Genomic DNA, 53,448 nt, shown 5'->3' on the forward strand with positions numbered 1-53,448 from the left:
GCGCGACCTGCGGCCGGGCCCGAACGGCGAACCGCCGGAAGTCTTCACGACCACGCCGATGGTCAAGAAGGCGCGCGAAGGCGTGATGGAGTTCCTGCTCATCAACCACCCGCTGGATTGCCCGATCTGCGACCAGGGCGGCGAATGCGACCTGCAGGACCAGGCGATGGCCTTCGGCATCGATTCGTCGCGCTACGCTGAGAACAAGCGCGCGGTCGAGGACAAGTATATCGGCCCGCTCGTCAAGACGATCATGAACCGCTGCATTCACTGCACGCGCTGCGTTCGTTTCACGACCGAGGTCGCCGGCATCACCGAGCTCGGCCTGATCGGCCGCGGTGAAGACGCCGAGATCACCACCTATCTCGAGCAGGCGATGACCTCGGAGCTCCAGGGCAACGTCGTCGACCTCTGCCCGGTCGGCGCGCTGACCTCCAAGCCCTTCGCCTTCACGGCCCGTCCGTGGGAGCTGAACAAGACCGAATCCATCGACGTCATGGACGCCGTCGGCTCGGCCATCCGCGTCGATACGCGCGGTCGCGAAGTCATGCGCATCCTGCCGCGCGTCAACGAAGAGATCAACGAAGAGTGGATCTCCGACAAGACCCGCTTCATCTGGGACGGCCTGAAGACCCAGCGTCTCGACCGTCCGTATGTCCGCAAGGACGGCCGCTTGCAGCCCGCCTCCTGGGCCGAGGCCTTCGGCGCCATCAAGGCAGCCGTTGCCGGCAAGCCGGGCGACCGCATCGGCGCCATCGCCGGCGATCTGGCCTCCGTCGAGGAAATCTACGCGCTGCGCGAGCTGATGACCTCGCTCGGTTCCGTGAACATCGATTGCCGCCAGGACGGTTCGGTGCTCGACCCGTCGCTCGGCCGTGCAAGCTATATCTTCAACCCGACCATCGAAGGCATCGAGCAGGCCGACGCGCTGCTCATCGTCGGCTCCAACCCGCGCCTCGAAGCCGCCGTGCTCAACGCCCGCATCCGCAAGCGCTGGCGCATGGACAACTTCCCGATCGGCGTGATCGGCGAGCAGGGCGAACTGCGCTACGGCTACGAATATCTCGGCGCCGGCACGGACACGCTGTCCGGCCTCCTCAACGGTTCGATCTCGTTTGCCGAAACGCTGAAGAAGGCCGAGCGTCCGATGATCATCGTCGGCCAGGGCGCGCTGTCGCGCGCCGATGGGCTGGCCGTTCTCTCGGCCGTCTCGGCGCTTGCGGAGACTGTCGGTGCGGTCACGGCCGGCTGGAACGGCCTTGCCGTGCTGCACACCGCCGCTGCCCGCGTCGGTGCGCTCGACCTCGGCTTCGTGCCGGGCGAGGGCGGCAAGGCGGCCGCCGAGATGCTTGACGGCACCGACGTGCTCTTCCTGCTCGGCGCCGACGAGATGGACTTCGCGAAGAAGTCCGCCTTCACCGTCTATATCGGCTCGCATGGCGACAACGCGGCGCATGTCGCCGATGTCATCCTGCCGGGCGCGACCTATACCGAGAAGTCGGGCACCTGGGTCAACACGGAAGGCCGCGTCCAGATGGGCAACCGCGCCGGCTTCGCACCGGGCGACGCCCGCGAGGACTGGGCGATCCTGCGTGCGCTTTCCGACGTTCTCGGCAAGAAGCTGCCGTTCGATTCGCTCGTCCAGCTGCGTGCAAAACTCTATGCCGCGCACCCGCATTTCGCCGCGATCGACGAGATCGCACCGGGCGAAATCGCCGATCTCTCGGCCCTTGCGAAAAAAGGCGGGACGATGGCGAATTCCGGGTTTGCGTCTCCGATCAAAGACTTCTATTTGACGAACCCGATAGCGCGCGCCTCCGCGGTCATGGCCGAATGCTCGGCGCTTGCCCGCAACAATTTCAAAGCCGCGGCGGAATGAGCGCGAAGGAATAAGACGTTATGGACGCTTTCATTTCGACCTATGTCTGGCCCGGCCTCATCATCGTGGCCCAGTCGCTTCTGCTGCTGGTGCTGCTTCTGGTGTCGATCGCCTTCATCCTTCTGGCAGACCGCAAGATCTGGGCGGCCGTTCAGCTGCGCCGCGGCCCGAACGTCGTCGGCCCCTTCGGCCTGCTGCAGTCCTTCGCCGACCTTCTGAAGTTCGTCTTCAAGGAGCCGGTCATCCCGGCAACGGCCAACAAGGTCATCTTCCTGCTGGCCCCGCTCGTTTCGGTGACGCTGGCGCTGGCGACCTGGGCGGTGATCCCGGTCAACGACGGCTGGATGATCGCCAACATCAATGTCGGCATCCTCTACATCTTCGCGATCTCGTCGCTCGAAGTGTACGGCATCATCATGGGCGGCTGGGCTTCGAACTCGAAGTACCCGTTCCTCGGCGCGCTGCGTTCGGCCGCACAGATGGTGTCCTATGAAGTGTCGATCGGCTTCGTCATCGTCACCGTGTTGCTCTGCGTCGGTTCGCTGAACCTGTCGGATATCGTCAACGCGCAGAGCGACGGTCTCGGCACGCGCCTCGGCCTGCCGCCGTCGTTCCTCGACTGGCACTGGCTGGCGCTGTTCCCGATGTTCGTGGTCTTCTTCATCTCGGCGCTGGCCGAGACGAACCGCCCGCCTTTCGACCTTCCGGAAGCGGAATCCGAACTCGTCGCCGGCTTCATGGTCGAGTACGGCTCCACCCCGTACATGATGTTCATGCTCGGCGAATATGCCGCCATCTGCCTGATGTGCGCGCTGACCACGATCCTCTTCCTCGGCGGCTGGCTGCCTCCGGTCGACGTCTGGTTCCTGAACTGGGTTCCCGGCATCGTATGGTTCGTCCTGAAGGCGCTTCTCGTCTTCTTCATGTTCGCGATGGTGAAGGCCTTCGTGCCGCGCTACCGCTACGACCAGCTCATGCGTCTCGGCTGGAAGATCTTCCTTCCGATCTCGCTTGCCATGGTCGTCATTACCGCATTCGTGCTGAAGCTCACGGGCTGGTCGCCATGATGACCGTCTCCCGCCTCAGCAGCATTGGAGCTTGAAATGGCTAGTCTTTCGCAAGCCGTAAATTCGCTGTTCCTCAAGGAATTCGTCGGCGCGTTCTTCCTGTCGATGCGCTACTTCTTCCGCCCGAAGGCAACGGTGAACTATCCCTTCGAAAAGGGCCCGGTCTCTCCGCGCTTCCGCGGCGAGCATGCGCTGCGCCGTTACCCGAACGGTGAAGAGCGCTGCATCGCCTGCAAGCTGTGCGAGGCGATCTGTCCTGCCCAGGCCATCACCATCGAGGCCGGTCCGCGCCGCAACGACGGCACCCGCCGCACGGTGCGCTACGACATCGACATGGTGAAGTGCATCTATTGCGGCTTCTGCCAGGAAGCCTGCCCGGTCGACGCCATCGTCGAAGGTCCGAACTTCGAGTTCTCGACCGAGACGCGCGAAGAGCTCTACTACGACAAGCAGAAGCTCCTCGAGAACGGCGATCGCTGGGAGCGGGAAATCGCCCGCAACATCGCGATGGACTCGCCTTACCGCTGATCGGCGGGGCGTATTGAATTTCAAGTGCCTGACGAGAGGGTCGTCAGGCTTCGACGGGGAGGGGGGACCTTCTCCGGGGAAGACGAAAAGGCACCAAAATGGGTCTGCAGGCTCTATTCTTCTATCTGTTCGCCTTCGTGGCGGTGGCGTCCGCCTTCATGGTGATCGCGTCGAGGAACCCGGTTTATTCCGTGCTGTTCCTGATCCTCACCTTCTTCAACGCGGCGGGCCTGTTCCTTTTGACGGGCGCCGAGTTCCTGGCGATGATCCTGCTGGTCGTCTATGTCGGCGCCGTCGCGGTTCTCTTCCTCTTCGTCGTCATGATGCTGGACATCGACTTCGCCGCCTTGCGTGCGGGCGTGCTTGAATATGCACCGGTCGGCGCGCTCATCGGCGTCATCCTGGCCATCGAGCTCATCGTCGTCATCGGCGGTTCGACGCTTTCGCCGGAAATCGCCTCGAACATCTCCATGCCGATCCCGCCGGTGGCGGAACGGACCAACACGGCAGCGCTCGGCGACGTGCTCTATACGCACTACGTCTATTTCTTCCAGATCGCCGGCCTCGTGCTGCTCGTCGCCATGATCGGCGCGATCGTGCTGACGCTGCGCCACAAGCCAAACATCAAGCGCCAGAACATCTCGCAGCAGGTTGCCCGTACGCCGGAAACCGCCGTCGAGGTGGTCAAGGTGAAGCCCGGGCAGGGCATCTGAGGCCGCGCGGACAAGGAAAAGCATCATGGAAATCGGTATTTCCCACTATCTCACGGTCAGCGCCATCCTCTTCACCCTCGGCGTCTTCGGCATCTTCCTCAACCGGAAGAACGTCATCGTCATCCTGATGTCGATCGAACTGATCCTGCTTGCGGTCAACATCAACATGATCGCGTTCTCGGCGTTCCTGAACGACATCGTCGGCCAGGTCTTCGCGCTGTTCATTCTGACCGTCGCGGCTGCGGAAGCGGCCATCGGTCTTGCAATTCTCGTCGTCTTCTATCGTAACCGCGGTTCGATCGCCGTCGAAGACGTCAACGTGATGAAGGGCTGATCGGGTCATGGATACCATCATCAAGGCAATCGTCTTTCTTCCGCTGATCGGCTTCCTGATCGCCGGCATCGGCGGCAACGCCATCGGCGCCAAGGCATCGGAATACGTCACGTCCGGGTTCATGATCATCGCCGCCGTGCTGTCGTGGATCGTCTTCTTCGACGTCGCCATGGGCGAGACGGAGATGATCAAGGTCAGCGTGCTGCGCTGGATCCAGTCCGGCAACCTCGATGTCGAATGGGCGTTCCGCGTCGATACGCTGACGGCCGTGATGTTCGTCGTGGTCAACACGGTCTCGACGCTCGTGCACATCTACTCGATCGGCTACATGCACCACGATCCGCATCGGCCGCGCTTCTTCGCCTATCTCTCGCTCTTCACCTTCGCCATGCTCATGCTGGTGACGGCCGACAACCTGCTGCAGATGTTCTTCGGCTGGGAAGGCGTGGGTCTGGCGTCCTATCTGCTGATCGGTTTCTGGTACAAGAAGCCCTCGGCCAGCGCGGCCGCCATGAAGGCGTTCATCGTCAACCGCGTCGGTGACTTCGGCTTCATTCTCGGCATTTCCTGCGTCTTCGTGCTGTTCGGCTCGATCAATTTCGAAACGATCTTCGCGACCGCCGCCACCTATCTGCCGGCCGAAGGCGCTGCGGATGCCGCTGAACCCGTCATCAACCTGTTCGGCATGTCGCTCGACAAGTCGCATGCGCTGACGGCCACCTGCCTGCTGCTCTTCATGGGCGCGATGGGCAAGTCGGCGCAGTTCCTGCTGCACACCTGGCTTCCGGACGCCATGGAAGGCCCGACCCCGGTTTCGGCCCTCATCCATGCCGCGACCATGGTCACCGCAGGCGTCTTCCTCGTCGCCCGCATGTCGCCGGTCTTCGAACTGTCGCATGATGCCCTGATGGTCGTCACGCTCGTCGGCGCGATCACGGCCTTCTTCGCCGCGACCGTCGGCCTCGTGCAGAACGACATCAAGCGCGTGATCGCCTACTCGACCTGCTCGCAGCTCGGCTACATGTTCGTGGCGCTCGGCATCGGCGCCTATGGCGCGGCCGTCTTCCACCTGTTCACGCACGCCTTCTTCAAGGCCCTGCTGTTCCTCGGCGCGGGTTCCGTCATCCACGCCGTCGATGGCGAGCAGGACATGCGCTACATGGGCGGCCTGCGCAAGCACATCCCAATCACCTTCTGGATGATGACGATCGGCACGCTCGCGCTGACCGGCGTCGGCATCCCGGGCACGGTCATCGGCTTCGCCGGCTTCTTCTCGAAGGATGCGATCATCGAATCGACCTTCGCGTCGCACAGCCCGATCGCCGGCTTCGCCTTCGTGCTCCTGGTCATCGCCGCGCTCTTCACGAGCTTCTATTCCTGGCGCCTGGCTTTCATGACCTTCTTCGGCAAGCCGCGCGCATCCGCAGACGTCATGCACCACGTGCACGAATCGCCGGCCGTGATGCTGATCCCGCTCTACATTCTGGGCGTGGGCGCGATCTTCGCCGGTGTGATCTTCGTCGAATATTTCTTCGGCCATCACTACGGCGAGTTCTGGCAGGGCGCTCTGTTCACGCTGCCGGGCAACGACCTCGTCAACGAGTACCACCACGTCCCGCTGTGGGTGAAGTGGAGCCCGTTCGCCGCCATGGCACTCGGCTTCGTCACCGCCTGGTACATGTACATCCGCTCGCCGGAGACCCCGAAATATCTGGCGGAACAGCACCGCGGCCTCTACCAGTTCCTGCTCAACAAGTGGTACTTCGACGAACTGTACGATTTCCTCTTCGTGCGTTCGGCAAAGGCTCTGGGCCGGTTCCTCTGGAAGAAGGGTGACGGCGCCGTCATCGACGGTCTCGGCCCGAACGGTGTCGCCGCCCGCGTCGTCGACGTCACCGACCGTGTCGTGCGTCTCCAGACCGGTTACCTCTATCACTACGCATTCGCGATGCTGCTGGGTATTGCAGCACTCGTCACCTGGATGATGCTCGGGAGTTCCCTCTGATGACCGATTGGCCCATTCTTTCAGCGGTCACCTTTCTCCCGCTCGTCGGCGTGGCGCTTCTGCTGCTGACGCGTGAAGACAGCCCGTACGGCCGCCGCAACATCCTGAATGTCGCGCTGCTAACGACGGTCTTCACCTTCGTGCTCTCGCTCTTCATCTGGATCGGCTTCGACTATTCGAACCCCGGTTTCCAGATGACCGAGAAGCATGAATGGCTCGGCACCGGCATCTCCTACCATCTGGGCGTCGACGGCATCTCCATGCTGTTCGTCATCCTCTCGACCTTCCTGATGCCGTTCTGCGTGCTGGCGAGCTGGAACACCATCGAGAAGCGCCTGAAGGCTTACATGATCGCCTTCCTGCTTCTGGAAGTGTTCATGGTCGGCGTCTTCGTCTCGCTCGACATCGTGCTGTTCTACGTGTTCTTCGAAGCGGGCCTCATTCCGATGTTCATCATCATCGGCGTGTGGGGCGGCAAGGATCGCGTCTACGCATCCTACAAGTTCTTCCTCTACACGCTGCTCGGCTCGGTGCTGATGCTGCTCGCCATCATGGCGATGTACTGGCAGGCCGGCACGACCGACATCACGGAACTGCTCGCCTACAACTTCCCGGCCCACATGCAGACCTGGCTGTGGCTCGCCTTCTTCGCGTCCTTCGCGGTGAAGATGCCGATGTGGCCGGTGCATACCTGGCTTCCCGACGCGCACGTTCAGGCGCCGACGGCGGGTTCGGTCATCCTGGCAGGTGTGCTCCTGAAGCTCGGCGGCTACGGTTTCATCCGTTTCTCGCTCGCGATGTTCCCGCTCGCCTCGGACTATTTCGCGCCCTTCGTCTTCACGCTGTCGGTCATCGCCATCATCTACACCTCGCTGGTGGCCATGATGCAGGACGACATCAAGAAGCTGATCGCCTATTCGTCGGTCGCCCATATGGGCTACGTCACCATGGGCATCTTCGCGGCGAATGCGCAGGGCCTGCAGGGCGCCATCTTCCAGATGCTGTCGCACGGCATCGTCTCGGGCGCGCTCTTCCTCTGCGTCGGCGTGGTCTATGATCGGCTGCACACCCGCGAGATCTCGGCCTATGGCGGTCTCGTCAACAACATGCCGAAATACGCCGTCGCCTTCATGCTGTTCACCATGGCGAATGTCGGCCTTCCCGGCACGTCCGGCTTCGTCGGCGAGTTCATGACGCTGCTCGGCGTCTTCCGCGCCAACACCTGGGTTGCGCTTTTTGCGACCACCGGCGTCATCCTCTCGGCCGCCTATGCGCTCTGGCTCTACCGGCGGGTGATCTTCGGTGCGCTCGAGAAGGAAAGCCTGAAGTCGCTGCTCGATCTCTCGGGCCGTGAAAAGCTCCTGCTTTATCCGCTGGGTATCCTGACCATCTTCTTCGGTGTCTATCCGTCACCGGTCTTCGATGTGACGGCGGCTTCGGTCGACGCCCTGCTCAACCAATATTCCGCGGCTCTGCAAGCGGCGCAGCACTCTGTTGCGCTTCTGGCGAACTGACGACGGGACCCTAGACATGACTGCTGATACAATCCTCGCCAGCCTGCAGCTCTCGATGCCGGAGATCATTCTGGCCGTTGGCGCCCTGGCCCTGCTGATGATCGGTGTCTTCTCGGGCGAACGCTCCGGGACGACGGTCACGGGGCTTGCCGTCGCGCTGCTCATCATCTCCGGCCTCTGGCTGGTGCTCGCCACGGGCGAGGGCCAGGCCTATGGCGGCGCATTCATCTCAGACCCGTTCGCACGGTTCATGAAGGTGCTGGCGCTGATCGGCTCGATCACGGCCATGGTCATGACGGTCGGTCACGCGCGTTCCGACCAGCTCGACCGCTTCGAGTTCCCGGTGCTGATCGTGCTGTCGACGCTCGGCATGCTGCTGATGATCTCTGCCAACAGCCTGTTGTCGCTGTATCTGGCGCTGGAACTCCAGTCGCTCGCGCTTTATGTCGTCGCCGCCATCAACCGCGAAAGCCTGCGCTCGACGGAAGCCGGCCTGAAGTACTTCGTGCTCGGCGCGCTGTCTTCGGGCATGCTGCTCTACGGCATGTCGCTGGTCTACGGCTTCACCGGCCAGATCGGCTTCCAGGAAATCGCCTCCGCGCTGACCGCCGAGGGCCGTTCGCTCGGTCTCGTCTTCGGCCTGGTCTTCATCCTTGCCGGCCTTGCCTTCAAGATCTCCGCCGTGCCGTTCCACATGTGGACGCCGGACGTCTATGAAGGCGCGCCGACCCCGGTCACGGCCTTCTTCGCGGCCGCGCCGAAGGTCGCCGCCATGGCCATGCTCGTGCGCATCGTCATCGATGCCTTCGAGCCCGTCGTCGCCGACTGGCAGCAGGTCATCGTCTTCATCTCGATCGCCTCGATGCTGCTCGGTTCGTTCGCCGCCATCGGCCAGAAGAACATCAAGCGCCTGATGGCCTATTCCTCCATCGGCCATATGGGCTATGCGCTGGTCGGCCTTGCCGCCGGCTCCATGGCCGGTGTGCGCGGCGTCGCGCTCTACATGCTCATCTACATGGTCATGACGCTCGGTACCTTCGCCTGCATCCTTGCCATGCGCCGCAAGGAAGGCGGCAATGTCGAGGATATCAACGACCTCGCGGGTCTGTCCTCGACCAATCCCTTCATGGCGACCGTCCTGACGGTCCTCATGTTCTCGCTTGCCGGCATTCCGCCCATGGCCGGCTTCTTCGCCAAGTACTTCGTGTTCATGGCGGCGATCGAGGCGCATCTCTATGCGCTCGCCATCATCGGCGTGCTGTCGTCGGTCGTCGGCGCCTACTATTACCTGCGGGTCATCAAGGTGATGTGGTTCGACGAGCCGACCGGCGAATTCGCCCGCACCTCTGGCGAGCTGAAGCTGGTCTTCGGTCTCTCCGGCCTCTTCGTTCTCGGCTATATCCTGATCGGCGGGCCGATCGGCAACGCAGCCGAAGCGGCGGCACGGACCTTCTTTTGAGCTGGTCCGGTCATCCTCGCCTGATGTCGCTTGACGACTTCCGGCACGAGGCGCTCACGGATGTGAGTTCGACCAACACGGAATGCCTGGAGCGCGCCCGAAAGGGCGCGCTTTCCGGTCTCTGGGTGACCGCCGTGCGCCAGACCGGCGGCCGCGGGCGGCGCGGCCGAGCATGGTTCTCCGAACCCGGCAATCTCTATGCCTCGCTGCTGCTGATCGATGCGGCGCCGATGGACCGTCTCGGCTCCCTGCCGCTCGCCGTCGCCGTTGCGGTGCAGGATGCGATCAGCCGCGTGGTGCCGCTCGATGCGCCCGATGTGCTGATCAAGTGGCCCAATGACATCCTCATCGAGCGCCGCAAGGTCTGCGGCATCCTCGTGGAAGGGGAAACGCTTGCCGACGGCCGGCATGCGCTGGTCATCGGCATCGGCATCAATGTGGCCGTCGCCCCGGAGGCGGGCCTCTATCCCGTGGCGACGCTGCGCGATTTCGGCGTATCCGCTTCCCCCGACGAGCTTTTCGCCCATCTCTTCCAGTCGATGGCGAAGACACTTTCCTTGTGGGACGGCGGGCAGGGCATCGCCGTGATCATGGAACGCTGGAAGCAGGTCGCCGGCGGCATCGGCGAAAACATAACGGTCAATCTCCCGGACCGTTCGATTTCCGGGCGCTTTGCGGGAATTGATGATACAGGTCTCCTCAAGCTGGAGACGGATGACGGCGGCACGCGCTTGATCGCGGCCGGCGACGTATTTTTTGGATAGGATGTTTTGAACACGATGGCACAAGAAGACGAACTGGTGTTCCTGCCGCTTGGCGGCGTCGGCGAAATCGGCATGAACCTGGCGCTCTACGGCTACGGCCCGAAGGCCAACCGCCAGTGGATCATGGTCGATTGCGGCGTCACCTTCCCGGGACCGGATTTGCCGGGCGTCGATCTCGTCCTGCCCGATATCCGCTTCCTGGCCAAGGAACGCGACCGGCTGAAGGGCATCATCATCACCCACGCGCACGAAGATCATTACGGCGCGCTGAACGACCTGTGGCCCGGCCTCAACGTGCCGGTCTATGCATCGCCTTTCACGGCCGGCATGCTGGAGGCCAAGCGCGACTACGAGCGCAGCCGCGTCGAAATTCCCGTCACGATCTTCAAGCAGGGCGACCGCATCCATGTCGGGCCCTTCGAAATCGAGGCGATCGGTGTCAACCACTCGATCCCCGAGCCCATGTCGCTGGCGATCAAGACGCCGCTCGGCACGGTCGTCCATACCGGCGACTGGAAGATCGACCTTGAGCCGTCGCTTGGTCCGCTGACGGACGAGACGCGCTTCCGCAAGCTCGGCGACGAGGGCGTTCTGGCGCTGATCTGCGACAGCACAAACGCCCTGCGCGACGGCGTTTCGCCGTCCGAGCGCGAGGTGTCGGAAAGCCTCACCAAGATCATCGAGGCATCCGAGGGCCGGGTCGGCATCACCACCTTCTCGTCGAATGTCGGGCGCATCCGCTCGATTGCGCGCGCCGCCGAGGCCGCCGGGCGCGAGGTGCTGCTGCTCGGCAGTTCCATGAAGCGCGTGACGGATGTGGCGCGCGACATCGGCCTGATGGAAGGCATCAAACCGTTCATTGCCGAGGACGAATTCGGCTACATTCCCCGCGACAAGGTCGTGGTGATCCTCACCGGCAGCCAGGGCGAGCCGCGTGCGGCGCTGGCCAAGATCGCCCGTGACGAGATGCGCAACGTCGCCTTCACCGCCGGCGATACGATCATCTTCTCCTCGCGCGCCATTCCCGGCAATGAGAAGGCGATCAACGATATCAAGAACGGCCTGATCGAGCAGGGCATCCATATCATCACCGATTCCGAGGCGCTGGTGCACGTGTCGGGCCACCCCCGTCGCCACGAGCTGCAGCAGATGTATGGCTGGGTGCGCCCGAAGATCGTCGTGCCCGTGCACGGCGAAGCCGCCCATCTGACGGCGCATGCTGAGCTTGCGGAACAGTCCGGCATCGGCAAGGTCCCGCGCGTGCGCAATGGCGACGTCCTGAAACTTGCCCCCGGCGAGCCCGAAGTCGTCGACCACGCTCCGTTCGGCCGCATCTTCAAGGATGGCAACCTGATCGGCGATTTCGAGGAGATGGGGATCGGCGAGCGGCGCAAGCTGGCCTTCGTCGGTCACGTCGCCGTCAGCGTCCTGCTCGACAGCCGTTACGATTTCATGGGCGATCCCGAGGTCGAGCCCTTCGGCCTGCCGCAGTTCGACGACGAGGGCGAGGATATGGGCGATACGCTCTACGATGCCATCCTCGGCGCCGTCGAAAGCATTCCGCGGGCCCGCCGCAAGGATCTCGAAATGGTGCGCGAAGCGGTGCGCCGCGCGGTGCGGTCCACCGCAAACGAGATCTGGGGCAAGAAGCCCGTCGTGACGGTGTTCCTGACCAAGGTCTGATTGCCGGGCTAGCTGTTCCGATGATGCCGGATGAGGGGGCAGGCCACGCAGGATGCTCTGAACGGAGGGGATAACATGCTCGGAAGGGTCAATCACATCGCCATCGCCGTGCCGGATCTCGCCGCGGCCACGGCGATCTATCGTGATACTTTGGGCGCGAAAGTATCGCAGGCGCAGGCACTGCCGGAGCATGGCGTGACGGTGGTGTTCGTCGAACTGCCGAACACCAAGGTCGAACTGCTGGAGCCGCTGGGCGAGGCATCGCCGATTGCGGCCTTCCTCGAAAAGGCGCCATCGGGCGGCATGCACCATATCTGCTACGAGGTGGACGATATTTTCGCCGCGCGTGACAGGCTGGTCGCCGGTGGCGCGCGCGTGCTGGGCGACGGAAACCCCAGGACCGGCGCCCACGGCAAGCCGGTGCTTTTCCTGCACCCCAAGGATTTCCTCGGCACTCTGGTCGAGCTCGAACAGGTGTGACAGCGCGCCGCCCGTCTTCCATTTGAACTTCGCGTTCGCCCGGCGTAAAAGGGCGCTGTCGCACGAGGGCCGCCCATGCAATTCGTTTCCTACTTTGCCGTTTATTTCATCGTCTGGTGGATGACGCTTTTCGCCGTCCTGCCGTTCGGACTGCGCACGCAGGCCGAGGCGAACGAGGTGGTGCCCGGCTCCGTGGAAAGCGCGCCGGCGCGCTTTCGCGGCGGTCGCGTGGTCCTGATGACCACCCTTGTCTCGGCGCTGATCTATGGCGGCTGGTATATCCTGTCCGTGCGCTTCGGCTACCGCATCGATTCCCTTCCGCAGCTCTATCCCGACTTCGAATAGCCCTGCCGCATATGTTAACGGCCCGACAAGGGCCGAAGCATTCCATTCCTGTTCGGCGGATATCCAGGAAATCCGTTCCTTTGGCACGTCGCGCGCTTTGGCGTTATACGCATCCTGTAAATGGCGCGGGCAGGCGGAATTTCGAGGATCTGGAAATGAAGGCGCGGAGATGCGCCGGTGAGGCCGAGTGTCGCAGCGTAAGAGGGTGCGCGCCTATGTCCCGTGGACATCGCCGAAAAATTCTGACGTAAAGGAAGGCGTCGGCATGAAGTCAAAAAAAAAACAAGGCTTAAAGCCTTGTTTTACAGGTATCGCGTGATCTCTATCCGTTGTGCGGTGGCAGCGTCTGCGCGCGCCAAAGATCTGATCCTCCCAAGACTTGACCGCGAATTTGGCTGGAATTTGCACTTCCTGCCTGTTTTGTGACCTGAAATTAGCCCAAAGCTTAGGCGTTGTCATCCGGTTTTTTTGCATTTTTGCTACAGTGGAATAAAATTTTTCCATTGACAAGCCGCGCGCAATTTCCGTTATTGATCGCCCCTTTTTTTGCCACATTCCTCCGAGCCGCCAAGAGCGGTGGACAGTGCTTCGCGCCGTCGCGCCCATGAGGCCTGCCGGGTTTCCTTCCTTTCGCGAAGCGTTTATGAACGCGTGAAAATCAACGTCATTTTGCCCGATTCCCCCCATAGGGCGGTTCGGTCAGTTCGGAACCCTTCCTTATGCGTCTTTCCCGCTTCTTCCTGCCCATCCTCAAGGAAAATCCCAAGGAGGCTGAAATCGTCTCCCACCGGCTCATGCTGCGTGCGGGTATGATCAAGCAGCAGTCCCAGGGCATCTACACCTGGCTGCCGCTCGGCAAGCGCGTGCTGGACAAGGTGAACGCGATCATCCGCGAGGAGCAGAACCGTGCCGGCGCCGTCGAGCTTCTGATGCCGACGCTGCAGTCTGCCGAGCTCTGGCAGGAAAGCGGCCGTTACGACGCCTATGGCAAGGAAATGCTGCGCATCAAGGACCGCCAGGAGCGCCCGATGCTCTACGGCCCGACCAACGAGGAGATGATCACGGACGTCTTCCGCTCGTTCGTGAAGTCCTACAAGGACCTGCCGCTCAATCTCTACCATATCCAGCTGAAGTTCCGCGACGAGATCCGCCCGCGTTTCGGCACCATGCGCTCGCGCGAATTCCTGATGAAGGACGCCTATTCCTTCGACCTGAACCGCGAAGGCGCGGTCCACGCCTATAACCGCATGTTCGCCGCCTATCTGCGCACCTTCACGCGCATGGGCCTGCGCGCCATTCCGATGCGTGCCGATACGGGCCCGATCGGCGGCGACCTCAGCCACGAATTCATCATCCTGGCCGATACGGGCGAGTCGGAAGTGTTCTGCCACAAGGACTTCCTGAACCTCGACATTCCCTCGGAAGACACCAACTTCGAGGATGCCGCGGAACTGAAGGCGATCTTCGACAAGTGGACGTCGCGTTATGCGGCCACGTCCGAAATGCATGACGCCGCGGCCTTCGATGCGATCCCGGAGGGCGAGCGCCTGTCCGCCCGCGGCATCGAGGTCGGCCACATCTTCTATTTCGGCACCAAGTATTCCGAAACGATGGGCGCCAAGGTCCAGGGCCCCGACGGCAAGGAACATGCCGTGCATATGGGTTCCTACGGCATCGGCCCGACGCGCCTTGTGCCGGCGATCATCGAAGCTTCGCATGACGAGAACGGCATCATCTGGCCCAAGGCCATCGCGCCCTTCGAGGCCATCGTCATCAACATGAAGTCGGGCGATGCCGCCTGCGACGCCGCCTGCGAGACGATCTACAACGCGCTCCTGAAGGCCGGCATCGACGTTCTCTACGACGACAAGGACGAGCGTGCGGGTGCGAAATTCGCGACCGCCGACCTGATCGGCGCACCGGTCCAGATCATTGCCGGTCCGCGTGGCATCGCCAATGGCGAGGTCGAGATCAAGGATCGCAAGACCGGCGAACGCGAGACGCTGACCATCGAGGCGGCGATCAACCGCCTGACTTCAGGGAATTGATACGGGCAGAGCAGGAACAGAGAATGCGGAAATCGCCCCCTCATCCGGCCCTTTGGGCCACCTTCTCCCCGGCGGGGAGAAGGAAAGAGGAGGTGGCGACATTGTCCTTCTCCCCCACGGGGAGAAGGTGCCGGCAGGCGGATGAGGGGGGCATGCGGCATGCTCCCGGTGTAACAGGGAGACAGCATGGCTGACGCAGCGAGCGGGGCGACAGAGGCCCAGGCCGTCAAGAAGAGCCGCCCGTTCTCCGCTTTCGAGCGGATGGTCGCCTGGCGCTACCTGCGCTCCCGGCGCAAGGAAGCCTTCATCTCGGTCATTGCCGGCTTTTCCTTTATCGGCATCATGCTGGGCGTGGCGACGCTCATCATCGTCATGGCGGTCATGAACGGTTTCCGTACGGAGCTGATCTCCCGCATCCTCGGCATCAACGGCCATATGATCGTTCAGCCCATCGATACGCCGCTGACCAACTACGGCCAGCTGGCCGAGCGGCTTTCGAAAGTGGCCGGCGTCACCATGGCGATCCCGCTCGTCGAGGGCCAGACGCTGGCCTCGGGCACGGCGGGGGCGGGCACCGGCGCGCTGGTGCGCGGCGTGCGTCCCGAAGATCTCGCCAAGATGAAGGCCGTCTCCGATCACATCAAGGAAGGCGATCTCGTCGGCTTCGCCACGGGCGGCGTGGCGATCGGCGCGCGCATGGCCGAGCAGCTCGGTCTCAGCGCGGGCGGGCAGATCACGCTCGTCGCGCCGGACGGCGACGTGACGCCGCTCGGCGTCAACCCACGCGTGAAGACCTATACGGTTTCGGCGATCTTCGAGATCGGCATGTCGGAATACGATGCGTCGATCATCTACATGCCACTCGAGGAAGCGCAGCTCTATTTCAATGCCGAAGGCATCGTGCAGTCGATCGAGTTGTTCGTGTCCAACCCGGATGCGGTCGATGAACTTCGCCAGCCGCTGGAGGCGGCAGCGGAGCGGCAGATCTTCATCACCGACTGGCGCCAGCGCAACAAGACGTTCTTCTCCGCACTCGAGGTCGAGCGCAACGTCATGTTCATGATCCTGACGCTGATCGTGCTGGTCGCGGCGCTCAACATCATTTCCGGCCTGATCATGCTGGTGAAGGACAAGGGCAGCGACATCGCGATCCTGCGCACCATGGGGGCGACGTCGGGCGCCATCATGCGCATCTTCTTCATGACGGGCGCGGCCATCGGTACGGTCGGCACGTTCGCCGGCGTGCTGCTCGGCGTCGTCGTCTGCCTCAACGTCGAATCCATCCGCCAGTTCTTCTCCTGGATATCGGGCACGACGCTGTTCAACCCGGAACTCTACTTCCTGAGCCAGCTGCCTGCCGACATGAATGCCGGCGAGACGGTATCGGTGGTCGTCATGGCGCTGGCGCTGTCGTTCCTCGCGACGATCTTCCCCGCCTGGCGCGCCTCCAAGCTCGATCCCGTCCAGGCCCTTCGGTACGAATAGGAACAGAACGCATGACTGCGCGCGTCGCTTTGGAACTGAAGGGCATCGAACGGCACTATGGCCAGGGCGAAACCACGCTGTCGATCCTGCGCGGCGCCGATTTCACGCTGCGGAGCGGCGAGACGGTCGCGCTCGTCGCCCCGTCCGGCACCGGAAAATCGACTCTGCTGCATATCGCGGGCCTGCTGGAAAAGCCCGATGCCGGCGAGGTCCTCGTCAACGGCCATTCCTGCGCGACCCTCGGTGATGACGAGCGCACGGCCATCCGTCGCGGCGAGATCGGCTTCGTCTACCAGTTCCACCACCTGCTGCCGGAATTTACGGCACTCGAAAACATCATGATGCCGCAGCTCATTTCCGGCCTCACCAAGGCGGAAGCGCGCGAGCGCGCAGCGCAGTTGCTCGATTACATGCGCATCGGCCACCGTGCCGACCATCGGCCCTCGGAGCTTTCCGGCGGCGAGCAGCAGCGCGTGGCGATTGCCCGCGCCGTGGCCAATGCGCCGCTTCTGCTTCTGGCCGACGAGCCCACCGGCAATCTCGACCCGGAAACCGCCGGCTACGTCTTCGAGGCGCTGGAGGCGCTTGCCCGCCAGTCCGGGCTTGCTGCGATGATCGCCACGCACAACCATGAGCTAGCGGGCCTGATGGACCGCCGCGTGACGATCGAAGACGGCCTCGTGCGCGAACTCGCCTGAGGCCGCACCCGGCGTGCGGTGACGCGCGTCAGGATCAGTTGTCGAGGCCGCAGATCGAGCGGCCGATATCGTCCTTCCAATCCTTCAGGAGAACGAACTGCGCCTGGCCGGCCACCGGCCGGCCGCTGCTCTTTCCCTTGCCGGTCAGGACGTTCAGGTCGCATTCCTGCCCGCCGTCGGGGTTCAGCGTGTCGTAGGACGTGAAGGTGTAGCCCGCCACGATGAAATCGAAGTTGCGATAGGCGATGGTGAGCGACTGGCGCCAACGGTCGCGGCCGACGGCTTCGTTCTTCGTCGACAGCGTGAAGGAGCCGTTGGCAAGTGCGGCAAGCTCGGGCTCCTGGCCGAACAGGGTGAGGCTGCCCCAGACGGCGTTGGGCAGCGACAGGGCGACTGTCAGCCGACTTTCGTTCGGTTTGGCCAGATAGACATAGAGCCCGTTGTCGTCGCCGTCGTTTTCCGGGGTCGCGATGACGGCGAGATCCGCGGTTCCGTCCTTGTTCCAGTCGCCACTCGCCATGGCGATGATGCGTTCTGCCGGAAAGTCGGCGGCGATCGCGCCGGCGGGCAGAACGGTCGTGGAAAACAGCAGGGCGGCGGCAAACGACTTCATCTCAATTCTCCGTTGATCGACCAGACCGTATTGCGCTTGGCGGCGGCGGTCCAGAGGGGCTGTGGAAAACTGTTGACATGAGAACAAGAGTGGAACAAAATAAAAACATAAAAGGAAAGGGAGACACCAATGACCGACTTTCTTCGCGATCTCGCAGCCTTCACCACCATGGCAATGTTCGTCGCCAGCTTCTCCGTCATTCTCTTCGGCATCTGACATTTTCGCCGCATCCGTCAACGGAATGCGCCTTGCCGCGTGGATATCGGGTGCAAGGGCAAGAACCGTCTGGACGAGGCGGGTGCGAATCCGCTTAAGCTTCCTGCCTGATTGAAAGGACGAAGCAGATGGCGGAAGCGGCACCGGGCTCAGACAGCGAGAAGATCGCGGAAACGCCGCAATTCGTGCATCTGCGCGTGCATTCGGCGTTCTCGCTGCTCGAGGGCGCCTTGCCGATCAAGAAGATCATCGGCAAGGCGGTGTCCGACCAGCAGCCGGCCATCGCCATCACCGACACGAACAATCTATTCGCCGCGCTCGAGTTTTCGCAGAAGGCGATCGGCGACGGGATCCAGCCGCTGATCGGCTGCCAGCTGTCGATCGACATGGAAGACGAAGGCGAGGGGGAGCGGCGCGGCTCGCAGGCGCAGCTCGTCAAGCTGCCGTCGATCGTGCTGTTGGCGGCAACCGATGCCGGTTATGTGCGCCTGGTGGAGCTTGTCAGCCGCGCCTATCTCGGCGGCGAGAGCGGTCAGTCGGTTCGCATCGCGAGAAGCTGGCTGGAGGAGGGCACGGAGGGGCTGATCGCGCTGACCGGTGCCCTCGGCGGCCCGGTCGACATGGCGTATCTCGCCGGCCAGCCGGCCGTCGCCAAGGCGCGGCTCAAGGCGCTGAAGGCGGCCTTCGGCGACCGCCTCTATATCGAGTTGCAGCGCCACGGCCGTTACGACCGCCAGCACGAGCGGCGCATGGTCGAACTCGCCTATGCCGAGGATTTGCCGTTGGTCGCGACCAACGAGCCCTTCTTCCCCGCGCCGGATGATTACGACGCGCATGACGCGCTGATGGCGGTCGCGCACAATGCGATGGTGTCGGATGACAACCGGTTCCGCCTGTCGCCCGATCACTACCTCAAGAGCCGCAAGGACATGGCGGCGCTGTTTGCCGATCTGCCGGAGGCCTTGGAGAACACGGTCGAGATCGCGCAGCGCTGTTCCTTCGTTCTGAAGACGCGCGGCCCGATCCTGCCGCGCTTCACCGGCGCCACGGATGATCCGGAAGAGGCCGAGCGGGCCGAATCGGCAGAGCTGCGCCGGCAATCGGTGGAAGGCCTTGAAAGCCGCATGGCCCTTCTGGGACTGTCGCCGGGTTACACCGAGCAGGATTACCGCGAGCGGCTGGATTTCGAACTCAGCGTCATCGAGCGCATGAAGTTCCCCGGCTACTTCCTCATCGTTGCCGACTTCATCAAATGGGCCAAGCAGCACAACATTCCCGTCGGGCCGGGCCGTGGTTCGGGCGCGGGCTCGCTGGTGGCCTATGCGCTCACCATCACCGACGTCGATCCGCTGCGTTTCTCGCTGCTCTTCGAGCGCTTCCTCAATCCGGAACGCGTCTCGATGCCCGACTTCGACATCGACTTCTGCCAGGACCGCCGCGAAGAGGTGATCCGCTACGTGCAGCAGAAATACGGCCGCGAGCAGGTGGCGCAGATCATCACCTTCGGTTCGCTGCAGGCCCGCGCCGCGCTGCGCGACGTCGGCCGCGTGCTGGAAATGCCCTATGGTCAGGTCGACAAGATCTGCAAGCTCGTGCCGAACAACCCGGCCAACCCGACGCCGCTCTACAAGGCGATCGAGGAGGAGCCCAAGCTGCAGGAGGAGGCGGAGAAGGAGCCGGTCGTCGCGCGCCTGCTCGACATCGCCCAGAAGATCGAGGGCCTCTACCGGCACGCCTCCACGCACGCCGCCGGCATCGTGATCGGCGATCGGCCGCTGTCGCAGCTCGTGCCGATGTACCGCGACCCGCGTTCCGACATGCCCGTCACCCAGTTCAACATGAAGTGGGTGGAGCAGGCGGGCCTCGTGAAGTTCGACTTCCTCGGCCTGAAGACGCTGACCGTCCTGAAAACCGCCGTCGACTTCATTCGCAAGCGCGGCATCGAGGTCAAGCTCGAAAGCCTGCCGCTCGACGACCAGCTGACCTACGAAATGCTCTCGCGCGGCGAAACGGTCGGCGTGTTCCAGGTGGAAAGTGCCGGCATGCGCAAGGCGCTGATCGGCATGCGGCCCGACTGCATCGAGGACATCATCGCGCTCGTCGCGCTCTATCGCCCGGGCCCGATGGAAAACATCCCGGTCTACAATGCGCGCAAGCACGGCGAAGAGGAGATCGAGTCGATCCATCCGATGATCGACCACCTGCTCAAGGAGACCCAGGGCGTCATCGTCTACCAGGAGCAGGTGATGCAGATCGCCCAGGTGCTCTCGGGCTATTCGCTCGGCGAGGCCGACCTGCTGCGCCGCGCCATGGGCAAGAAGATCAAGGAGGAGATGGACAAGCAGCGCGCCCGTTTCGTCGAGGGCGCGGTCAGGAACGGCGTGTCCAAGCCGCAGGCCGACCTGATCTTCGACCTGCTCGCCAAGTTCGCCAATTACGGTTTCAACAAGTCGCACGCCGCAGCCTACGCCATCGTCTCCTACCAGACGGCCTATCTGAAGGCGCATTACCCGGTCGAGTTCCTCGCCGCGTCGATGACCTACGATATGTCCAACACCGACAAGCTGAACGATTTCCGGCAGGATGCCGGGCGCCTCGGCATCGCGGTCATTCCGCCGTCGGTCCAGACGTCCTTTGCGCATTTCGAAACGGGTGAGAACCGCATCTATTATGCGCTCGCCGCCATCAAGGGTGTCGGCGAGGCCGCCGTGCAGCACATCGTCGAGGTGCGCGGCACGACGCCGTTCAAGAGCCTGGAGGATTTCTGCACCCGCATCGATCCGAAATTCGTCAACCGCCGCGTCTTCGAAAGCCTCATCATCGCCGGCGCCTTCGATTGCTTCGGCCATGACCGGGCGGCCATGATCGCCGGCCTGGACCGGCTGCTCGGCGCAGCCCAGCGCGCCCAGGAGAACAAGACGAGCGGGCAGGGCGATATTTTCGGCATGGGGGCCGCGACGGGACCCGAGGTCATCACGCTGCCGGCCTACACGCCATGGCTTGCCTCGGAAAAGCTGCACCGCGAGTTCCAGGTGCTCGGCTTCTATCTTTCGGCCCACCCGCTCGATACCTATGCACCCATCCTGTCGAAGATGCGCGTACAGACCTACGGCGACTTCTCCGTCGCGGTAAAGCGCGGCGCGACGGCCGGCCGCCTTGCCGGCACCGTCACATCCAAGCAGGAGCGCAAGACGCGCACCGGCAACAAGATGGGCATCGTCGCCTTCTCGGATTCCTCCGGCCAGTTCGAGGCCGTGCTGTTTTCCGAAATGCTGAACCAGTATCGCGATCTGCTGGAGCCCGGTAAATCGCTGGTCATGACGGTCCAGGCGGAGGAGCGGCCGGAAGGCATCGGCCTGCGCATCCAGACGCTGCGTTCGCTGGAGGAGGAAGCGTTGCAGACGCAGAAGGCGCTGCGCGTCTATGTGCGTGATTCCGGTCCGCTACGGTCCATCGCCGCCCATCTCAACACCAAGGGCGACGGCCTCGTGTCCTTCATCGTCATCAAGGACAACGGCCAGCGCGAAATCGAGGTCGAACTCAACGAGCGCTTCCGCATCTCCCCCGAAATCGCAGCCGCCCTGCGCTCGGCGCCGGGCGTGCTTGATGTGGAGTTGGTCTAGGCGGTCGCGTTGCGCTGCCGCCCGGGCCGTCCGAAAAGACGGTTTGCGATCTTGATCTTCAGGGCGTCGTTTGCCAATTCCTGACCTGTAACCATCAACAGGGAACCGGAGGAAACGGATGCGATTGCGCGCTGCCCTTGTGTATTGCCTCTTCGCCGTCCTCAGCCTTCCGTCTATTGCCATGGCAGAACGCGAGACGATCACCATCGAAAAGCAGGCCGCACCGGCCGACGATGAGCAGCTTCGCCAGCGGGTCGCGCTGATGCGCAGCCGCGTCGACGACGAGAACGTGCAGTTCAGCGGCACCGACGCGGTGGATGAGCTGAAGGTCTTGCGCAGCTATGTCGGCAAGCGGCAGGATTTGATCGACGAACGCCGCGACATCCTGTCGATGATCGGTCTCGTCACGAGCCGCTCTTCTGTCGTTCCGTTTGAAGACGGGATAGATGCCCTGGCGGAGCTCATGACACTGGCGGACAGCGACAGCCGCCCGCTCGGGCGCCAGCTTCAAGACCGCTATCTCTATGCCGAAATGCTCGGTGGTTACGCGAAGATCCCCGGCAACAGCGCCAGCCACGCGCTGTCCGCCGAGCAATATGGCAAGGCGGCACTGATCGCCGACCGTTACGACGGCTACAGCGACGACCAGCGTGCCGGTGTGCGCCAGAAGCAGGCCTATCAGCTGCACGAGGCGAAGCTCTACGAGCAGGCCTACACGCTAAATCTCGATGTGCTCGCCCGCGGCGAGAAGATATTTGGCAAAAGTCACCCCAACCTGACGACCGTGCTGACCAATCTGGCGCAGAACCTGCACGCGATGGGCCGAAAGCAGGAGGCCGAGCCGTATCTGGAACGTGTGCTGGCGATCGCCGAGGCGGATAACGACCTCGATACCGTGCAGGACCTGCTGTTCCAGCGCGGCGTGCTTGCCTACGAGCTGGGGCGGAAGGAGGACGCCAAGGCCTTCATGCTGACCCGGATCGAGCGTCTGCGCGCGGCCGGCGACGAAGGCCAGCTGGCGACGGCGCAGGAGGATTACGACGAGCTGCTGCGCCGCCTTGGCGAGTGAACACGCAAAGCAAAAGGCCATCCGCCGGATGCCGGGTGGCCTTAGTTGACATCGTCGCGGAGGGTCAGTTGATGACCGTCACCGACGACTTTTTCTTTTTCGATTTCCTGCTGCCCTGCGTGACGGACGCGTCGGCCTTCTGCACCTTGCGTGTGATGGTGATGAAGTCCGTCCCGTCGCCGGTTTCCGGGCCAAGCCCCGTGTCGGAAATGGACAGCGACGCGCCTTCGCCCATCAGGCCGGAAATACGGTTGCGCATGTCCTCGGGGATATCCAGCCGGTCCAGCGTGCGGGCGATCGCGTCCGGCGCGCTCGCGTCCGCCTCGGTGGTGATTCCGAGCCGCTTCAGGGCCGATTTCGGCAACTGGTTGTCCATGCTCACGCCGTACCATTCGGCTGTGCCCTTGTCGGCATCGACGGCGCGCGCGAGCAGGAAATGCGTGCCCAATGCGACGTCCGGCTGGCGGATGGTGATCGCCTCCTCGACGAGCGGCTTGAACTTCTGCCGCACGAGGATCTGGCCGTTCGGCGGTGCACCCTTGCCGGCCTTGGCATAGACGGCGGCAACGAGCTCAGGCGTCACCATGCCGTCCTCCTTCAATCCCTCCGCCAGCTGGAAGGCGCGGATCGCCGTGATCGTCTGCTTGCCGTGGCGGCCGTCCGGCGCGCCGGCGTCGTAACCCAGCGTGTTGAGCAGCGTTTGCAGGTCGAGCAGCGCTTCGCGCTCGCCGCGGCGGGTGATCAGGATACGGATCGGGTCCTGCTCGGTCCTGACGACGACGGGTTCGACCGCCGACGGCTTGGGCTCGGTCATCGCGACCTCGACACTCTTGTCGCCGGCCTCGATCAGCGCGGGCCGCAGGCCGGCATCGGAAAGCAGGGGCGTATCCGGCACGACAATCGAGGGCTTGAAGAGGGCGGCATGAACCACGCGTTGCGGCGCGACGTCCCGGTCGGAGATCAGGACATGCCCGCCGCGACGGGTGGCGGAAAACAGCGTCTTGGCGAAATCGTTGGGCAGGCGCACGCAGCCGTGCGAAGCCGGGTAGGAGGGCACGCTGTTGGAGGCGTGCAGCGCGATACCCGACCAGGTCAGCCGCTGCATGAAGGGCATCGGTGCGCTGTCATAGATATTGGAAAAGTGCGTGCGCTTCTTTTCGAGAATGGAGAAGATGCCCGTCGGCGTCGAGTGGCCGGCCTTGCCGGTGGAAACGCGCGAGGTCGCCACGACCACGCCGCCATCGTAGATCTTCAATTCCTGGAGATCCTTGGACACCACGATCTGGAGCGGCCCTTCGAGCGTGCCGCCAAGGGCGCTCGTGCAACTCAGCATCAGACCCAGAATGCTCATGCCAGCGGCAAGACGAAACTTCATGTAACCCACCCGTACGCAATACAAACCGGGGATAATCCTAGTGCATCCGGTTTAAGGAACACTTGATGCACCGTTCCGATGTCCCCTGCCGTGCCATCCCGATACATAGGAAAACGCCGGTTTGCCGGGATTTATTCGCTCGGGTCGTCGAATTTCCCCACGGCTTTCAGGCTCACTTTTCCGTGAGTTCGCTCGGGGCCGGAGCGGCCGAACGTGTAGCCGGTCTCCACGCTTGCCTTGCCGAACTTGTCGCGCAGCGTGTTCATCGCTGCTTCCGCCGCGGCGCGGCGGCTAGCGGCGGGATCGACCAGGTCGGGCGGGTCGGCGCGGCCGGAATCGGTGAGGTCGCTGACGCCGATGCCGATGAGCCGGTACTTCGTGCCGTCGGCTTCCTTGCGCAGGAGCTCCATGCCGGTGCGGAAGATCCGGTCGGCCAGCATGGTGGGGTCCTCGAGCTTGCGGTTGCGTGTCCGGCTCTTGAAATCGGCGCTCTTGAGCTTCAGCACCACCGTATGGCCGGCGATCTGCGACTTGCGCAGGCGGCTCGCGACCTTTTCGCTGAGCTGGCGCAGATGGGCGACAAGATCGTCATAGCGCCAGATATCGTCGAAGAAGGTGGTTTCCGCCGATACGCTCTTGGCCGCTTCATTGGCGTGGACCTCGCGGTCGTCCTGCCCGCGGGAGAGGTTGAAGAGGCGCTTGCCCATGATGCCGTAGCGCCGCATCAGGTCCGTCTCCTCCATGGTCTGGAGCTGGCCGACCGTGCGGATACCGTCGCTCTCCAGCGTCTGCGCGAAGGCCTTGCCGACACCCCAGATGATGCGAACCGGCTTGTCCTTGAGGAAGGCGAGCGCCTCCGCCTCGCCGATGACGGAGAAGCCGCGCGGCTTGTTGAGGTCGGAGGCGACCTTGGCGAGGAACTTGCAATAGGACAGGCCGATGGAGATGGTGATGCCCACCTCCTTCTCGACCCGCTGTGCGAAGCGGGCGAGCACACGGGCAGGCGTGTCGTGATGCAGCCGCTCGGTGCCTTTCAGCTCCAGGAAGGCCTCGTCGATCGACAGCGGCTGCACCAGCGGCGTCAGTTCCTGCATCATGGTGCGTATCTGCCGGCCGACGCGCGCATACTTCTCCATGTCGGGCCGGATCACCACCGCGTCCGGGCAGGCTTCCAGCGCCTTGAACATCGGCATGGCCGAGCGCACGCCGTGGATGCGCGCAACATAACAGGCGGTGGACACCACGCCGCGCTTGCCGCCCCCAATGATGACCGGTCTGTCGGCCAGGTCGGGATTGTCGCGCTTCTCGATCGCCGCATAGAAGGCATCGCAGTCGATATGGGCCAGCGTCAGGTCGTCGAGTTCGGGGTGGTAGACAAGGCGCGGGCTGCCGCAGGCACGACAGCGGCGCAGGTCCGCAGCCTGCCCGGAGAGGCAGTCGCGACAGAAACCCGGAAATCGCGTGGCAGCGGAGCGCATGTCAGGAACAAAAGTTGAACATCGCGACATTACCGCGTAAGTTCATGAGTCTCAAGACGGGCTGTCGCCTGACGTCGCGCAGTGCACAGGCACGGCGGGTGTCGTTGCCGGTTCAAAAATCGATGTCGCCGTGCGGCCCCGACAAGACCGCATGGGCCGCCACAACGGTTTCCGGCCGCGTGCCGGTTGCCGCGCAGAAGTCGAGAAGGGTGGGCTCATGCGCCATCAGGAAATCGACGAGGCCGGCGCGAAAGCCGGGATCGTCCATCGCATGGCGCACGTCCGATGGCAGGACGCCCGTCAGCGAAAGGAAACGCGAAAGCAGTTCCGGCTCGCCGGCGAGCCAGCCGAGGATGGCGATGGCGGTCGCTTCGGCGCTCTCTACCGCCGCTGTCTCTTTCTGGCTCTTCATCGTTTTTCCTTGGGAAATTTACCTTTTAATCAACCAAGTGCCGCTAAAGTGAATGCGGTCCGGCTGGCTGAATTCGGCTCCGCCGCAACTTATCTATCTACCGGAAGGTTGCAAGGCCGGTCAGAGGAACAGGGACGCACGATGCCCAAACAGGTCATGATTGTCGAGGACAACGAGCTGAATATGAAGCTCTTCCGGGACCTTATCGAGGCGTCCGGTTATACGACCATTCAGACGCGCAACGGCATGGAAGCCCTTGATCTGGCGCGCAAGCACCGCCCGGACCTGATCCTGATGGACATCCAGCTTCCGGAAGTTTCGGGGCTTGAGGTCACCAAATGGCTGAAAGAGGACGACGAGCTTCACGTCATTCCCGTCATCGCCGTTACCGCATTCGCGATGAAGGGGGACGAGGAGCGCATTCGCCAGGGCGGCTGCGAGGCCTATGTCTCCAAGCCCATTTCCGTGCCGAAGTTCATCGAAACCATCAAGACCTATCTCGGCGACGCCTGAGCGAGGGGCCGCAGAATGACCGCACGCATCCTCGTCGTCGACGACATCCCCGCAAACGTGAAGCTGCTCGAAGCGCGGCTTCTTGCTGAATATTTTGATGTCCTGACGGCCGAGAACGGTTACGACGCGCTGTCGATCTGCGAGCGCACCCAGGTCGATCTGATCCTGCTCGACATCATGATGCCGGGCATCGACGGTTTCGAGGTCTGCGAGCGGCTGAAGGCCAATCCGCGGACCGCGCATATTCCCGTCGTCATGGTCACGGCGCTCGACCAGCCGTCCGACCGCGTGCGCGGCCTGAAAGCCGGCGCAGACGATTTCCTGACCAAGCCGGTCAACGACCTGCAGCTCATGTCGCGCGTCAAGAGCCTCGTTCGCCTCAAGATGCTGACGGACGAACTGCGCCTGCGTGCGGCCACGGCCCGCGCCATCTCGCTGGAGGACGGGCTGGAAACCGGCCTGGGCGACGAGCCCGGCGACATCCTGCTCGTCGACGGACGCGGCAGTTCGCAGGACCGCATCGCACGCGCCTTGAAGCCGATCGCCGAGGTCACCTGCATGTCCGATCCGCAGGCGGCGGTCTTCCAGGCGGCGGAGAGCAATTTCGAACTCGTCATCGTCAACGCCAATTTCGAGGATTACGATCCACTGCGCCTCTGCTCGCAGCTGCGTTCGCTCGAGCGCACGCGCTTCCTGCCGATCCTGCTGATCGCCGAGCAGGGCGATGACGACCTGATCGTGCGCGCGCTCGATCTGGGCGTGACGGATTACATCATGCGGCCGATCGATCCCAACGAGCTGATCGCCCGCAGCCTCACGCAGATCCGCCGCAAGCGCTGCAACGACCGCCTGCGCGCCAGCGTGCGCCAGACGATCGAGCTTGCCGTCACGGACGGGCTGACCGGGCTGCACAACCGTCGTTATCTCGACAACCATCTCAAGCTTCTGATCGACCGTGCCGCCGCACGGGGCAGGGCGCTCGCCGTCTGCATTACCGACATCGATCGCTTCAAGCTCGTCAATGACACCTATGGCCATGACGCCGGCGATGTTGTGCTCAGGGAATTTGCAAGCCGCGTCCGTTCGGCCGTGCGCGGCGCCGATCTCGCCTGCCGCTATGGCGGCGAAGAATTCGTGCTCGTCATGCCCGACACGACACCGGACATGGCGGCCGGCGTTGCCGAACGGCTGCGCGCAATCGTCGAGTCCGAGCCGTTCCGCATCCCGGGCACGGATGTCGCTCTTTCGGTGACGGCATCTCTCGGCATCGCCGCCATGCTGCCCGGTGGTGACACCCCGGATGCGCTGCTGAAACGTGCCGACAACGCGCTCTATGAGGCCAAGCGTTCCGGCCGTAACCGGGTCGTCGCCGCGGCGGCCTGAACGCACCGCGACCTTTGTCCACAGCCATCTCGGCGCCGCCGGCCGGATGGACTTTTTATACCGGCTGCCAAAAATTAAGAAGCCGGCTCACGACCCGGGAACGAATTGCGGAAGCGTCTTCCGCTGTAGTGAAATCTGGCTATAGCGCCGTGGTTTCATTTTGCCGAAATTTATCAATATCTTGTCGATTGTGCAATCGGACCGTGCATGCGGCTTCTGATGCGTTCGGCTTTTGTCCTGTTCACCACTTGGTTGCAACGGCACCGCAAACTGTCTCGTTTTCGTGACAGAAAATCGGACGGCGATTAACTATGAGACAACGTACGGGTGGCGGAGCGTTAAGAATTCGTTGATTTTTTTTCGTTTCCGGGCGATGTTCAACTCATGGACGGGATGTGATCCCGTACAACCGGTTACCCCATGATGCTAGGTCCGCCGCATCTCCTGGGTCGTGGGGTCGGTCGGTCAGTTACGACAACTACGGAATCCTCGTGCCGTCGTCGTGCCTGGCCGACCCCCAATTCCGCGCCGCTCTCCGCAAGGAGGGCGGCGTTTTCGATTCGCGTTATGCAAGGAGTGCCGGAATCTCCGGCAAAGAAAAAGGCGCCGGGCGTTTCCGCCCCGCGCCTTTGCGAACCGCTCAGGTTCCCAAGATTACTTGATCTTGGTTTCCTTGAATTCGACGTGCTTCTTGGCGATCGGGTCGTACTTCGTCTTGGACATCTTGTCCGTCATCGTACGGCTGTTCTTCTTGGTTACGTAGAAGAAACCGGTGTCGGCCGTCGACAGCAGCTTGATCTTGATGGTGGTAGCCTTGGCCATGGTCGTCCTGCCTTTATGAAAAACGAAGCCGCGGACAGCCAGTCTGCTCCACGGCTTTAAATCTGCGCGGAAACTACAAATAGCGCCCGAAAAGTCAACCCTGTTTCGGCCGGAAAACCATCCGACCAAGAGAAAGTATGAGGTAAAAGCCGAAGAAGGCGACGATCGCCCAGGCAAAACCGTCATTGCCGGAGACGTCCATGGCCCCGCCGATGGCCTGCGGGCCCACCACCGTGCCGACCGCATAACAGAAGATGAAGGCCGCATTGGCCGCCGCAAGGTCCGCGCCGACGAGTCGCGAGCCGAGATGGCTGAGCCCCACCGTATAGAGCCCCGCAACGCAGCCACCCCAGACGAACAGCACGACGGCCATCAGAATCCAGTTCTGCGAGACCAGGGGCAGGGACAGCGCGCCGATCAGGCCGATGACGGCCATGATCGTCAACAGGCCGCGGCGGTCGCGCATGCGGTCGGAAACCATGCCGAGGGGGATCTGGAACGCCATGTTGCCGATGCCCATGACGGTGAGCAGAAGGGCCGCCTGCGGCTCGCTGAAGCCCGCGCGGGTGGCGTAGATCGGGAAGAGGGACAGTCCGCCCACCTCGACCGCGCCGAACACGAAGACCGCCGCCGTCGCCGTGGGCACGAGCAGCACATAGCGCATGAAGTGCGCTTCCGGCTTCTCGGTGATGATGGGGCTCTCGCGCCGTGCGATGAAGATGGGCACGGCGGCGAGGAGGATGATCATGGCGCCGACCGCAAACGGCAGAACGCCCTGGCTGCCGAGCAGCGAGAAGAGCAGCGGGCCGGCGGCGAAGCCGAGCGACAGCACCGTCGCATAGATGCCCAGGACCAGCCCGCGGCGGCGCGGCGGTGCTGCGGCGTTGATCCAGAACTCGGAGAGGATGAACAGGGTGGTGATCGCGCCGTGGAAGACGAGGCGCAGCGGAAACCACAGCCAGAAGTTCTCGATATAGTAGAAGCCCAGTCCGCTGATGGCCGCCAACACGATGGCCAGCAGCATCGTCGTCGAGGTGCCCAGCCCGTGCGCGAGACGCGTGGTGAAGGGGGCGGCCACCATCGCGGCGACACCCGCCATGGCGGAATTGATGCCGATGAGGGTCGGCGAGATCCCGCGCTTCTCCATGATGATCGACAGCAGCGGAAGCCCGAGCCCGATGGCAAGTCCCACGGCGGAGATCGCGGCGACGGCTGCAATGAGAGAACGCCAGTGAATGTGTTCCACCGGGCCGGATGTGCCGGATTGCGGCTGCGTCATATGCGGTCTGTCCTCAAAGCAGGTCCCGAAGGAAGCGTCCGTGCCGCGTGTGATACAAGGGCACGGCTCTTCCAAACGGCAGAGATTTGTCTTCCTGAAGGCTTTTTTGAAGCTCTTCAAGGATCAAGACGGTTATGTCGGGCATCTCAACGCATGTCTGATCAGAAATATTGACCCAACGCAGGTCCTCCAGCTCGTGACTGGCTGTCGCCGCGGCAGGATCGACACCGGCTTCGTCGGTGAAAAGCGTGAAGAACCGCGTATCGTAGCGGCGCACCATGCCGGCGGGCGTGATCGCGCGCGCAAGGAAGCGCAGCCGCGACAGATCGGGCAGGAAGGGCAGGGCATTGCCTGCGGGATCGGCGAGCGGCGTGCCGACGCTGATGCCCGTCTCCTCGTAGAGTTCGCGGATGGCCGCGACGGCCAGCGCCCGCAGCCGCGAATCGGAACAGCGCGCGCGGGCGCGAATCGCCAGCCTCTCGCAGGCGAGCGCATGAAGCGGGCTGGCGATGGGCAAAAGCCGGTCGTTGGCATCGCGCCGGCCGCCGGGGAAGACATAGACATCCGGCATGAAGACATGCCTGCTGCTGCGCCGCCCCACGAGGACGCGAACGTTTGTGCCCGTCCGGTCGAGAAGCAGGATCGAGGCGGCGTCGACGGGCCGGATGGCCGTCATGCCACGCTGTCGCCGCGCGCCGGCGCTTCCGCGTCATCGGCGGGGTTGTCGCCGAAACCGTGCATCTTCAGCGCCCATTGCAGGCCGATCGTGCCGCCCTTGACGGGCTGGAGCAGGGCAATCGCCATGATGATGGTGATCGGCACCCAGATCATGAGATGCTGCCACGTGTTCAGGGGCAGGATCAGGTCTGTCGCCATGTAGCCGCCGAGCACGATATGGCCGACGATGGTGATCACGATATAGGGCGGCAGGTCGTCGGAACGCTGGGGGGTGAAATCCTGGCCGCAGGCCGCGCAGTGATCGGCAGGCTTGACGAAGGCGCGGAACAGGCGGCCGGTGCCGCAGGCCGGGCAGCGGTTGAGCATGCCGCGACGGATGGAGCGCCACACGGGCCGGTCGTTCGGAGCGGGCTGTCCGCTCTCCCCGAAATGCTGCGTCGTCTCGCCGGTCTCGTTGGCTTGCATGTCACCTGTCCTTCCTGCCGGAGGCCGCTTGTGTAAACCGCGCCCGGCATGTCCTGTCTGGGCCTAGCGCCGGCCGCGTGGCGGGCGTGTGCCCGGCTGGCGGCGAGGAGCCGATCCCTTGCGCCGGCCCGACTTGTGGAACGAACGCACCGCCGTCGGCATCTTGCGGCCTTCGCTGACCATGTCGAAGCGCAGCGCGCCGGCAAGCGGCACGGCTTCGGCAAGCTTGACGCGCACCTCGTCGCCGAGGCGATAGCCGAGCCCGGTCTTTTCACCCGACAGTGCCTGGTGAGCCTCGTCATAGATGAAGTAATCCTGGCCGAGCATGGATATCGGTACGAAACCATCCGCGCCATATTCGGGCAGGGTGACAAAAAGTCCCGCTTTCGTGACGCCGGAAACGCGGCCGTCGAATTCCTCGCCGAGGCGCGCCGCAAGGTGGTGGGCGATGAGCCGGTCGACCGTATCGCGCTCCGCGGCCATGGCGCGGCGCTCGAAGGTCGAGATTTCGGCCGCGATATCGTCGAGTGCCGCCTCTTCGTCGGGCGTGATGCCGCCTTCGCCCAAGCCGAGCGAGCCCACCAGCGCGCGATGCACGATCAGGTCCGCATAGCGGCGGATCGGCGAGGTGAAGTGGGCGTATTTCATGAGGTTCAGGCCGAAATGGCCGATATTCTCGGGACTGTAGATCGCCTGGCTCTGCGAGCGCAGCACCATCTGATTGACCATCTGCTCGAAGGGCGTGTCCTTCGCCTTGGCCAGCACGCCGTTGAAATGATTGGAGCGCATGTTGCCGCCCTTCACCAGCGAGATGTCGAGCGTCTGGAGGAATTCGCGCAGCGTCTCCTGCTTGGCAAGCGAGGGGGCGTCGTGCACGCGGTAGACGAGGACCTGCTTCTTTTTCTCCAGCGTTTCGGCGGCCGAGACGTTTGCCTGGATCATCATCTCTTCGATGAGCTTGTGCGCATCGAGGCGCGGCGGCACGAAAACGCGGTCGACGGTGCCGTCGGGTTTCAGCAGGATCTTGCGTTCGGGCATGTCGAGTTCGAGCGGCTGCCGCCGGTTCCTGCCGATCGTCATGATGCGGTAGGCTTCCCAGAGCGGCTTCAGGATCGTCTCCAGGATCGGGCCGGTCTTGTCATCCGGCGCGCCGTCGATGGCGGCCTGGGCCTGCTGGTAGGACAGCTTTGCAGCACTCTTCATCATGACGCGGTGGAAGGTGTGGCCCGCCTTTCGGCCTTCCTTGGAAAAGACCATGCGCACGGCGAGCGCGGGACGGTCGACGCCTTCCTTCAGCGAGCAGAGATCGTTGGAAATGCGCTCCGGCAGCATCGGCACGACGCGGTCGGGGAAATAGACCGAGTTGCCGCGCTTCAGCGCCTCGCGGTCGAGTGCGGATTTCGGGCGAACGTAGTAGCTGACGTCGGCGATGGCGACGGTGACGATCACGCCGCCGGGATTGTCGGGCGACGTGTCCGGCTCGGCATGCACGGCGTCGTCGTGGTCCTTCGCGTCGGCCGGGTCGATGGTGATGAGGGGAAGGCTGCGCCAATCCTCGCGATGCGACATGGATGCAGGGCCCGCCGCCTCTGCCTCGCGGATAACTGCATCGGGGAAGATATAAGGAATGCCATGGGCATGGATGGCGATCATCGAGATCGCCTTTTCCGAGGCCACGGAGCCGATCACGCCCTTGATCTGCGCGCGCGGCAGGCCGAAGCGGCCGATGCGCACGACATCGATCTCCACGAGGTCGCCGTCCTTGGCGCCGGCCGTGAATTCGGCATCGACGTCCATCTCCTCGCCGCGACGGTCGATCGGCAGGATGCGCCCATTGCCGCCGGGCATGGAACGGAAGACGCCCATGCCGGAGTTCTTCTTCTTGTCGAGAACCTTGATGACGCGGCCGGTATAGGCCGGCCCGCCGCGTTCCTTGGCCGGAAAGATCTTGGCAAGAACCCGGTCGCCAAGGCCGGCGACCGGCGCCTTGTCCTTGCGCGGCCCGCCCGACTGGCGGATCAGCACCGCGGGCGCCACGCCCGCATCGTCGAGCCATTCGGCAGGGCGGCCGATCAGTTCGCCATCCACGTCGCGCGTCGTGATGTCGAGCACGGTCACCGGTGGCAGGGCGCCGGGGCGCACCAGCGACTTGCGGCGCTTCTCCAGCAGCCCATCCTCCTCGAAGGATTTCAGCAACGCCTTCAGTTCCACGCGCGCTTCGCCCTTCAGCCCGAAGGCCTTGGCGATTTCGCGCTTGGAGGCCTGCTCGGGATGATCGGCGATGAAGCGCAGGAGAACGTCGCGCGGCGGCACGACGCCATGGATGATCGGCGTGTCGTCTGCCGCCGGCGCATCACGACCCGCGCGGCCGGGCCGTCTGGATTGTCCTGACCGGCTGCGTGGTTCTCTGGTCATCCGGTCAGGCCTTCTTTGCCTTGGGGGCCGCCTTCGGCTTGGCGGCGGCCTTCGCTTTGGGCTTCGCCGTCTTGGCCTCGCCGGTCTTTGCCGCCTTCGTGGTCTTCGTCGCCTTGGCCTTGCCGCCCTTGGCAGGCGTCTTGCCGGCCTTGTCGGCGATCAGAACGAGCGCTTCCTCCAGCGTGACGCTGTCGGCGGACTTGTCCTTCGGCAGGGTCGCATTGACCTTGCCCCAGTTGACATAGGGGCCGTACTTGCCGTCGCGCACCGTGATGGGGCCGCCGTCCGGATGGTCGCCCAGCGTCTTCAGCGCGGCCGGCGTGCCGCGTCCGCGGCCGCCGGGACCCTTCGACGCCTTGTCGGCGATCACGCTGACGGCGCGGTTGAGGCCGATCGAGAAGACGTCCTCGACGGTCTCCAGATTGGCATAGCCGCCATCATGCAGCAGGAACGGCCCATAGCGGCCAAGCCCGGCCGAGATCATCTTGCCCGTTTCCGGATGCTGGCCGATATCGCGCGGCAAGGAGAGCAGGGCCAGCGCCTTTTCATGGTCGATGGTGGCGGGCGCCCAGCCCTTCGGCAGGCTGGACCGCTTGGCTTCCTTGCCGTCGCCGCGCTGCACGTAAGGCCCGAACCGACCGGAGCGCAGGGTGATTTCCTCGCCGGTATGCGGGTCCTTGCCGAGGCTTTGCGGCTCGTTGGAGACGGACGCATCCGCATCGGAACCGCTATCGGCGGAAAGCTGGCGGGTGTAGTTGCACTCCGGATAGTTCGAGCAGCCGACGAAGGCGCCGAACTTGCCGAGCTTCAGCGACAGCTTGCCGGTGCCGCACACCTGGCAGATACGCGGATCGCTGCCGTCCTCGCGCTTGGGGAAGACGAGCGGCGCCAGTTCCTCGTTCAGGGCATCGAGGACATTGGTGACGCGCAGCTCCTTGGTCTCCTCGATCTGCGCGAAGAAATCCTTCCAGAAATCACGCAGGACCTGCTTCCAGTCGAGTTCGCCGGCCGAGATCTTGTCGAGTTTCTCTTCGAGATCGGCCGTGAAATCGTATTCGACATAGCGCGTGAAGAAGCTTTCCAGGAAGGCCGTGACGAGACGGCCCTTGGCCTCGGGGATCAGCTTGCGCTTGTCGATGGTGATGTATTCGCGGTCGCGCAGCGTGGCGAGTGTCGCGGCGTAGGTGGAGGGACGGCCGATGCCGAGCTCTTCCATCTTCTTGATGAGCGTGGCTTCGGAGTAGCGCGGCGGCGGTTCGGTGAAGTGCTGCGTGGCATTCACCTTCTGCTTGTCGAGCTTCTCCTGCGCGTTGATTTCCGGCAGGCGGCCGTCGTCGTCGCCGTCGTCCGATTGCTCGCCGTCCTCCTTCTGGTCCGTATAGGCGGCGATGAAGCCGTCGAAGCGGATGACCGAACCGGTGGCGCGCACGCCGGCCTTGCGGCCGCCGTTGTCGGCTTCGATCTCGACCGTCGTGCGCTCGATCTCGGCGGAGGCCATCTGGCTCGCGATGCCGCGCTTCCAGACGAGATCGTAGAGCTTCAGCTGGTCGGCATCGAGGAAGCGGCGCACTTCATCGGGCGTGCGGTCGAACGATGTCGGGCGGATGGCCTCGTGCGCTTCCTGGGCGTTCTTCGCCTTGGTGGAGTAGAGGCGCGGCTTTTCAGGCACGTAGCGCTCGCCGAACTGGCTTGCGACGGCCCGGCGGGCGGCGTCGATCGCCTCGGGTGCCATCTGCACGCCGTCGGTACGCATATAGGTGATGAGGCCGACCGTTTCGCCGCCGATATCGATGCCTTCATAGAGCTTCTGCGCCACCTGCATGGTGCGCGACGCCGAGAAGCCGAGCTTGGAGGATGCGGCCTGCTGCAGGGTCGATGTGGTGAAGGGCGGGGCGGGGTTGCGCCGGGTGGGCTTTGCCTCGACGCTTTCCACGCGATAGGACGCGCCGTCGAGCAGGGCTTTCAGGCGGTTGGCCTCCTCGGCATTGCCGATCGCCTTTGGCGTCAGGCGCTTGCCCTCCGCAGAGACGAGACGTGCCTCGAACTCGTCGCCGCGCGGTGTCTTCAGGACGGCGGAGAGGTTCCAGTACTCTTCCGAGACGAAGCGCTCGATCTCGGCTTCCCGGTCGCAGACGAGGCGAAGCGCGACCGACTGCACGCGCCCGGCCGAACGCGCACCCGGCAGCTTGCGCCAGAGCACCGGGGACAGGTTGAAACCGACGAGGTAGTCGAGGGCGCGGCGCGCCAGATAGGCGTCGACCAGCGCGATATCGATGTCGCGCGGATGCTTCATCGCGTCGAGCACGGCCGATTTGGTGATGGCGTTGAAAACCACGCGCTTCACCGGCTTGCCGCCGATCGCCTTCTTCTTGTTGAGCACATCGAGCACGTGCCAGGAGATCGCTTCCCCTTCGCGATCCGGGTCGGTCGCGAGGATGAGGCCATCGGAGGACTTCATCGCGTCGGCAATGTCCTTGATGCGTTTTGCAGACGCGGTGTCGACTTCCCAGGACATCTCGAAGTCTTCGTCCGGGCGCACGGAGCCATCCTTGGCCGGCAGGTCGCGGACATGGCCGAAGGAGGCGAGCACGGTGTAGCCAGGCCCGAGATACTTGTTGATCGTCTTGGCCTTGGAAGGCGATTCCACAACTACAACATTCATCGTCATTTCTCTGATACCAGGTGCCGCAGCTTGAGCGCGCGGCAAAAAAGAAGGCGTCCTGCGCCGCAAAGTGTGTTTCGACATGAACAGGGAAAGCGTTTCGGTCAAGAGGTAGGGTTGAAATAAGTCGGTTACAACGCAATACAACCAAAAGTGGACTAATAAATTATTGCAATTATAAATAATCGTATTATCGTTTGGGTGGTACGGAATTGCAACCTGAAGTGATGATTCGTCACGGATGCAACGGGGGTGCCATGAACCCGAAACAAGCCACGCCAAGCATGCCGCCGCGCACTGCGGAGGATAACGTAGCCTATATACGCCAGATGCTCGGTGAATTGCGCATCATCGCGAACAATGACGGCGCCGACATGCTGCGCTACCTGATCGAGATGGCCTATGTCGAAGCCGGAGACATCCTGTCGGGCGTGAGGCCGCTCTCAGTCCGTGGTCATCGAGACGCGCCCATCGACATGGCGTTCCAGACGGCCCGCAAGGTCAAGTTCTAGCAGGATGAGATAGACGGCCGACGGGGCGATGCCGGTGTAACGAATGATCTCGTCGATCTCTGTCGGGACGGGACTGAGGGCTTCCGTCAGCCGTTCGCGATCGCTTTCGCTCGGTGGCAGCCGCTCGGCGGAGGCGATGTCCTCGTCGGGTTCGTCGGCCCCGCTGTTCGGCTGGAAGAGATCGGGCTCGCACAGGGGCCGCAAGCCGTCCAGCACGTCCCGCGCCGTCGTGGTGATCGTCGCACCATCCTTCAAAAGGCCGTTCGTTCCCTCGCAGCGGGGGTCGAGCGGCGAGCCCGGCACGGCGAAGACCAGCCGCCCGAAGTCGCCGGCATTGCGCGCGGTGATCAACGAGCCGGAGCGCATCGCCGCCTCCACCACGACGAGGCCAAGCGACATGCCGGCGATCAGACGGTTGCGGCGGGGGAAATCGCGTGCACGCGGCTCCCACCCGAAGGGCATCTCGCTGACGGCGACGCCGTCGCGTGCCGTGAGTTCGTCGAGAAGTCCGATATTCTCGGGCGGGTAGGGCTTGTCGAGGCCCCCCGCCATTGCGGCGATGGTGCCGGTCTCGATGCTGGCGCGATGGGCGGCGGTGTCGATGCCGCGGGCAAGACCGGATACGATCGTATAACCCGCCCGGCCGATATCCCGCGCCAGGAGGCCCGCGAGCTTCATGCCTGAAATGGAGGCATTGCGCGCGCCGACGATGCCGACGGCCGGCGCCGTCATGACCTTGCGATTGCCCTTGACGGCGAGAAGTGGCGGTGCGCCGTCGATCTGGCGCAGAAGGGGCGGATAGTCCGGCTCGCCGATGCCGACGAAACCCGCGCCGTGGCGTTCGGCCATGTCCATTTCGCGTTCCGCGTCCGCCCGGCTGGCGACGCGGATGCTGCGCGATGCCCCGCCGCGGCGTGAAAGTTCCGGCAGCATTTCCAGCGCGGTCTCGGCGCTGCCGAAGTGGTTGATCAGGTCGCGGAACGTGACCGGCCCGACATTGTCGCTTCGGATGAGCCGCAGCCAGGCGATCCTCTGTCGTTCCGTCAGCGCAATTCCCGTGGTCCTTGCGCTGCGGTCGTCCATCGCTATCCCTTGCTGCCGATCTTGCTTTCCGTGCCGCTCACAAGACGGCTGATATTGGCACTGTGCTTCCACCAGGTGATGAGGGTGAGCACCAGGAAGAGCAGCGCCACTTTCTCATATCCCAGAAACCACAATACAACCGGAGATACGGCCGTTGCAACCAGTGCCGAGAGCGACGAGTAGCGGGTGATATAGGCGCAGGTGATCCACACGGCCGCGAAGACCGCAAGCATGACGGGCACGAGCCCGAGCAAGACGCCGACATAGGTCGCGACACCCTTGCCGCCCTTGAAACCGAGCCAGACGGGAAAGAGGTGGCCAAGAAAGGCGGCGAAGCCAGCGGCAATGCCGGCCTCGATGCCCCAGCGCGATGCGATGGCGGCCGCGGCCGTGCCCTTCAGCGCGTCGAGAAGCAATGTCGCGGCGGCCAGCTTCTTGTTGCCGGTGCGCAGCACGTTCGTCGCGCCGATGTTGCCCGAACCGATCTTGCGCACGTCGCCCAGACCCGCCATGCGGGTGAGGATAAGGCCGAAGGGTATCGACCCGAGCAGATAGCCGAAGGCCAGCGCGGCGAGGGTCGGCAAGGGGCCGAGCGGCCAGCTGAAGATGTCGGACACGATTGTTCCCCCCGTTTCATTCCCGGTAGCCGGGGCTATACCCCGGCCGGCCGACGTCCCTTCAGCCCAGCGAATGCACCCGTTCGCCGGCAACATAGGTGCTAACGGCGCGTCCCGTAAAGCGGGCATCTTCGAAGGGCGTGTTCTTCGAGCGCGAGACGAAGGTCTCCTTGGTGGCAAGCCACGGTTCGTCCGGGTCGATCAGCACGATATCGGCCTTCGCACCCGGCGCGAGCGTTCCCGCATCGAGGCCGAAGATCTTCGCCGGGCGCGTCGACAGCGCATCGATCAGCCGCATCAACGGAACCTCGCCGCTATGGTGCAGCCGCAACGCCGCCGCCAGCATGGTTTCGAGCCCGATTGCGCCGTCCGCCGCATCGGCGAAGGGAAGCCGCTTGGTATCGACATCCTGCGGATCGTGCGAGGAAACGATGATGTCGATGTCACCGCGGGCAAGCGCGTCGACCATGGCCTTGCGATCGTCCTCGCCGCGCAGCGGCGGCGACAGCTTGAAGAACGTGCGGTACTCGCCGATATCGTTCTCGTTGAGCGTCAGGTGGTTGATCGAAATGCCGCAGGTGACATTGGCCCCGCGCTGGCGGGCGGTCTTCACGGCCTCGGCGGATTCAGGCACGGAGATCTGCGCGGCGTGGTACTTGCCGCGGGTGAGGCCGGCGATGCGCAGGTCACGTTCGAGCGGGATCAGCTCGGCTTCGCGCGGGCTGCCCGAGAGGCCGAGCCAGCTTGCAAGCAGGCCCTCGTTCATGACGCCGCCGGCACCGAGATACTTGTCGCGCGTTTCGAGCGCGATGACGGCGCCGAATTCGCGCGCATAGGTCATGGCGCGGCGCAGCACCTGCGCATTGTGCATGGGATTGCGGCCATTGGTGAAGGCCACCGCGCCGGCATCCTTGAGCAGGCCGAATTCCGTCATCTCCTCGCCGGCGAGGCCCTTGGTGAGAGCGGCGGCCGGGTGGATGTTGACGATCGCCTTGTCGCGGGCGTTCTTCAGCACGAACTCGACCAGCGCGATATCGTCGATGACGGGATCGGTGTCCGGCATGGTGATGAAGGTGGTCACGCCGCCTGCCGCTGCGGCGCGCGAGGCGGATTCGATGGTCTCGCGATGTTCCGCGCCCGGCTCGCCGACGAAGACCCTGGCATCGACGAGGCCGGGTGCGGCGATCACGCCGCGGCCGTCGACGATCTCGGCGCCCTCAGGGGCGCCCTGGTTCTGTGCGCCGCTGCCGATGGCGGCGATTCGGCCGTTCTCGATGACGACGGAGCCGTTTTCATCGAGATTACGGGAGGGGTCGAGGATACGGAGGTTCTTCAGGACGGTGGTGCGGGTCATGCGCGGACATCCTGGTTCTGCGAGAGGAGAAGCGTCTGCATGACGGCCATGCGCACGGCGACCCCCATCTCGACCTGCTGTTCGATCACGCTCTGCGGGCCGTCGGCGATTTCGGAGGCGATCTCCACGCCGCGGTTCATCGGGCCGGGATGCATGACGAGCGCATCTTCCTTCGCCGCCTTCAGCTTTTCGGCGTCGAGGCCGTAATAGTGGAAATACTCGCGCACCGAGGGCACGAAGGCGCCGGACATGCGCTCGCGCTGCAGGCGCAGCATCATCACGACGTCGGCGTCCTTCAGGCCTTCCTCCATGGAGTGATAGACCTCGGCCCCCATTTCCGCGATGCCTGATGGCAGCAGCGTCGCCGGCGCCACCACGCGCACCCGCGCGCCCATGGCGTTGAGCAGGAGGATGTTCGAGCGGGCGACGCGCGAATGCAGCACGTCGCCGCAGATGGCGACGATGATGCGCGACAGCTTGCCCCGGGCGCGGCGGATGGTCAGCGCGTCGAGCAGGGCCTGGGTGGGATGCTCGTGCTGGCCGTCGCCGGCATTGATGACGGCGCAGGACACTTTCTGCGCCAGAAGGGCGGCGGCCCCGGCGGAGGAGTGGCGCACCACCAGCACGTCCGGATGCATGGCATTCAGCGTCATCGCGGTGTCGATCAGGGTTTCGCCCTTCTTTACCGAGGAATTGCCGACCGACATGTTCATCACGTCCGCCCCGAGCCGCTTGCCGGCCAGTTCGAAGGACGATTGCGTGCGGGTGGACGCTTCGAAGAAGAGATTGATCTGCGTCAGGCCGCGGAGCGCCGACGTCTTCTTCTCCCGCTGGCGGGAGATTTTCACTGCCTCGTCGGCACGGTCTAGCAGGAGGGTGATGTCCTGCTCCGTCAGACCCTTGATGCCGAGAAGGTGGCGATGCGGAAAGAAGTCCATGGGGGCTCCGCCTCAACTGTCGTGGATACGCGCGGTCTATAAAGTGTCGGTTTGCGCGCGGCAAGGCGCGGCGGGCGGCGCGCTATGCATTCCCACGCTTTTGTTCGCTGAACCGCATCTGCGGCATCACGGCCCCGTTTCGCCCCGTCGCGACTTGGGATAGAACCCGCTCATGACTCGCGACACCGAACAGAAACTTGCCGATCTCAACCAGCCGCCGCTATGGTCGGGCATCAACGCCTACCGCTCCGATCCGCTGCTGGTCGACGCCACGGATGCCATGCCCAAGAGCCTTCGCGACGAGTTCGACGCGATCGGCCGCTATGTGACCTCGCCGGAGGCGCAGGAGCTTGCGCGCATGGCAAACGAGGGCGTGCCGCAGCTGCGCACCCACGGCCCGCGCGGCGAGCGCCTCGATGTCGTGGACTATCACCCCGCCTGGCATGCGCTGATGCGCCGGTCCATGTCGAACGGCCTGCATTCCTCGCTCTGGGAAAACGTCCCGGACGAGAAGGGCATTGCGCACAAGGCACGCGCCGCCCGCTTCTTTCTGACCGCGCAGCTGGAATGCGGGCATCTCTGCCCGCTGACCATGACGAGCGCTTCCGTCGCGGCGCTATCTGCGTCGCCGCAGGTCCAGCGCGAATGGGGCCGCAAGATCCTGTCGCGCAAATACGACAGCGCCAACAAGCCCGCCATGCAGAAGAACGCCATCACCATCGGCATGGGCATGACGGAAAAGCAGGGCGGCACGGATGTGCGCGCCAACACCTCGACGGCCGAACGGGTGGGCGAGGGCATCTACCGGCTGAACGGCCATAAATGGTTCATGTCCGCGCCGATGAGCGACGGTTTCGTGATGCTCGCCCAGACCCGCGAGGGCGTCGGCTGCTTCCTCGTGCCGCGCCTGCTGGAGGACGGTTCGGGCAACGGCCTGCGCTTCCAGCGCCTCAAGGACAAGGTCGGCAACCGCTCCAATGCCTCGTCGGAGGTGGAGTTCTCCGATACGTTCGGCTTCCTGCTCGGCAAGCCCGATGCCGGTATCGGCACCATTCTCGACATGGTTACGCTGACGCGGCTCGATTGCGCGCTGGCCTCTGCCGGCATCATGCGGGCGTCGCTTGCGGAAGCCGTGCATCACACCCGCGGCCGCATGGTCTTCGGCAAGCCGCTCGTCGCGCAGCCGATCATGACGCGGGTTCTGGCCGACATGGCGCTCGATGTCGCCGGTGCGACCGCGCTCTCCTTCCGCCTCGCCGACGCCTTCGACAAGGCGCGCGACAGCGCAAGCGACGCCGCCTATGCCCGTATCATGACGCCGGTCACGAAATACTGGTGCTGCAAGATCGCGCCCGCGCTCATCTACGAGGCGATGGAATGTATCGGCGGCAGCGGCTACGTGGAGGAGCGCCCGATTGCCCGCCACTACCGCGAGGCGCCGGTCAACGCGATCTGGGAAGGGTCCGGCAATGTCATGGCGCTCGACCTGATGCGCGTCATCAGCCGGGGCAGGGACCTGTTCGAGCTGCTCTTCGCCGGCTTTGCCCGCGATCTCGGCCCCGCCGGCAAGAAGACGGTGGAGGTGCTGCGCGCCGCGCTCTCGCTGTGCGAGCGCGACGAGGGCGCTGCCCGCATGCTGGTGGAGCAACTGGCCCTGGCTGCGGCCGCCGCCGAACTCTACCGTGCCGGTGCCGGCCGCATCGCCGATGCCTTCCTGGAGACGCGTCTGGCCTCCGGCTGGCGCGCGACCTACGGCATGCTCGATTCGCGCTTCGATTCGGCCTACATCGTCGACCTGCTCTATCCGCCGGCCAGATAGGCTGCCGCGGCCAGGACGATGGGAATGGTGAAGAAGGACGCGACCGTCTGAAGCGTCGCAACCGCCGCATAGAGCGGCGCGTCGCCACCCATCTGCTTTGCCAGCACATAGCCGTTCATGGCAGTCGGCACGCTCGCCCCCATGGTAATCGTCATGAGGAGCTCGCCGCGCATGCCCAGCGCATAGGCCGCCGCCGTCATCACGACGGGCATGAAGATCAGTTTCAGGAACACCGGCAGCAGCGCCAGCGGCCGCGGTTGCAGGGCATCTGCGAGTTTCAGGCCGGCACCGACCAGAATGAGGCCCAGGCTCAGCGACGAACTCGCGACCAGTTCCGCCGTCTGCATGACCGGCCGATAGAGCGGGATTTCCAGCAAATTGACGGCAACGCCCAGCGCCGAGCCGATGATCATCGGGTTTGTCAGCACCTTCCAGAGGAAGGTCTTCAGGCTCCGGCTGCCGCCGCCGAACCAGATCAGCATGGCGATATTGTAGAAATTGAGGGGAATGATGATCAGCGTGGCCACCAGCGCCACGAGCGCGAGGCTTTGTTGCCCGTAGAGCTTTTCCCCTATGGCGAGCGCGATGAAGGCGTTCCAGCGGGTCGAGGTCTGGAAGACCGAGGTGAAGGACGAACCCGACACCCCGGCGGCCCGGAAGAGCGGCCAGGACAAGGCGAGCAGCAGCGCGATGAGCGTCACCGAGCCGATGGAGCTGACCGCGACGCTGCCGGCTGCGATCCCCGAGAACTCGGCCTTGGCGAGCGTCGTGAAGAGCAGGCATGGAAACAGCACATAGAAGCCGAGTTGCTCGAGGCCGTTCCACATGTCGCGGTCGATGGCGCGCCAGCGTTTGAGCATCACGCCCAACACGACGAGCAGGAAGATGGGCAGGATGCTTTCGAAGATAAGGAGCATGGAACCGGAGGGCCGAGAGACGATTATCCGCTCATGCCCTTTCGCGGTGGTGGTGGCAAGTGTGGTTGTGACCGCCGCACATGTGGAAATTAACCTTAATCGCAGGTTTGCATTGCGCGGACAGGGTTAACCGGCAAAGCTGGCATTAACCTGCTGTTAACCATGTAGCGAGTGACGAGTATGGCCATGGCGGCCCGGATATCGGTCATGACGACCCTGTTTTCCTTCGCGGCGGTGGATATCGTGCTTCCGCTCATCGTTCTTGTCGCGGTCGTGGCGATCAGCGAAACGCTGTTTGTCGCCGCGGACCTTCTCGCAACGCGCAGGAGGGCGGCATGAAGTGGTTCCTCATTCTCTGGGCGGGGCCGATTGCGCTGCTGGGCAGCTGGTACGGGCTGTCCTACTACGACATGAATTTCGGCATCTTCATGCTGACGCGCGATGCCCATGATCTGGTGTTCCGCATCTACGGGCACATTCTCGGCATTCCGCCGGAGAACATTCCGCCGCTTGTGCTGCGCGCCATCATCCTCGACAGCTTCCTCGTGCTCGGCATCATCGCCTTCCGCCGCCGCAGGAAGATCGCGGCCTGGTGGCAGGCGCGCCGTCAGTCGGCGCCGGCCGTCCTGGCCAGGGATGAAAGCCTGTCCAGCGCGCCCTGAAGAATGAAGGACGCGGCCGCCGAGTCGATGCGCTCGGCCCGCTTCTTGCGCGAGACATCCATTTCGATCAGCGTGCGTTCCGCCGCCACCGTCGAAAGCCGTTCGTCCCAGAAGACGAAGGGAATATCTGTTTTCTCCGACATGGAGCGTACGAAGGCGCGGGTGGCCTGCACGCGCGGACCGGCGCTGCCGTCCATGTTGACGGGCAGGCCGATGACGAAGGCCGCGATCTTCTCTTTCGCCGCAAAGGCCAGCAGCAACTCGGCGTCCTGCGTGAATTTCACGCGCTTCAGAACAGGCCGGGGTGTCGCGAGCCGTCGGCCGATATCGGAGACCGACAGGCCGATGGTCTTGGTGCCGAGATCGAGGCCCGCGACAGGCTGGCCGGGGGCGAGGACCTGCGACAGTTCTTCCAGCGTCAGCGTCGCCATGGGGCAGCCTCTCAGCGTTTGCGGACGAATTCGGTGCGCAGCACCAGGCCGCGGATGCTTTCATGCCGGCAGTCGATTTCTTCCGGGTTGTCCGTCAGGCGGATCGAGCGGATCACCGTTCCCTGCTTCAGCGTCTGGCCCGCACCCTTGACCTTCAGGTCCTTGATGAGCACGACCGAATCGCCATCCGCCAGCACATTGCCGGCGGCGTCGTGTACGACGCTCTGCGCAGCCTTTTCCGCTGCGATCTCCGAAGCCGGGCGCCATTCGCCGGTCGCTTCGTCATAGATGTAATCGTCGTCGCTCACGGCGAACTCCTTCTTCAAATCATGAGCGCCACGCTTATAACGATCCGGCGGCGGATGGAAACGGCCTTCGCGCCGACTATATTGCGTGACGAATCCAAACCGGAGACTTCCCATGAAAATCACCTGGCTCGGCCACTCGGCTTTCCGCATCGAAACGGCGAAGGCGAAGATCCTCATCGACCCGTTCTTCACCGGCAATCCCGCCTTCGACGAGGCGACGCGCAAGGACGCCGTTTCCGGCCTCACCCATATCCTGCTGACCCACGGCCACGGCGATCATGTCGGCGATACGATCGGGATCGCGAAGGAAACCGGCGCGACCGTGCTCGCCAATGCCGATCTCGCAACCTGGCTCGGCGCCAAGGGGGTTGAGAATATCGATATGGGCAATACCGGCGGCACCGTGCATTTCGACGGCTTTTCGACAACCTTCGTCAATGCGCTGCATTCGTCGGCGCAGATCACCGAGGACGGCACCTCCCACTCGCTCGGCAGCGCCAACGGCCTGGTCCTGCATTTCGAGGACGAGCCGACGCTCTACCACATGGGCGATACGGATATCTTTTCCGACATGGCGCTGATCAACGAGCTGCACCAGCCGGAAATCGGCCTGGTGCCGATCGGCGACCGGTTCACCATGGGCGGTGCCGTGGCGGCACTCGCCTGCCAGCGCTTCTTCACCTTCGGCACCGTCATTCCCTGCCATTACGGTTCCTTCGGCATCATCGACCAGACGGCGGACCTTTTCGTGCAGGCCATGGAGGGTGCATCCACCCGCATCGAGGTGCCGCAGGTCGGTGGCGTCGTCACGCGCTGAGCGGCGGGAAATCGGGCGAGGGGGCGTGGAACCGGCCATTCCCCCGTTGCGCCCCTTGGGCTTGGTCATTATAGCGAAGGGGAAATTTCCCACCGGAGACCGTCCATGTCCGTAGATCTAGCCACCGTAAAGCGCGTTGCGCGCCTTGCCCGCATCGCCGTCAGCGAAGAAGAGGCAAACCGCATGACCGGCGAGCTCAACGGTATCCTCGGCTTCGTCGAACAGCTGTCCGAGGTGAATGTCGAGGGCGTCGAGCCGATGACCTCAGTCACCCCGATGGAGATGCGCAAGCGCCAGGACATCGTCAACGACGGCAACAAGGCCGATGCGATCGTCGCCAACGCCCCGGCCACCGACCGCAATTTCTTCCAGGTTCCGAAGGTTGTGGAGTAATCCTTGACCGTCACAATCGACGTCGAAAGCCCGCTTACGGATGAGGTTCGCACGCTGATCGCAGAGCTGAACACGGTGCTGCTTGCGCTGTCGCCGCCGGAGGCGTGCTATAACCTCACCGTCGAGGAGATGGCCGATCCCACGGTGAAGGTCTGGATCGCACGCGACGGCGACGCCGCGATCGGCTGCGGCGCGCTGAAGCGCCATTCCGATATGGTGGGCGAAGTGAAGCGCATGTTCACCCGGCCGGCCTGGCAGGGACAAGGCGTCGGCCGGTCTGTGCTCGACAAGATCCTGGAGACCGCCGAACGGGAGGAGCTGGAAACGCTCGTGCTCGAAACGGGCGACCAGCATCCGGCGGCATGGGCGATCTATGAGAAGGCGGGTTTTACCCGCTGCGGCCCCGTGCTCGACTACCCGGATTCACCCTATTCCGTATTCTATCAAAAGCAGCTTCGTGCTGCCTGACCTGAAGTGACCGCACCAATGACCGACCTGACCCGCCTGACCATTGCCGAAGCCCGCGAAAAGCTCTCCGCCAAGGAGATCAAGGCGGTCGAGCTGACGGACGCGTATCTTTCCGCGATCGAGGCGGCCAATCCGGCGATCAACGCCTATGTCGCCGTGACGCCGGAAAAGGCACGCGAGATGGCGAAGGCTTCCGACGCCCGCATCGCCGAAGGCAAGGCCGGTGCGCTCGAAGGCATCCCGCTCGGCATCAAGGACCTGTTTGCGACCGAAGGCGTGCACACGCAGGCCTGCAGCCACATCCTCGACGGCTTCAAGCCGCAATACGAATCGACCGTCACCCAGAACCTCTGGAACGATGGCGCCGTCATGCTCGGCAAGCTCAACATGGATGAGTTCGCCATGGGCTCGTCCAACGAAAGCTCCTATTACGGCGCCGTGAAGAACCCGTGGCGCGCAAACGGCTCCAACGCCGATCTCGTGCCGGGCGGTTCTTCCGGCGGATCGGCGGCGGCCGTTGCAGCCTTCCTCTGCGCCGGCGCGACCGCGACGGATACGGGCGGCTCCATCCGCCAGCCGGCGGCCTTCACCGGCACCGTCGGCATCAAGCCCACCTATGGCCGCTGCTCGCGCTGGGGCATCGTCGCCTTCGCCTCCTCGCTCGATCAGGCCGGCCCGATCGCCCGCGACGTGCGCGACGCCGCGATCCTGCTGAAGTCGATGGCGAGCGTCGACGCCAAGGACACGACCTCCGTCGACCGGCCGGTGCCGGATTACGAAGCGTCCCTCGGTCAGTCGCTGAAGGGCATGCGCATCGGCATCCCGCGCGAATACCGCGTCGATGGCATGCCGGACGAGATCGAGGCGCTCTGGCAGCAGGGCATCGCCTGGCTGAAGGATGCCGGCGCCGAAATCGTCGATATCTCCCTGCCGCATACGAAATATGCCCTGCCGGCCTACTACATCGTCGCGCCCGCCGAGGCCTCGTCGAACCTAGCCCGTTACGACGGCGTGCGCTACGGCCTGCGCGTCGACGGCAAGGACATCGTCGACATGTACGAGAAGACGCGCGCCGCCGGCTTCGGCACGGAAGTGAAGCGCCGCATCATGATCGGCACCTACGTGCTGTCGGCCGGCTACTACGACGCCTATTACCTGCAGGCCCAGAAGGTACGTACGCTGATCAAGCGTGATTTCGAACTGGCGTTCAATGCCGGTGTCGACGCCATCCTGACGCCGGCGACCCCGTCGTCGGCCTTCGGCATCGCCGACGAGGAACTCGCGTCCGATCCGGTCAAGATGTACCTTCAGGACATCTTCACGGTGACGGTGAACATGGCCGGCCTGCCGGGCCTCACGGTTCCCGCCGGCCTCGACCACAAGGGCCTGCCGCTTGGCCTCCAGCTCATCGGCAAGCCCTTCGACGAGGAGAGCCTGTTCCGGACGGCCCACGTCATCGAGCAGGCCGCCGGCCGCTTCACGCCGGCCAAGTGGTGGTAAGCGGCAGGTAGCCCTCAGCAGGTCTGATGAACGACCTCGCCCAGCTTCGCGACAAGTAAGGATCGTCCGGCCATGTGCCGGGCGGTGTCGTTTCGGGCGGATCATCGTCGTGGATAGCCGCCGCCGGTCTCTCGCCGACTCACGCCAACGGTGCTTTCATCGTGCCGGGGAAAGGTCTGGCGCATGGTCATGGTTCGCAATGCCCGGGAAGGCGATGTCGCGGCGCTCGTCGAAATCGGGACGAGGGCGTGGGAGCAGGCCGTGGTCGGGGTCGCCGATCTCCAGGTCCGGCGCGACCATGCGCGCAACGCCTTCGAGCAGTTCCTGTCGGGCCACTGGCTGCATGTCAGCGTGGCCGAAACCGATGGCGCGCCCGCGGGCTGGGCGGCGCGCGAGGCGCTCGACGACGAGATCAGCGACCTCTGGATCGATCCTCTCCAACAGAAAAAGGGATTGGGGACCGCGCTGCTGGCGGCGATGGAGGCGGAAATCGTCGCCGCTGGGTTCGAGGCGTCCCGGTTGCAGACCCACGCGCGCAACATCGCTGCCGTCGCCTTCTTCCAGAAGCATGGCTATTCGGTGAACTGGCTTTCCGTCGACTATTCGCCGCGTCTCGATCGCAATGTCGAATCGATCGGGCTACGCCGCCAGCTCGTCGCCGATCTCCCGGTCGGCTACGGGCCGGGCGGGTTTTGAAGGAGGCGCGGCCTTCGCCGCGCCTCCGTCCTGTCACTGGTTGTCAAGTTGCGATCGCACGAGCTCAAGCCCTCGTTGCGTGATGCGGTAGGGCCTGCCGCCGGAAGACGCGATGCAGCGCCGGCGTTTCAGCTTGCGGAAAAGATCGAGGTCGAGCCCGCTCGCCCGCCATCCGTCGCGCGTGATGCAGGCGACGGCGATGATCTTGCGGTTCTCGTCTTTTTCGATGTCGATCCTGCCGCCCTGGGCGAGCAGGTGGAGAATGCGCTGTTCTGCGCGGGAAATGTCCATTGTCGTGGGAATCCGTCAGGCGTTCGAACGAACGCGAAAAAACGTTCCGCCACCGGCTGGTGGCAGGGTTCATCGTTTTTCCGACCCTGTGCGCAAAAGCTGCGGACAGGGTCTCTAGCGGGACTCAGACGAGTTGGACATCAAGACTCCATTTGCGGATGTCCCTTAGATAAATCCGACATCTTCCATCGTCAACGTCACGACCAGATCAGCGAGTGATGCAGGAAGACGGCGGTCTTCACGCCGTTGGCCGAGGCAAGCGCGATATTGGCTGCGCCAAGCGCGATGTCACCGGCGGCGTAGAGGCCGGGCAGGGAGGTCTGTCCCGTATCGTCGGTCTTGAGGATGTTGCCGATCGGCGTTTGCTTCAGTTCGAGGCCGCGATCCCGCGGGATGTCGCTGCGCACGCGGGCTTCCGGACTGACGAACAGCGCCTTGACCAGTGTGGGAATGCCGGGGCCCGTTTCGACGGCGAGCATGCCGCCCGGCCCATCCGCGACGGCCGTCACGCGGCCGGGTCGCAGCTTCACATTGCGTGCCTCGAGCACGGCCAGATCCTTTTCGTCCGGCTCCGGTACCGCATTGGTGAAGAGCGTCACATCGCCCCAGTCGGCGACCACGGCCGCAAAGCGCGCGGCGTCGGATGTGCGTGCCAGGACGCCGACCGCCCCTCCGCCCACTTCGTAGCCATGGCAGTAGGGGCAATGCAGCACCGTCGTGCCCCACCGCTCCGCAAGGCCGGGAATATCCGGGAGCTGGTCCTCGAAACCGGTGGCGAGCAGCACGCGCCGCGCGTCGATGCGTGCACCATCGCCAGCGACGACGAAGAAGGCGTCTCTTTCGCCCTCCAGCCGTTCGGCCGGCGCATCGCGGAAGGTGACGGTCTCGTAGGCCGCAAGCTGGCGGCGGGCATCGGCGAGGATGTCGCCCCCCGGCCTGCCGTCCTGGGCGAGGAAGCCGTGCGAGCGGGCGGCGAAGCGGTTGCGCGGCAGCCCCGTGTCGAGAATGGTGATGCGGCGACGGGCGCGGGCGAGCTGCATGGCAGCGGACAGGCCGGCAAAGCCCCCGCCGATGATGATGGCATCTTCGGTCATGATCGTCCTTTCCTGTGAGCGTGCGGCATCCTTCACCCGGCATGTACCGGGCGTTCGAAGGGATGCCAGGGAAGTGGCTGCCTTTAGCCGGTGTCGGTCCGGCAGCGTTTCGCCGCCGCGCGGAAATCGGCGGCAAGGTCGGCCAGCGTCGTGCCGGCAAAGCGCGCCATCAGGATGGCTTCCGCATCCTTCAGCGCGTCGCCGATCACCCGGTTGACGGATTGCTCGACAACGCAACCCGGCATCTCCGTCGCCGGGCCGATCTGGAAGACGATCGGCTCGCCAAGTGCATTGTAGATGTCGAGCAGCGAGATTTCGGCGAGCGGCCTGGCGAAGTGCCAGCCGCCACCATGGCCGCGGCCGGATTGCACGATCCCGGCATCACGAAGCCCGGCCATGGTGCGGCGCACGACGACGGCGTTGGTATCGAGGCAGCGCGCGAGATCGTCCGAGGTCATCGGCTCCTCGCGTTCGGCCATATGCATGAGTGCATGAAGCACGGCAGAAAGACGGCTGTTCCTTTTCATGTAACAATAATAGTTACGAATTATGATGGATGTCAAGAAGCGGCGGGATAGGATGTCAGCCGGCGAGCAACAGCCGTTGGAGGTCGGCACCGAAGATCAGCGCCGCGAGGACCAGCGCTGCATGCAGAATCAGGATCGCGAGAAGCATCGTGCGAAAGGGCTCCTTGCGGGTCTTGTGCCGCAACAACCGTTGCGCCGCGAAGGCGCCGAGGCTGCCGCCGAAGAAGGCGAGTTGCAGCAGGCGTGCTTCGGAAACACGCCGATGGCCGTCGCGCGCGGCTTCCTTGTCCCACCAGTAGACGCAGAACGTCACGACGTTGAAGAGGAGGAAGATGATCAGAAGTGTTGCCCGCGTGCCCATGGCGCGCTTTTACCCGCACAACCTTGCCGGCCGGCTAATGAAGGCCGGCGGCATCCGCTGAAATCCTTGCGCCGCCTGCCCATATGTTCTACCGAGACAACACCGAAGACACCACAGCAAGAGCCTAAAATGACCCTCGTCGACGTCCGCACTCCCGATCCCAAACGCTTGATCCCCGGCGCCACCGGCGACTGGGAAGTCATCATCGGCATGGAGGTGCACGCACAGGTTCTTTCGAATTCGAAGCTCTTCTCCGGCGCCTCCACGGAATTCGGCAAGGCGCCGAATGCCAATGTGTCGCTCGTCGACGCGGCCATGCCCGGCATGCTGCCCGTGATCAATGAGGAATGCGTCAAGCAGGCCGTGCGCACCGGTCTTGGCCTGAAGGCTGAGATCAACCACCGCTCGATCTTCGACCGCAAGAATTACTTCTATCCCGACCTGCCGCAGGGCTACCAGATCTCGCAGTTCAAGGACCCGATCGTCGGCGAGGGCAAGATCGTCATCTCGCTCGGCCCGGATCGCCAGGGCAATTTCGAGGATATCGAGATCGGCATCGAGCGTCTGCATCTGGAGCAGGACGCCGGCAAGTCGATGCACGACCAGCATCCGACCATGTCCTATGTCGACCTCAACCGCTCGGGCGTGGCGCTGATGGAGATCGTCTCCAAGCCGGACATGCGTTCGTCTGACGAGGCCAAGGCCTATATGACGAAGCTGCGCTCGATCGTGCGCTATCTCGGCACCTGCGACGGCAACATGGACGAGGGCTCCATGCGCGCCGACGTCAACGTTTCCGTGCGCCGGCCCGGCGAGCCCTTCGGCACGCGCTGCGAGATCAAGAACGTCAACTCCATCCGTTTCATCGGCCAGGCGATCGAATACGAAGCCCGCCGCCAGATCGGCATTCTCGAGGATGGCGGCGTCATCGACCAGGAGACGCGCCTGTTCGATCCCGGCAAGGGCGAGACGCGCTCCATGCGCTCCAAGGAAGACGCGCACGACTATCGCTACTTCCCCGATCCGGACCTGCTGCCGCTGGAGTTCGACAACGAATTCGTCGGCAAGCTTCTGGCCGATCTGCCGGAACTGCCCGACGACAAGAAGATCCGCTTCGTCAAGGATCTCGGTCTTTCGGTCTATGACGCCTCGGTTCTCGTCTCCGAAAAGGCGATCGCCGATTATTTCGAGGCCGTGGCGGCCGGCCGCGACGGCAAGATCGCCGCGAACTGGGTCATCAACGACCTCCTGGGCGCCTTGAACAAGGCCGGCAAGGACATTGAAGAGACCCCCGTTTCCCCCGATCAGCTCGGCGGCATCATCGATCTCATCAAGGATGGCACCATCTCTGGCAAGATCGCCAAGGACCTCTTCGAAATCGTCTGGAACGAGGGCGGCAGCCCCGCCGAGATCGTCGAAGCGCGCGGCATGAAGCAGGTGACGGACACCGGTGCCATCGAAAAGGCGGTCGACGAGATCATCGCCGCCAACCCCGATCAGGTCGCCAAGGTTCTCGCCAAGCCGACGCTTGCCGGCTGGTTCGTCGGCCAGGTCATGAAGGCGACGGGCGGCAAGGCCAACCCGCAGGCCGTTCAGGCCCTGGTCAAGGCCAAGCTCGGTATCGAGGACTGAGGCAATTCCAGGAAAAGTGTGAAGCGGTTTTCCCTCCGGAATGGCTTCAAAACAAGGAAACGACCATGTTCTTCGTCCGCACGGTCTCGGAACGCGACCTGGCGAAAGTCAGCGCACTGCTGTCGGCGACGTGGCATGCGACCTATGACGCGCTCTACGGCACCGACAAGGTGAGTGAGATCAACGCGCGCCGGCATTCCGTGCCGGCGCTGAAGGAACGGCTCGCGCGCAAGGACAGCGAATTCGTCGTCGCCGATGATGGCAAGGCCTTCGCCGGCATGGGCTATGCCGCCATGGCGGAGGACCGGCCGAAGACGGCCGTTCTTCACCAGCTTTATGTCCTGCCGGATTACCAGCGCCAGGGCATTGGCCGCGACATGTTCGCGGAACTCGAAACCTGCTTTCCCGATGCCGAGACGATGCGGCTTCACGTCGAGAAGGACAATCTTCTGGCCGTTTCGTTTTTCGAACGCTTGGGTTTTGCGACCATCGGCGAAACAGTCGATGACTTTGCGGCGGGAATTGCCATGCTGATTCTGGAAAAGCGGCTCGATTTCTAAGGAAAGGGCGAAGCCTTCGCGGCAACCGCCAGGCGCCGAATACATGAAGGCCCGCCGTCCTTTCGGGTGGCGGGCCGCTTCGGCATGATGTCAGGCTTTGACGATATTATCGGACCAGAACGGCGCGGGGCTCGTTATTGTCTGCGTTGAGCAGGATGTTGACCGAAGCGCCGGACGTCAGGTTTGCCGGAACCGGGACGCTCACGGGCAGGGCGACGCTCTTGCCGTCCTGGAGGCGGATGACGCCGGTGCGGGCATCGTAATCCTGAACGATGCCGCTCAGCGATGCTGCGGAAGCCGAGCCGGCAACGAGGAGGGCGAGGGCGGCGGTGGAGAGAGCTACAGTGTTCATTTTAATCACCTTTGTGTTTGGACGTGAGAAATTCAGCGGGCCAGAACGGCGCGCGGCTGGTTGTTGTCTGCGTTGAGCAGGATGTTGACGGCAGAGCCGGACTTCAGGTTC

General features: G+C 63.8%; 54 protein-coding genes (1 of these 54 cut by a window edge). 30 read left to right on the forward strand and 24 right to left on the reverse strand.

The features are described from left to right. The 12 genes from nuoG to B5M41_RS21150 form a co-directional block, all read left to right on the forward strand. Nucleotides 1–1,879 carry the 3' portion of an NADH-quinone oxidoreductase subunit NuoG gene (gene nuoG, locus B5M41_RS21095; RefSeq protein WP_134652272.1) on the forward strand. Its footprint begins 200 nt before the window's first position, so the window shows 1,879 of its 2,079 coding nt (coding positions 201–2,079); its start codon lies off the left edge, out of view; it ends in the stop codon at nucleotides 1,877–1,879. Nucleotides 1,880–1,899: 20 nt separating this feature from the next. Continuing rightward, nucleotides 1,900–2,946 (forward strand): NADH-quinone oxidoreductase subunit NuoH, encoded by a 1,047-nt coding sequence (gene nuoH / locus B5M41_RS21100; protein ID WP_134652270.1) that lies wholly within the window; start codon nucleotides 1,900–1,902, stop codon nucleotides 2,944–2,946. Between the two features lie 36 nt (nucleotides 2,947–2,982). Then, complete coding sequence (gene nuoI, locus B5M41_RS21105) at nucleotides 2,983–3,474, forward strand: NADH-quinone oxidoreductase subunit NuoI (RefSeq protein WP_023513863.1); 492 nt, start codon at nucleotides 2,983–2,985, stop codon at nucleotides 3,472–3,474. A gap of 98 nt (nucleotides 3,475–3,572) precedes the next feature. Then, nucleotides 3,573–4,187, forward strand: a complete 615-nt coding sequence (locus B5M41_RS21110; RefSeq protein WP_134711015.1) for an NADH-quinone oxidoreductase subunit J — start codon at nucleotides 3,573–3,575, stop codon at nucleotides 4,185–4,187. A 25-nt stretch (nucleotides 4,188–4,212) separates the two neighbouring features. Then, entirely contained in the window at nucleotides 4,213–4,521 is a 309-nt protein-coding gene (gene nuoK / locus B5M41_RS21115; protein ID WP_134650739.1) for an NADH-quinone oxidoreductase subunit NuoK, read from the forward strand. A 7-nt stretch (nucleotides 4,522–4,528) separates the two neighbouring features. Then, nucleotides 4,529–6,526, forward strand: coding sequence for an NADH-quinone oxidoreductase subunit L (gene nuoL / locus B5M41_RS21120; protein ID WP_134650738.1), 1,998 nt, complete (start codon nucleotides 4,529–4,531; stop codon nucleotides 6,524–6,526). Continuing rightward, complete coding sequence (locus B5M41_RS21125; protein ID WP_134650737.1) at nucleotides 6,526–8,040, forward strand: NADH-quinone oxidoreductase subunit M; 1,515 nt, start codon at nucleotides 6,526–6,528, stop codon at nucleotides 8,038–8,040. The genes nuoL and B5M41_RS21125 overlap by 1 nt, the downstream gene beginning before the upstream one ends. 16 nt (nucleotides 8,041–8,056) lie before the next feature. Further along, nucleotides 8,057–9,499: an NADH-quinone oxidoreductase subunit NuoN gene (gene nuoN, locus B5M41_RS21130; protein WP_134650736.1), complete on the forward strand. Its 1,443-nt coding sequence runs from the start codon at nucleotides 8,057–8,059 to the stop codon at nucleotides 9,497–9,499. Between the two features lie 23 nt (nucleotides 9,500–9,522). Then, on the forward strand, nucleotides 9,523–10,263 hold the full coding sequence (locus B5M41_RS21135) for a biotin--[acetyl-CoA-carboxylase] ligase (protein WP_134650740.1): 741 nt from the start codon (nucleotides 9,523–9,525) through the stop codon (nucleotides 10,261–10,263). A gap of 15 nt (nucleotides 10,264–10,278) precedes the next feature. Continuing rightward, nucleotides 10,279–11,946, forward strand: coding sequence for a ribonuclease J (locus tag B5M41_RS21140; RefSeq protein ID WP_134650735.1), 1,668 nt, complete (start codon nucleotides 10,279–10,281; stop codon nucleotides 11,944–11,946). Nucleotides 11,947–12,021: 75 nt separating this feature from the next. Further along, complete coding sequence (mce, locus tag B5M41_RS21145) at nucleotides 12,022–12,426, forward strand: methylmalonyl-CoA epimerase (RefSeq protein WP_134650734.1); 405 nt, start codon at nucleotides 12,022–12,024, stop codon at nucleotides 12,424–12,426. Nucleotides 12,427–12,501: 75 nt separating this feature from the next. Continuing rightward, on the forward strand, nucleotides 12,502–12,771 hold the full coding sequence (locus B5M41_RS21150) for a DUF1467 family protein (RefSeq protein WP_134650733.1): 270 nt from the start codon (nucleotides 12,502–12,504) through the stop codon (nucleotides 12,769–12,771). Nucleotides 12,772–12,984: 213 nt separating this feature from the next. On the opposite strand, the gene B5M41_RS21155 is transcribed toward B5M41_RS21150, so the two are convergent. Next, nucleotides 12,985–13,377, reverse strand: a complete 393-nt coding sequence (locus B5M41_RS21155) for a hypothetical protein (protein ID WP_134650732.1) — start codon at nucleotides 13,375–13,377, stop codon at nucleotides 12,985–12,987. Nucleotides 13,378–13,490: 113 nt separating this feature from the next. On the opposite strand from B5M41_RS21155, the gene proS reads away from it, so the two are divergent. From proS to B5M41_RS21170, 3 genes are all read left to right on the forward strand, one after another. Further along, entirely contained in the window at nucleotides 13,491–14,819 is a 1,329-nt protein-coding gene (proS, locus tag B5M41_RS21160) for a proline--tRNA ligase (protein ID WP_134650731.1), read from the forward strand. Nucleotides 14,820–15,005: 186 nt separating this feature from the next. Then, nucleotides 15,006–16,304: a lipoprotein-releasing ABC transporter permease subunit gene (locus B5M41_RS21165; RefSeq protein WP_134650730.1), complete on the forward strand. Its 1,299-nt coding sequence runs from the start codon at nucleotides 15,006–15,008 to the stop codon at nucleotides 16,302–16,304. A gap of 11 nt (nucleotides 16,305–16,315) precedes the next feature. After that, complete coding sequence (locus tag B5M41_RS21170; protein ID WP_134650729.1) at nucleotides 16,316–17,002, forward strand: ABC transporter ATP-binding protein; 687 nt, start codon at nucleotides 16,316–16,318, stop codon at nucleotides 17,000–17,002. Nucleotides 17,003–17,036: 34 nt separating this feature from the next. On the opposite strand, the gene B5M41_RS21175 is transcribed toward B5M41_RS21170, so the two are convergent. Together B5M41_RS21175 and B5M41_RS21180 are read right to left on the reverse strand one after the other, a co-directional pair. Continuing rightward, nucleotides 17,037–17,615 carry an FG-GAP repeat protein gene (locus B5M41_RS21175; RefSeq protein WP_134650728.1) on the reverse strand — a complete coding sequence of 193 codons (579 nt, stop codon included), beginning with the start codon at nucleotides 17,613–17,615 and terminating at the stop codon, nucleotides 17,037–17,039. Continuing rightward, nucleotides 17,612–17,815 carry a hypothetical protein gene (locus B5M41_RS21180; RefSeq protein WP_134650727.1) on the reverse strand — a complete coding sequence of 68 codons (204 nt, stop codon included), beginning with the start codon at nucleotides 17,813–17,815 and terminating at the stop codon, nucleotides 17,612–17,614. The genes B5M41_RS21175 and B5M41_RS21180 overlap by 4 nt, the downstream gene beginning before the upstream one ends. Before the next feature lie 144 nt (nucleotides 17,816–17,959). Here B5M41_RS21180 and dnaE point away from each other — a divergent pair, with 144 nt between their 5' ends. Further along, nucleotides 17,960–21,454, forward strand: coding sequence for a DNA polymerase III subunit alpha (gene dnaE, locus B5M41_RS21185; protein ID WP_134650726.1), 3,495 nt, complete (start codon nucleotides 17,960–17,962; stop codon nucleotides 21,452–21,454). Nucleotides 21,455–21,578: 124 nt separating this feature from the next. Continuing rightward, complete coding sequence (locus B5M41_RS21190) at nucleotides 21,579–22,523, forward strand: tetratricopeptide repeat protein (RefSeq protein WP_230640269.1); 945 nt, start codon at nucleotides 21,579–21,581, stop codon at nucleotides 22,521–22,523. Nucleotides 22,524–22,587: 64 nt separating this feature from the next. Here B5M41_RS21190 and B5M41_RS21195 read toward each other — a convergent pair whose 3' ends face one another. The 3 genes from B5M41_RS21195 to B5M41_RS21205 all read right to left on the reverse strand — a co-directional run bounded on the left by B5M41_RS21195 (nucleotide 22,588) and on the right by B5M41_RS21205 (nucleotide 25,788). Continuing rightward, nucleotides 22,588–23,898 carry a L,D-transpeptidase family protein gene (locus tag B5M41_RS21195; RefSeq protein ID WP_134650724.1) on the reverse strand — a complete coding sequence of 437 codons (1,311 nt, stop codon included), beginning with the start codon at nucleotides 23,896–23,898 and terminating at the stop codon, nucleotides 22,588–22,590. Between the two features lie 131 nt (nucleotides 23,899–24,029). After that, the gene (locus B5M41_RS21200) at nucleotides 24,030–25,376 is read right to left on the reverse strand and encodes a DNA polymerase IV (protein ID WP_461675961.1); all 1,347 of its coding nucleotides are present in this window, start codon (nucleotides 25,374–25,376) and stop codon (nucleotides 24,030–24,032) included. Between the two features lie 112 nt (nucleotides 25,377–25,488). Next, nucleotides 25,489–25,788 carry a DUF3572 domain-containing protein gene (locus tag B5M41_RS21205; protein ID WP_134650722.1) on the reverse strand — a complete coding sequence of 100 codons (300 nt, stop codon included), beginning with the start codon at nucleotides 25,786–25,788 and terminating at the stop codon, nucleotides 25,489–25,491. A gap of 141 nt (nucleotides 25,789–25,929) precedes the next feature. Between B5M41_RS21205 and B5M41_RS21210 the strand changes: the two genes are divergently transcribed. Next, nucleotides 25,930–26,301, forward strand: coding sequence for a response regulator (locus B5M41_RS21210; RefSeq protein ID WP_003547430.1), 372 nt, complete (start codon nucleotides 25,930–25,932; stop codon nucleotides 26,299–26,301). A gap of 15 nt (nucleotides 26,302–26,316) precedes the next feature. Next, the gene (locus B5M41_RS21215; protein ID WP_134650721.1) at nucleotides 26,317–27,684 is read left to right on the forward strand and encodes a PleD family two-component system response regulator; all 1,368 of its coding nucleotides are present in this window, start codon (nucleotides 26,317–26,319) and stop codon (nucleotides 27,682–27,684) included. A 654-nt stretch (nucleotides 27,685–28,338) separates the two neighbouring features. Here the strand turns inward: B5M41_RS21215 and rpmG are convergent. The 6 genes from rpmG to topA form a co-directional block, all read right to left on the reverse strand. Continuing rightward, on the reverse strand, nucleotides 28,339–28,506 hold the full coding sequence (gene rpmG / locus B5M41_RS21220) for a 50S ribosomal protein L33 (protein ID WP_134650720.1): 168 nt from the start codon (nucleotides 28,504–28,506) through the stop codon (nucleotides 28,339–28,341). A 94-nt stretch (nucleotides 28,507–28,600) separates the two neighbouring features. Then, the gene (locus tag B5M41_RS21225; RefSeq protein ID WP_134650719.1) at nucleotides 28,601–29,785 is read right to left on the reverse strand and encodes an MFS transporter; all 1,185 of its coding nucleotides are present in this window, start codon (nucleotides 29,783–29,785) and stop codon (nucleotides 28,601–28,603) included. A 13-nt stretch (nucleotides 29,786–29,798) separates the two neighbouring features. Then, on the reverse strand, nucleotides 29,799–30,461 hold the full coding sequence (locus tag B5M41_RS21230; protein WP_134650718.1) for an NUDIX hydrolase: 663 nt from the start codon (nucleotides 30,459–30,461) through the stop codon (nucleotides 29,799–29,801). Then, the gene (locus B5M41_RS21235; protein ID WP_134650717.1) at nucleotides 30,458–30,928 is read right to left on the reverse strand and encodes a DUF983 domain-containing protein; all 471 of its coding nucleotides are present in this window, start codon (nucleotides 30,926–30,928) and stop codon (nucleotides 30,458–30,460) included. The genes B5M41_RS21230 and B5M41_RS21235 overlap by 4 nt, the downstream gene beginning before the upstream one ends. A gap of 63 nt (nucleotides 30,929–30,991) precedes the next feature. Then, complete coding sequence (gene rnr / locus B5M41_RS21240) at nucleotides 30,992–33,343, reverse strand: ribonuclease R (protein ID WP_134650716.1); 2,352 nt, start codon at nucleotides 33,341–33,343, stop codon at nucleotides 30,992–30,994. A gap of 4 nt (nucleotides 33,344–33,347) precedes the next feature. Further along, entirely contained in the window at nucleotides 33,348–36,005 is a 2,658-nt protein-coding gene (topA, locus tag B5M41_RS21245; protein WP_134650715.1) for a type I DNA topoisomerase, read from the reverse strand. A gap of 257 nt (nucleotides 36,006–36,262) precedes the next feature. Here topA and B5M41_RS21250 point away from each other — a divergent pair, with 257 nt between their 5' ends. After that, nucleotides 36,263–36,517 (forward strand): hypothetical protein, encoded by a 255-nt coding sequence (locus B5M41_RS21250; RefSeq protein ID WP_134650714.1) that lies wholly within the window; start codon nucleotides 36,263–36,265, stop codon nucleotides 36,515–36,517. Here B5M41_RS21250 and dprA read toward each other — a convergent pair. The 4 genes from dprA to B5M41_RS21270 all read right to left on the reverse strand — a co-directional run bounded on the left by dprA (nucleotide 36,449) and on the right by B5M41_RS21270 (nucleotide 40,509). After that, complete coding sequence (gene dprA, locus B5M41_RS21255; protein WP_134650713.1) at nucleotides 36,449–37,600, reverse strand: DNA-processing protein DprA; 1,152 nt, start codon at nucleotides 37,598–37,600, stop codon at nucleotides 36,449–36,451. The two genes, B5M41_RS21250 and dprA, sit on opposite strands and share 69 nt — an antisense overlap. 2 nt (nucleotides 37,601–37,602) lie before the next feature. Next, nucleotides 37,603–38,217 carry a glycerol-3-phosphate 1-O-acyltransferase PlsY gene (plsY, locus tag B5M41_RS21260; RefSeq protein WP_413713186.1) on the reverse strand — a complete coding sequence of 205 codons (615 nt, stop codon included), beginning with the start codon at nucleotides 38,215–38,217 and terminating at the stop codon, nucleotides 37,603–37,605. Nucleotides 38,218–38,278: 61 nt separating this feature from the next. Continuing rightward, nucleotides 38,279–39,571, reverse strand: a complete 1,293-nt coding sequence (locus tag B5M41_RS21265) for a dihydroorotase (protein ID WP_134650711.1) — start codon at nucleotides 39,569–39,571, stop codon at nucleotides 38,279–38,281. Next, nucleotides 39,568–40,509 (reverse strand): aspartate carbamoyltransferase catalytic subunit, encoded by a 942-nt coding sequence (locus B5M41_RS21270; RefSeq protein ID WP_134650710.1) that lies wholly within the window; start codon nucleotides 40,507–40,509, stop codon nucleotides 39,568–39,570. The genes B5M41_RS21265 and B5M41_RS21270 overlap by 4 nt, the downstream gene beginning before the upstream one ends. Before the next feature lie 172 nt (nucleotides 40,510–40,681). On the opposite strand from B5M41_RS21270, the gene B5M41_RS21275 reads away from it, so the two are divergent. Continuing rightward, on the forward strand, nucleotides 40,682–42,328 hold the full coding sequence (locus B5M41_RS21275) for an acyl-CoA dehydrogenase family protein (protein WP_134650709.1): 1,647 nt from the start codon (nucleotides 40,682–40,684) through the stop codon (nucleotides 42,326–42,328). Here the strand turns inward: B5M41_RS21275 and B5M41_RS21280 are convergent. After that, nucleotides 42,310–43,245 (reverse strand): AEC family transporter, encoded by a 936-nt coding sequence (locus tag B5M41_RS21280; protein WP_134650708.1) that lies wholly within the window; start codon nucleotides 43,243–43,245, stop codon nucleotides 42,310–42,312. The genes B5M41_RS21275 and B5M41_RS21280 overlap by 19 nt on opposite strands. 207 nt (nucleotides 43,246–43,452) lie before the next feature. On the opposite strand from B5M41_RS21280, the gene B5M41_RS26910 reads away from it, so the two are divergent. Both B5M41_RS26910 and B5M41_RS21285 read left to right on the forward strand, forming a co-directional pair. Next, nucleotides 43,453–43,584, forward strand: coding sequence for a hypothetical protein (locus tag B5M41_RS26910; protein WP_256365811.1), 132 nt, complete (start codon nucleotides 43,453–43,455; stop codon nucleotides 43,582–43,584). Continuing rightward, the gene (locus B5M41_RS21285; protein ID WP_134650707.1) at nucleotides 43,581–43,907 is read left to right on the forward strand and encodes a DUF6105 family protein; all 327 of its coding nucleotides are present in this window, start codon (nucleotides 43,581–43,583) and stop codon (nucleotides 43,905–43,907) included. The genes B5M41_RS26910 and B5M41_RS21285 overlap by 4 nt, the downstream gene beginning before the upstream one ends. Here B5M41_RS21285 and ruvX read toward each other — a convergent pair. Further along, nucleotides 43,853–44,338, reverse strand: coding sequence for a Holliday junction resolvase RuvX (ruvX, locus tag B5M41_RS21290; protein ID WP_134650706.1), 486 nt, complete (start codon nucleotides 44,336–44,338; stop codon nucleotides 43,853–43,855). The two genes, B5M41_RS21285 and ruvX, sit on opposite strands and share 55 nt — an antisense overlap. Nucleotides 44,339–44,349: 11 nt before the next feature. Next, on the reverse strand, nucleotides 44,350–44,646 hold the full coding sequence (locus tag B5M41_RS21295) for an alkylphosphonate utilization protein (RefSeq protein WP_134650705.1): 297 nt from the start codon (nucleotides 44,644–44,646) through the stop codon (nucleotides 44,350–44,352). 112 nt (nucleotides 44,647–44,758) lie between these two features. Here B5M41_RS21295 and B5M41_RS21300 point away from each other — a divergent pair, with 112 nt between their 5' ends. The 5 genes from B5M41_RS21300 to B5M41_RS21320 all read left to right on the forward strand — a co-directional run bounded on the left by B5M41_RS21300 (nucleotide 44,759) and on the right by B5M41_RS21320 (nucleotide 48,520). After that, nucleotides 44,759–45,463 carry a metal-dependent hydrolase gene (locus B5M41_RS21300; protein WP_134650704.1) on the forward strand — a complete coding sequence of 235 codons (705 nt, stop codon included), beginning with the start codon at nucleotides 44,759–44,761 and terminating at the stop codon, nucleotides 45,461–45,463. Nucleotides 45,464–45,568: 105 nt separating this feature from the next. Further along, complete coding sequence (gene gatC, locus B5M41_RS21305; protein ID WP_134650703.1) at nucleotides 45,569–45,856, forward strand: Asp-tRNA(Asn)/Glu-tRNA(Gln) amidotransferase subunit GatC; 288 nt, start codon at nucleotides 45,569–45,571, stop codon at nucleotides 45,854–45,856. Between the two features lie 3 nt (nucleotides 45,857–45,859). Continuing rightward, nucleotides 45,860–46,324 carry a GNAT family N-acetyltransferase gene (locus B5M41_RS21310; protein ID WP_134650702.1) on the forward strand — a complete coding sequence of 155 codons (465 nt, stop codon included), beginning with the start codon at nucleotides 45,860–45,862 and terminating at the stop codon, nucleotides 46,322–46,324. 18 nt (nucleotides 46,325–46,342) lie between these two features. Continuing rightward, the gene (gene gatA, locus B5M41_RS21315; protein ID WP_134650701.1) at nucleotides 46,343–47,824 is read left to right on the forward strand and encodes an Asp-tRNA(Asn)/Glu-tRNA(Gln) amidotransferase subunit GatA; all 1,482 of its coding nucleotides are present in this window, start codon (nucleotides 46,343–46,345) and stop codon (nucleotides 47,822–47,824) included. A 183-nt stretch (nucleotides 47,825–48,007) separates the two neighbouring features. After that, nucleotides 48,008–48,520, forward strand: coding sequence for a GNAT family N-acetyltransferase (locus B5M41_RS21320; protein WP_134650700.1), 513 nt, complete (start codon nucleotides 48,008–48,010; stop codon nucleotides 48,518–48,520). Between the two features lie 33 nt (nucleotides 48,521–48,553). Here B5M41_RS21320 and B5M41_RS21325 read toward each other — a convergent pair whose 3' ends face one another. The 4 genes from B5M41_RS21325 to B5M41_RS21340 form a co-directional block, all read right to left on the reverse strand. Then, nucleotides 48,554–48,811: a YjhX family toxin gene (locus B5M41_RS21325; protein ID WP_134650699.1), complete on the reverse strand. Its 258-nt coding sequence runs from the start codon at nucleotides 48,809–48,811 to the stop codon at nucleotides 48,554–48,556. Between the two features lie 197 nt (nucleotides 48,812–49,008). After that, nucleotides 49,009–49,905 carry an NAD(P)/FAD-dependent oxidoreductase gene (locus B5M41_RS21330; protein WP_134650698.1) on the reverse strand — a complete coding sequence of 299 codons (897 nt, stop codon included), beginning with the start codon at nucleotides 49,903–49,905 and terminating at the stop codon, nucleotides 49,009–49,011. 83 nt (nucleotides 49,906–49,988) lie between these two features. Next, nucleotides 49,989–50,432, reverse strand: a complete 444-nt coding sequence (locus B5M41_RS21335; RefSeq protein WP_134650697.1) for an RrF2 family transcriptional regulator — start codon at nucleotides 50,430–50,432, stop codon at nucleotides 49,989–49,991. Between the two features lie 55 nt (nucleotides 50,433–50,487). Continuing rightward, entirely contained in the window at nucleotides 50,488–50,793 is a 306-nt protein-coding gene (locus B5M41_RS21340; RefSeq protein WP_134650696.1) for a DUF1294 domain-containing protein, read from the reverse strand. A 129-nt stretch (nucleotides 50,794–50,922) separates the two neighbouring features. Here B5M41_RS21340 and gatB point away from each other — a divergent pair, with 129 nt between their 5' ends. Further along, nucleotides 50,923–52,425: an Asp-tRNA(Asn)/Glu-tRNA(Gln) amidotransferase subunit GatB gene (gene gatB, locus B5M41_RS21345; RefSeq protein WP_134650695.1), complete on the forward strand. Its 1,503-nt coding sequence runs from the start codon at nucleotides 50,923–50,925 to the stop codon at nucleotides 52,423–52,425. A gap of 65 nt (nucleotides 52,426–52,490) precedes the next feature. Further along, nucleotides 52,491–52,985: a GNAT family N-acetyltransferase gene (locus B5M41_RS21350; protein ID WP_134650694.1), complete on the forward strand. Its 495-nt coding sequence runs from the start codon at nucleotides 52,491–52,493 to the stop codon at nucleotides 52,983–52,985. Nucleotides 52,986–53,091: 106 nt separating this feature from the next. Here the strand turns inward: B5M41_RS21350 and B5M41_RS21355 are convergent, their stop codons facing one another. Further along, nucleotides 53,092–53,337, reverse strand: a complete 246-nt coding sequence (locus B5M41_RS21355; RefSeq protein WP_134650693.1) for a hypothetical protein — start codon at nucleotides 53,335–53,337, stop codon at nucleotides 53,092–53,094. Nucleotides 53,338–53,448: the final 111 nt, after the last annotated feature.

The organism is Shinella sumterensis, from assembly GCF_004514425.2.
Lineage (GTDB): Bacteria > Pseudomonadota > Alphaproteobacteria > Rhizobiales > Rhizobiaceae > Shinella > Shinella sumterensis.

What these genes read in the sequence shown, in the direction of transcription:
- nuoH (WP_134652270.1), top strand. Translation starts at nt 1,900, where the DNA reads ATGGACGCTTTCATTTCGACCTATGTCTGGCCCGGCCTCATCATCGTG.
- nuoI (WP_023513863.1), top strand. Translation starts at nt 2,983, where the DNA reads ATGGCTAGTCTTTCGCAAGCCGTAAATTCGCTGTTCCTCAAGGAATTC.
- B5M41_RS21110 (WP_134711015.1), top strand. Translation starts at nt 3,573, where the DNA reads ATGGGTCTGCAGGCTCTATTCTTCTATCTGTTCGCCTTCGTGGCGGTG.
- nuoK (WP_134650739.1), top strand. Translation starts at nt 4,213, where the DNA reads ATGGAAATCGGTATTTCCCACTATCTCACGGTCAGCGCCATCCTCTTC.
- nuoL (WP_134650738.1), top strand. Translation starts at nt 4,529, where the DNA reads ATGGATACCATCATCAAGGCAATCGTCTTTCTTCCGCTGATCGGCTTC.
- B5M41_RS21125 (WP_134650737.1), top strand. Translation starts at nt 6,526, where the DNA reads ATGACCGATTGGCCCATTCTTTCAGCGGTCACCTTTCTCCCGCTCGTC.
- nuoN (WP_134650736.1), top strand. Translation starts at nt 8,057, where the DNA reads ATGACTGCTGATACAATCCTCGCCAGCCTGCAGCTCTCGATGCCGGAG.
- B5M41_RS21135 (WP_134650740.1), top strand. Translation starts at nt 9,523, where the DNA reads ATGTCGCTTGACGACTTCCGGCACGAGGCGCTCACGGATGTGAGTTCG.
- B5M41_RS21140 (WP_134650735.1), top strand. Translation starts at nt 10,279, where the DNA reads ATGGCACAAGAAGACGAACTGGTGTTCCTGCCGCTTGGCGGCGTCGGC.
- mce (WP_134650734.1), top strand. Translation starts at nt 12,022, where the DNA reads ATGCTCGGAAGGGTCAATCACATCGCCATCGCCGTGCCGGATCTCGCC.
- B5M41_RS21150 (WP_134650733.1), top strand. Translation starts at nt 12,502, where the DNA reads ATGCAATTCGTTTCCTACTTTGCCGTTTATTTCATCGTCTGGTGGATG.
- B5M41_RS21155 (WP_134650732.1), bottom strand. Translation starts at nt 13,377, where the DNA reads ATGGGCGCGACGGCGCGAAGCACTGTCCACCGCTCTTGGCGGCTCGGA.
- proS (WP_134650731.1), top strand. Translation starts at nt 13,491, where the DNA reads ATGCGTCTTTCCCGCTTCTTCCTGCCCATCCTCAAGGAAAATCCCAAG.
- B5M41_RS21165 (WP_134650730.1), top strand. Translation starts at nt 15,006, where the DNA reads ATGGCTGACGCAGCGAGCGGGGCGACAGAGGCCCAGGCCGTCAAGAAG.
- B5M41_RS21170 (WP_134650729.1), top strand. Translation starts at nt 16,316, where the DNA reads ATGACTGCGCGCGTCGCTTTGGAACTGAAGGGCATCGAACGGCACTAT.
- B5M41_RS21175 (WP_134650728.1), bottom strand. Translation starts at nt 17,615, where the DNA reads ATGAAGTCGTTTGCCGCCGCCCTGCTGTTTTCCACGACCGTTCTGCCC.
- B5M41_RS21180 (WP_134650727.1), bottom strand. Translation starts at nt 17,815, where the DNA reads ATGACGGAGAAGCTGGCGACGAACATTGCCATGGTGGTGAAGGCTGCG.
- dnaE (WP_134650726.1), top strand. Translation starts at nt 17,960, where the DNA reads ATGGCGGAAGCGGCACCGGGCTCAGACAGCGAGAAGATCGCGGAAACG.
- B5M41_RS21195 (WP_134650724.1), bottom strand. Translation starts at nt 23,898, where the DNA reads ATGAAGTTTCGTCTTGCCGCTGGCATGAGCATTCTGGGTCTGATGCTG.
- B5M41_RS21200 (WP_461675961.1), bottom strand. Translation starts at nt 25,376, where the DNA reads ATGCGCTCCGCTGCCACGCGATTTCCGGGTTTCTGTCGCGACTGCCTC.
- B5M41_RS21205 (WP_134650722.1), bottom strand. Translation starts at nt 25,788, where the DNA reads ATGAAGAGCCAGAAAGAGACAGCGGCGGTAGAGAGCGCCGAAGCGACC.
- B5M41_RS21210 (WP_003547430.1), top strand. Translation starts at nt 25,930, where the DNA reads ATGCCCAAACAGGTCATGATTGTCGAGGACAACGAGCTGAATATGAAG.
- B5M41_RS21215 (WP_134650721.1), top strand. Translation starts at nt 26,317, where the DNA reads ATGACCGCACGCATCCTCGTCGTCGACGACATCCCCGCAAACGTGAAG.
- rpmG (WP_134650720.1), bottom strand. Translation starts at nt 28,506, where the DNA reads ATGGCCAAGGCTACCACCATCAAGATCAAGCTGCTGTCGACGGCCGAC.
- B5M41_RS21225 (WP_134650719.1), bottom strand. Translation starts at nt 29,785, where the DNA reads ATGACGCAGCCGCAATCCGGCACATCCGGCCCGGTGGAACACATTCAC.
- B5M41_RS21230 (WP_134650718.1), bottom strand. Translation starts at nt 30,461, where the DNA reads ATGACGGCCATCCGGCCCGTCGACGCCGCCTCGATCCTGCTTCTCGAC.
- B5M41_RS21235 (WP_134650717.1), bottom strand. Translation starts at nt 30,928, where the DNA reads ATGCAAGCCAACGAGACCGGCGAGACGACGCAGCATTTCGGGGAGAGC.
- rnr (WP_134650716.1), bottom strand. Translation starts at nt 33,343, where the DNA reads ATGACCAGAGAACCACGCAGCCGGTCAGGACAATCCAGACGGCCCGGC.
- topA (WP_134650715.1), bottom strand. Translation starts at nt 36,005, where the DNA reads ATGAATGTTGTAGTTGTGGAATCGCCTTCCAAGGCCAAGACGATCAAC.
- B5M41_RS21250 (WP_134650714.1), top strand. Translation starts at nt 36,263, where the DNA reads ATGAACCCGAAACAAGCCACGCCAAGCATGCCGCCGCGCACTGCGGAG.
- dprA (WP_134650713.1), bottom strand. Translation starts at nt 37,600, where the DNA reads ATGGACGACCGCAGCGCAAGGACCACGGGAATTGCGCTGACGGAACGA.
- B5M41_RS21265 (WP_134650711.1), bottom strand. Translation starts at nt 39,571, where the DNA reads ATGACCCGCACCACCGTCCTGAAGAACCTCCGTATCCTCGACCCCTCC.
- B5M41_RS21270 (WP_134650710.1), bottom strand. Translation starts at nt 40,509, where the DNA reads ATGGACTTCTTTCCGCATCGCCACCTTCTCGGCATCAAGGGTCTGACG.
- B5M41_RS21275 (WP_134650709.1), top strand. Translation starts at nt 40,682, where the DNA reads ATGACTCGCGACACCGAACAGAAACTTGCCGATCTCAACCAGCCGCCG.
- B5M41_RS21280 (WP_134650708.1), bottom strand. Translation starts at nt 43,245, where the DNA reads ATGCTCCTTATCTTCGAAAGCATCCTGCCCATCTTCCTGCTCGTCGTG.
- B5M41_RS26910 (WP_256365811.1), top strand. Translation starts at nt 43,453, where the DNA reads ATGACGACCCTGTTTTCCTTCGCGGCGGTGGATATCGTGCTTCCGCTC.
- B5M41_RS21285 (WP_134650707.1), top strand. Translation starts at nt 43,581, where the DNA reads ATGAAGTGGTTCCTCATTCTCTGGGCGGGGCCGATTGCGCTGCTGGGC.
- ruvX (WP_134650706.1), bottom strand. Translation starts at nt 44,338, where the DNA reads ATGGCGACGCTGACGCTGGAAGAACTGTCGCAGGTCCTCGCCCCCGGC.
- B5M41_RS21300 (WP_134650704.1), top strand. Translation starts at nt 44,759, where the DNA reads ATGAAAATCACCTGGCTCGGCCACTCGGCTTTCCGCATCGAAACGGCG.
- gatC (WP_134650703.1), top strand. Translation starts at nt 45,569, where the DNA reads ATGTCCGTAGATCTAGCCACCGTAAAGCGCGTTGCGCGCCTTGCCCGC.
- gatA (WP_134650701.1), top strand. Translation starts at nt 46,343, where the DNA reads ATGACCGACCTGACCCGCCTGACCATTGCCGAAGCCCGCGAAAAGCTC.
- B5M41_RS21320 (WP_134650700.1), top strand. Translation starts at nt 48,008, where the DNA reads ATGGTCATGGTTCGCAATGCCCGGGAAGGCGATGTCGCGGCGCTCGTC.
- B5M41_RS21325 (WP_134650699.1), bottom strand. Translation starts at nt 48,811, where the DNA reads ATGGACATTTCCCGCGCAGAACAGCGCATTCTCCACCTGCTCGCCCAG.
- B5M41_RS21330 (WP_134650698.1), bottom strand. Translation starts at nt 49,905, where the DNA reads ATGACCGAAGATGCCATCATCATCGGCGGGGGCTTTGCCGGCCTGTCC.
- B5M41_RS21335 (WP_134650697.1), bottom strand. Translation starts at nt 50,432, where the DNA reads ATGAAAAGGAACAGCCGTCTTTCTGCCGTGCTTCATGCACTCATGCAT.
- B5M41_RS21340 (WP_134650696.1), bottom strand. Translation starts at nt 50,793, where the DNA reads ATGGGCACGCGGGCAACACTTCTGATCATCTTCCTCCTCTTCAACGTC.
- gatB (WP_134650695.1), top strand. Translation starts at nt 50,923, where the DNA reads ATGACCCTCGTCGACGTCCGCACTCCCGATCCCAAACGCTTGATCCCC.
- B5M41_RS21350 (WP_134650694.1), top strand. Translation starts at nt 52,491, where the DNA reads ATGTTCTTCGTCCGCACGGTCTCGGAACGCGACCTGGCGAAAGTCAGC.
- B5M41_RS21355 (WP_134650693.1), bottom strand. Translation starts at nt 53,337, where the DNA reads ATGAACACTGTAGCTCTCTCCACCGCCGCCCTCGCCCTCCTCGTTGCC.